At 64.0% G+C, this 56229-nt stretch carries 53 protein-coding genes, 1 tRNA gene and 1 other RNA gene (2 of these 55 only partly in view); 13 read left to right on the forward strand and 42 right to left on the reverse strand.

From position 1 onward, the window contains the following. On the forward strand, positions 1 to 596 hold the end of the coding sequence (locus F455_RS0117085) for a DUF349 domain-containing protein (protein ID WP_018974536.1). The gene continues 1879 nt to the left of window position 1, outside the view; the window shows 596 of its 2475 coding nt (coding positions 1880-2475); its start codon lies off the left edge, out of view; its stop codon occupies positions 594 to 596. A gap of 216 nt (positions 597 to 812) precedes the next feature. Here F455_RS0117085 and F455_RS21295 read toward each other — a convergent pair whose 3' ends face one another. The 6 genes from F455_RS21295 to F455_RS0117120 form a co-directional block, all read right to left on the reverse strand. Next, a complete protein-coding gene (locus tag F455_RS21295; protein WP_157579001.1) occupies positions 813 to 1967 on the reverse strand; it encodes a hypothetical protein in 1155 nt (384 codons plus the stop codon). 457 nt (positions 1968 to 2424) lie between these two features. After that, positions 2425 to 3639: an amidohydrolase family protein gene (locus tag F455_RS0117100; protein WP_018974539.1), complete on the reverse strand. Its 1215-nt coding sequence runs from the start codon at positions 3637 to 3639 to the stop codon at positions 2425 to 2427. 78 nt (positions 3640 to 3717) lie between these two features. Next, positions 3718 to 6777 carry an efflux RND transporter permease subunit gene (locus F455_RS0117105; protein ID WP_018974540.1) on the reverse strand — a complete coding sequence of 1020 codons (3060 nt, stop codon included), beginning with the start codon at positions 6775 to 6777 and terminating at the stop codon, positions 3718 to 3720. 43 nt (positions 6778 to 6820) lie between these two features. Next, positions 6821 to 9895 (reverse strand): efflux RND transporter permease subunit, encoded by a 3075-nt coding sequence (locus tag F455_RS0117110; protein WP_018974541.1) that lies wholly within the window; start codon positions 9893 to 9895, stop codon positions 6821 to 6823. Between the two features lie 28 nt (positions 9896 to 9923). Beyond that, the gene (locus tag F455_RS21640) at positions 9924 to 13409 is read right to left on the reverse strand and encodes an efflux RND transporter permease subunit (protein ID WP_018974542.1); all 3486 of its coding nucleotides are present in this window, start codon (positions 13407 to 13409) and stop codon (positions 9924 to 9926) included. A 2-nt stretch (positions 13410 to 13411) separates the two neighbouring features. Beyond that, positions 13412 to 14680, reverse strand: coding sequence for an efflux RND transporter periplasmic adaptor subunit (locus tag F455_RS0117120; RefSeq protein ID WP_425413749.1), 1269 nt, complete (start codon positions 14678 to 14680; stop codon positions 13412 to 13414). A gap of 479 nt (positions 14681 to 15159) precedes the next feature. Between F455_RS0117120 and F455_RS0117125 the strand changes: the two genes are divergently transcribed. Continuing rightward, positions 15160 to 15507: a c-type cytochrome gene (locus F455_RS0117125; RefSeq protein ID WP_018974544.1), complete on the forward strand. Its 348-nt coding sequence runs from the start codon at positions 15160 to 15162 to the stop codon at positions 15505 to 15507. Positions 15508 to 15530: 23 nt separating this feature from the next. Beyond that, positions 15531 to 15884, forward strand: a complete 354-nt coding sequence (locus F455_RS0117130; RefSeq protein WP_018974545.1) for a c-type cytochrome — start codon at positions 15531 to 15533, stop codon at positions 15882 to 15884. 48 nt (positions 15885 to 15932) lie between these two features. Here F455_RS0117130 and F455_RS0117135 read toward each other — a convergent pair whose 3' ends face one another. Next, positions 15933 to 16541 carry an NfuA family Fe-S biogenesis protein gene (locus tag F455_RS0117135; protein ID WP_018974546.1) on the reverse strand — a complete coding sequence of 203 codons (609 nt, stop codon included), beginning with the start codon at positions 16539 to 16541 and terminating at the stop codon, positions 15933 to 15935. Between the two features lie 201 nt (positions 16542 to 16742). On the opposite strand from F455_RS0117135, the gene F455_RS0117140 reads away from it, so the two are divergent. Continuing rightward, a complete protein-coding gene (locus F455_RS0117140; RefSeq protein WP_026293494.1) occupies positions 16743 to 17096 on the forward strand; it encodes a 4a-hydroxytetrahydrobiopterin dehydratase in 354 nt (117 codons plus the stop codon). Here the strand turns inward: F455_RS0117140 and F455_RS0117145 are convergent. Continuing rightward, entirely contained in the window at positions 17093 to 18034 is a 942-nt protein-coding gene (locus F455_RS0117145; RefSeq protein ID WP_245540014.1) for an RluA family pseudouridine synthase, read from the reverse strand. The genes F455_RS0117140 and F455_RS0117145 overlap by 4 nt on opposite strands. Positions 18035 to 18515: 481 nt before the next feature. Here F455_RS0117145 and rne point away from each other — a divergent pair, with 481 nt between their 5' ends. Next, positions 18516 to 21425 (forward strand): ribonuclease E, encoded by a 2910-nt coding sequence (gene rne / locus F455_RS21305; protein WP_157579003.1) that lies wholly within the window; start codon positions 18516 to 18518, stop codon positions 21423 to 21425. Positions 21426 to 21489: 64 nt separating this feature from the next. Here the strand turns inward: rne and F455_RS0117155 are convergent, their stop codons facing one another. The 21 genes from F455_RS0117155 to F455_RS0117255 form a co-directional block, all read right to left on the reverse strand. Next, on the reverse strand, positions 21490 to 22146 hold the full coding sequence (locus tag F455_RS0117155) for a response regulator (RefSeq protein ID WP_018974550.1): 657 nt from the start codon (positions 22144 to 22146) through the stop codon (positions 21490 to 21492). A gap of 108 nt (positions 22147 to 22254) precedes the next feature. Continuing rightward, positions 22255 to 23568, reverse strand: a complete 1314-nt coding sequence (aroA, locus tag F455_RS0117160; RefSeq protein WP_018974551.1) for a 3-phosphoshikimate 1-carboxyvinyltransferase — start codon at positions 23566 to 23568, stop codon at positions 22255 to 22257. Continuing rightward, positions 23568 to 24698: a prephenate dehydratase gene (gene pheA / locus F455_RS0117165; RefSeq protein WP_018974552.1), complete on the reverse strand. Its 1131-nt coding sequence runs from the start codon at positions 24696 to 24698 to the stop codon at positions 23568 to 23570. The genes aroA and pheA overlap by 1 nt, the downstream gene beginning before the upstream one ends. A gap of 41 nt (positions 24699 to 24739) precedes the next feature. Continuing rightward, the gene (gene serC / locus F455_RS0117170; RefSeq protein WP_018974553.1) at positions 24740 to 25825 is read right to left on the reverse strand and encodes a 3-phosphoserine/phosphohydroxythreonine transaminase; all 1086 of its coding nucleotides are present in this window, start codon (positions 25823 to 25825) and stop codon (positions 24740 to 24742) included. A 57-nt stretch (positions 25826 to 25882) separates the two neighbouring features. After that, complete coding sequence (locus tag F455_RS0117175) at positions 25883 to 26563, reverse strand: SGNH/GDSL hydrolase family protein (RefSeq protein WP_018974554.1); 681 nt, start codon at positions 26561 to 26563, stop codon at positions 25883 to 25885. Positions 26564 to 26567: 4 nt separating this feature from the next. Beyond that, positions 26568 to 27365: an amidohydrolase gene (locus tag F455_RS0117180; RefSeq protein ID WP_018974555.1), complete on the reverse strand. Its 798-nt coding sequence runs from the start codon at positions 27363 to 27365 to the stop codon at positions 26568 to 26570. Then, on the reverse strand, positions 27353 to 28498 hold the full coding sequence (locus F455_RS0117185; protein WP_018974556.1) for a pyridoxal phosphate-dependent aminotransferase: 1146 nt from the start codon (positions 28496 to 28498) through the stop codon (positions 27353 to 27355). Before F455_RS0117185 ends, F455_RS0117180 begins: the two co-directional genes overlap by 13 nt. Before the next feature lie 118 nt (positions 28499 to 28616). Further along, positions 28617 to 29558, reverse strand: a complete 942-nt coding sequence (locus tag F455_RS0117190) for an isopenicillin N synthase family dioxygenase (protein WP_018974557.1) — start codon at positions 29556 to 29558, stop codon at positions 28617 to 28619. Between the two features lie 83 nt (positions 29559 to 29641). Beyond that, complete coding sequence (glmM, locus tag F455_RS0117195) at positions 29642 to 30991, reverse strand: phosphoglucosamine mutase (protein WP_018974558.1); 1350 nt, start codon at positions 30989 to 30991, stop codon at positions 29642 to 29644. Positions 30992 to 31004: 13 nt separating this feature from the next. Continuing rightward, entirely contained in the window at positions 31005 to 31370 is a 366-nt protein-coding gene (locus F455_RS0117200; RefSeq protein WP_018974559.1) for a PilZ domain-containing protein, read from the reverse strand. Beyond that, complete coding sequence (holB, locus tag F455_RS0117205; protein ID WP_018974560.1) at positions 31370 to 32377, reverse strand: DNA polymerase III subunit delta'; 1008 nt, start codon at positions 32375 to 32377, stop codon at positions 31370 to 31372. The genes F455_RS0117200 and holB overlap by 1 nt, the downstream gene beginning before the upstream one ends. Then, a complete protein-coding gene (gene tmk, locus F455_RS0117210) occupies positions 32374 to 33030 on the reverse strand; it encodes a dTMP kinase (protein WP_018974561.1) in 657 nt (218 codons plus the stop codon). Before tmk ends, holB begins: the two co-directional genes overlap by 4 nt. Continuing rightward, a complete protein-coding gene (gene mltG, locus F455_RS0117215; protein ID WP_018974562.1) occupies positions 33027 to 34076 on the reverse strand; it encodes an endolytic transglycosylase MltG in 1050 nt (349 codons plus the stop codon). Before mltG ends, tmk begins: the two co-directional genes overlap by 4 nt. Before the next feature lie 95 nt (positions 34077 to 34171). After that, positions 34172 to 35533 carry an aminodeoxychorismate synthase component I gene (locus F455_RS0117220; protein ID WP_018974563.1) on the reverse strand — a complete coding sequence of 454 codons (1362 nt, stop codon included), beginning with the start codon at positions 35531 to 35533 and terminating at the stop codon, positions 34172 to 34174. A gap of 10 nt (positions 35534 to 35543) precedes the next feature. After that, positions 35544 to 36782, reverse strand: coding sequence for a beta-ketoacyl-ACP synthase II (gene fabF / locus F455_RS0117225; RefSeq protein ID WP_018974564.1), 1239 nt, complete (start codon positions 36780 to 36782; stop codon positions 35544 to 35546). A 180-nt stretch (positions 36783 to 36962) separates the two neighbouring features. After that, the gene (acpP, locus tag F455_RS0117230) at positions 36963 to 37202 is read right to left on the reverse strand and encodes an acyl carrier protein (protein WP_018974565.1); all 240 of its coding nucleotides are present in this window, start codon (positions 37200 to 37202) and stop codon (positions 36963 to 36965) included. Positions 37203 to 37311: 109 nt separating this feature from the next. Next, a complete protein-coding gene (gene fabG / locus F455_RS0117235; RefSeq protein WP_018974566.1) occupies positions 37312 to 38055 on the reverse strand; it encodes a 3-oxoacyl-ACP reductase FabG in 744 nt (247 codons plus the stop codon). Positions 38056 to 38092: 37 nt separating this feature from the next. Then, positions 38093 to 39055, reverse strand: coding sequence for an ACP S-malonyltransferase (fabD, locus tag F455_RS0117240; protein ID WP_018974567.1), 963 nt, complete (start codon positions 39053 to 39055; stop codon positions 38093 to 38095). 75 nt (positions 39056 to 39130) lie between these two features. Continuing rightward, positions 39131 to 40099: a beta-ketoacyl-ACP synthase III gene (locus F455_RS0117245; protein WP_018974568.1), complete on the reverse strand. Its 969-nt coding sequence runs from the start codon at positions 40097 to 40099 to the stop codon at positions 39131 to 39133. A 153-nt stretch (positions 40100 to 40252) separates the two neighbouring features. Then, positions 40253 to 40447 carry a 50S ribosomal protein L32 gene (gene rpmF, locus F455_RS0117250; protein WP_026293495.1) on the reverse strand — a complete coding sequence of 65 codons (195 nt, stop codon included), beginning with the start codon at positions 40445 to 40447 and terminating at the stop codon, positions 40253 to 40255. A gap of 165 nt (positions 40448 to 40612) precedes the next feature. Further along, positions 40613 to 41077 (reverse strand): YceD family protein, encoded by a 465-nt coding sequence (locus tag F455_RS0117255; RefSeq protein ID WP_425413750.1) that lies wholly within the window; start codon positions 41075 to 41077, stop codon positions 40613 to 40615. Between the two features lie 144 nt (positions 41078 to 41221). Here F455_RS0117255 and F455_RS0117260 point away from each other — a divergent pair, with 144 nt between their 5' ends. From F455_RS0117260 to F455_RS0117285, 7 genes are all read left to right on the forward strand, one after another. After that, positions 41222 to 41821: a Maf family protein gene (locus F455_RS0117260; RefSeq protein ID WP_018974571.1), complete on the forward strand. Its 600-nt coding sequence runs from the start codon at positions 41222 to 41224 to the stop codon at positions 41819 to 41821. Between the two features lie 94 nt (positions 41822 to 41915). Next, positions 41916 to 42881 (forward strand): AAA family ATPase, encoded by a 966-nt coding sequence (locus F455_RS0117265; RefSeq protein ID WP_018974572.1) that lies wholly within the window; start codon positions 41916 to 41918, stop codon positions 42879 to 42881. 11 nt (positions 42882 to 42892) lie between these two features. Beyond that, positions 42893 to 43900 carry a DUF58 domain-containing protein gene (locus tag F455_RS0117270; RefSeq protein WP_018974573.1) on the forward strand — a complete coding sequence of 336 codons (1008 nt, stop codon included), beginning with the start codon at positions 42893 to 42895 and terminating at the stop codon, positions 43898 to 43900. Next, positions 43897 to 45882 carry a transglutaminase TgpA family protein gene (locus tag F455_RS21310; protein ID WP_018974574.1) on the forward strand — a complete coding sequence of 662 codons (1986 nt, stop codon included), beginning with the start codon at positions 43897 to 43899 and terminating at the stop codon, positions 45880 to 45882. Before F455_RS0117270 ends, F455_RS21310 begins: the two co-directional genes overlap by 4 nt. Positions 45883 to 46029: 147 nt before the next feature. Next, positions 46030 to 46638, forward strand: coding sequence for a Slp family lipoprotein (locus tag F455_RS0117280; protein ID WP_018974575.1), 609 nt, complete (start codon positions 46030 to 46032; stop codon positions 46636 to 46638). A gap of 72 nt (positions 46639 to 46710) precedes the next feature. Beyond that, a complete protein-coding gene (locus tag F455_RS22695; protein ID WP_083919012.1) occupies positions 46711 to 47016 on the forward strand; it encodes a Slp family lipoprotein in 306 nt (101 codons plus the stop codon). Between the two features lie 48 nt (positions 47017 to 47064). Beyond that, a complete protein-coding gene (locus tag F455_RS0117285) occupies positions 47065 to 47394 on the forward strand; it encodes a hypothetical protein (RefSeq protein ID WP_157579005.1) in 330 nt (109 codons plus the stop codon). A gap of 13 nt (positions 47395 to 47407) precedes the next feature. On the opposite strand, the gene F455_RS0117290 is transcribed toward F455_RS0117285, so the two are convergent. The 12 genes from F455_RS0117290 to F455_RS0117340 form a co-directional block, all read right to left on the reverse strand. Then, positions 47408 to 47752 carry a histidine triad nucleotide-binding protein gene (locus tag F455_RS0117290; RefSeq protein WP_018974577.1) on the reverse strand — a complete coding sequence of 115 codons (345 nt, stop codon included), beginning with the start codon at positions 47750 to 47752 and terminating at the stop codon, positions 47408 to 47410. 21 nt (positions 47753 to 47773) lie between these two features. Next, a complete protein-coding gene (gene recR / locus F455_RS0117295) occupies positions 47774 to 48373 on the reverse strand; it encodes a recombination mediator RecR (protein ID WP_018974578.1) in 600 nt (199 codons plus the stop codon). Positions 48374 to 48388: 15 nt separating this feature from the next. Continuing rightward, the gene (locus tag F455_RS0117300; protein WP_026293498.1) at positions 48389 to 48712 is read right to left on the reverse strand and encodes a YbaB/EbfC family nucleoid-associated protein; all 324 of its coding nucleotides are present in this window, start codon (positions 48710 to 48712) and stop codon (positions 48389 to 48391) included. Positions 48713 to 48809: 97 nt separating this feature from the next. Continuing rightward, complete coding sequence (dnaX, locus tag F455_RS0117305; RefSeq protein ID WP_026293499.1) at positions 48810 to 50528, reverse strand: DNA polymerase III subunit gamma/tau; 1719 nt, start codon at positions 50526 to 50528, stop codon at positions 48810 to 48812. Positions 50529 to 50729: 201 nt separating this feature from the next. Next, positions 50730 to 50826, reverse strand: an RNA gene (gene ffs / locus F455_RS22700) — signal recognition particle sRNA small type. 15 nt (positions 50827 to 50841) lie between these two features. After that, positions 50842 to 50934, reverse strand: a tRNA-Ser gene (locus tag F455_RS0117310). Between the two features lie 81 nt (positions 50935 to 51015). Further along, positions 51016 to 51453: a molybdenum cofactor biosynthesis protein MoaE gene (locus F455_RS0117315; protein WP_018974581.1), complete on the reverse strand. Its 438-nt coding sequence runs from the start codon at positions 51451 to 51453 to the stop codon at positions 51016 to 51018. Beyond that, positions 51450 to 51689 (reverse strand): MoaD/ThiS family protein, encoded by a 240-nt coding sequence (locus F455_RS0117320; RefSeq protein ID WP_018974582.1) that lies wholly within the window; start codon positions 51687 to 51689, stop codon positions 51450 to 51452. Before F455_RS0117320 ends, F455_RS0117315 begins: the two co-directional genes overlap by 4 nt. Continuing rightward, positions 51686 to 52210, reverse strand: coding sequence for a cyclic pyranopterin monophosphate synthase MoaC (gene moaC, locus F455_RS0117325; protein ID WP_083919013.1), 525 nt, complete (start codon positions 52208 to 52210; stop codon positions 51686 to 51688). Before moaC ends, F455_RS0117320 begins: the two co-directional genes overlap by 4 nt. Continuing rightward, a complete protein-coding gene (moaA, locus tag F455_RS0117330) occupies positions 52210 to 53268 on the reverse strand; it encodes a GTP 3',8-cyclase MoaA (protein ID WP_018974584.1) in 1059 nt (352 codons plus the stop codon). Before moaA ends, moaC begins: the two co-directional genes overlap by 1 nt. Before the next feature lie 17 nt (positions 53269 to 53285). Next, positions 53286 to 54044, reverse strand: a complete 759-nt coding sequence (locus F455_RS0117335; protein ID WP_018974585.1) for an MBL fold metallo-hydrolase — start codon at positions 54042 to 54044, stop codon at positions 53286 to 53288. After that, positions 54041 to 54814 (reverse strand): 3-deoxy-D-manno-octulosonic acid kinase, encoded by a 774-nt coding sequence (locus F455_RS0117340; protein ID WP_018974586.1) that lies wholly within the window; start codon positions 54812 to 54814, stop codon positions 54041 to 54043. The genes F455_RS0117335 and F455_RS0117340 overlap by 4 nt, the downstream gene beginning before the upstream one ends. A 54-nt stretch (positions 54815 to 54868) precedes the next feature. Here F455_RS0117340 and F455_RS0117345 point away from each other — a divergent pair, with 54 nt between their 5' ends. Next, positions 54869 to 55957, forward strand: a complete 1089-nt coding sequence (locus tag F455_RS0117345; RefSeq protein WP_033410445.1) for a glycosyltransferase family 9 protein — start codon at positions 54869 to 54871, stop codon at positions 55955 to 55957. A 9-nt stretch (positions 55958 to 55966) separates the two neighbouring features. On the opposite strand, the gene F455_RS0117350 is transcribed toward F455_RS0117345, so the two are convergent. Continuing rightward, positions 55967 to 56229, reverse strand: partial view of a DUF6165 family protein gene (locus F455_RS0117350; RefSeq protein ID WP_018974588.1) — the 3' portion only. The gene runs 139 nt beyond the window's last position; only the last 263 of its 402 coding nucleotides appear in the window; the start codon falls outside the window, past its right edge — the gene reads right to left on this strand; it ends in the stop codon at positions 55967 to 55969.

Raw genomic sequence — 56229 nt, forward strand, 5'->3', positions numbered from 1 at the left:
TGCGCGCCGACGATGCGCACGAGACGAAAGCACAGCTGCGCGACATCGACGCGCGCTGGCAGGCGCTGGGCTCCCCCGATCGCGCGCTCGAGCAGCGCTATCGCAAAGCGCGCGATGCATTCGAGTCGAGCTTGCAGGGCGCCGCGCGGCGCAAGCGCCTGGCGCGCTACACCGAAGCACTGGCGAAATACGCGCTGCTACGTGCCGTCGAAACCGGTGCGCAAACAGCGGACGCGGTCCTCGCGCAATGGAACGAGCGCCCTGCGCCGGCCGAATTCGCAGCCGCGCTCGATGCCCGCTTCGCGCGCGCGACGGCGGCTTCGGCTGTCGAGGAGCAAGACGAAAATCCGGCGCGCGACCTGCTCATCGAGCTCGAATTCTTCGCCGGTGTCGAAACGCCGGGCGAAGACCGCCAGCGGCGCATGAACTTCCAGGTGCAGCGCCTGGCCTCGCGCATGCGCGACCGCAGCGCGGTCACGCCGGAGTCCGAGCTGTCACGGCTGATGCTTGCCTGGTTCGCCCAGGAACCACAGGCCTTCGAAGTCGAAGGCCGTTTCGTACACGCAGCCACAGCCGCCGTCCAAACGCTGCCTTGATCGCGTCGGCAGCGGCGACATTTCCCGCGCCTCGAACTTGATGCGGAACGCAACTCCGCAACGATGTCGAAAACCTGCGAGGACGGAATCCGCGCCAGCTTTGCCGCGGATGAACCGCGGCTGGTCGAGCGAATTTCTCAGGGAAAATGCCCGCAGTCCGCAGGACTGCGGGCCAATCGCACCACTGCGGCGAGACTCGCCGGTTCTGCAGCTTGATCAGTTCGACTCGGTGAACTGGATATACGGCGAGGTTCCACCCGTTCCGGTGCACGGGCCCAGGTTCAAGTTGTTGGTCTCGCCCGTCGTGCCGTAGTTGACGCAGGTCGGCGCGGCCGTGCTGCCATTATTCATGCTGATTTTCACCGTGATGGACGATCCGCTGTTGAACGTGGCAGCCGATCCGCCGCCGGCACCGAACAGGTTGAATTCGGAATAGTTCCAACCGCTCGCCAGATTGGTGACTCCATCGCTGGCCGAGACGGAGTAGAGCGTGGTTCCGTTGGTCAGGGTAACGGTATCGTTGCCGCTAGCGATGCTGCCCTTAAGCTTGAGGTTCGCGAGATTCGAAATCACCTGCACCGAAGCGGGTACGGTCACCGCGTTACTGTTCTTGTAGCATTGACCGCTGTAGTTCGACCAACCCGACGGACACTTCCTTACGCTGCTGAAATTGCCACTGCTGGTCACCGCGAACAGCCAGTATTGGATGTACACGTAGTATTGCGTGCTGTTCGTGTATTCCGGGGTGTAGAGAAATTGCTCCCACTGATAGCAACTGGTACCGCTGGGGAGTCTGGCACCCTGGCAAGCAGTCGAATTGCTCGGGAAAAAATACGAATTGAGCTGCAACCCGTACAGATTGGCTGTGCCCCCGTCATTTTCGCTGGTAACGCCGGTCACGCTGGGGAAAGATCCTTCCGAAGAGGTCAAATAGGATCCGCTCACTTTTGCCGCCCAGGCCGTGCCGTTGCCCACCGTATTGATGCCGGATTGATTCGTTCCGCCTGCGCTTTCGGCAGTCGTCTCCGGCTCGGTGCCGGTCACCGGGCCGCGACCGACCTGCTCCGCAAGATGGCTGGGGAATCCTCCCGCGCGGCCGACCGGATATGCAGGCGCCGACGAGCAGGAAACAGCTTCCCACTCCGAGTCGGGGAACGTCGCCTTGAAGCACCCGCCTTCCGACGCCATTGCGTCGCGTTTCTGGGTCATGCCCTCGCGCCATTCGGCAAACTCTTTGGTCGCCTGAGGCGGATTGATTACTACCTGCCCTGGATAGATCTTTTCCTGTGCAACGACGTTTTCGGAACAAAAGGAAGAGCTAATACAGAGCAAAATTGCCGCGGGTAAAGCCAGGGAACGCGTACGGAACATCATGCCTGCCTCCAAGAGTGAATGACCAGTTTCAAGCGCTTCAACGGATGAAAAGCGCGGCGAACAACGCCGCTTCCCCTTTTCCATTTATGAAGCCAGTTTTCTCCCTTGGAATTGGACGATATGTTTCGCGCGTTAAATTTCTCTTAACGTCAACGAAGAAATGCGCCTCAGCGAAAATCGGCGCCTGCGGCGCCGGTCGCAGCGCGCATCGAAATGTTCGCATCGCAGGCGCGTTTCGTCGTAGCGCTGGCGAACGCAGCCAGCGAAGCGCAACGCGAGCGCGAATTGCGCCGTGCGCATGTGCGCGAAATGGAGCAGACCTTGCCGCCCTATGCTGGCGCTGCCGAGGCGGGAACCGAAACCTTGCCGTGGCAATGGGCTCGAGCAGCACCTGGTATCGGCCGACATCGAGTGCCGAAAAACGGCCCTGCGACTTGGCGGGCGCGGAGCGATCTCATGGCGTTGCGGACGCGTCGTAGACGACTTTGCCCCGGCGAATCGTGTAGCGGACGTCTGTCATCGCCCGCGAGCCAAGCGCGATCGGGTCGCCGCCGAGTACGGTGAGATCGCCGTTCATTCCAACCTCAACCCGCCCCTCTTGACGGTCGACGCCGAAACGCCGCGCCGGCACGGTGGTCAGCATCGCCAAGACATCTTTCGGACTGAAGCCGGCAAGTTCGAGCTGGCGGTATTCTTCCCCAACATCGTAGTCGATCAAAAAACCGGTGTCGGTACCGAACATCAGCGCGCCACCCATGTCGTGAAAATGCTTCATCCTCTCGCGAATGGTCCCGATGTTCGAATCCTTCGAAAAAAGCTTCAGAGTGGGGATGACCGTCATGCGATGCTGAGTCATTTGCCGCAGCAGATCATCGCTCAGGCCGTCGGTGACCTCGGGTGCATGAGCAAGAACATCGACGCCCGCGGACAGCGCGACTTGCACGCCGGGAAGATTGGTCGCGTGCGAAAAGACCAGTTGGTGATGCGAATGGGCCGTGGTCACCGCAGCGTGCGCGATATCAACGGGCATCGGAACGATCTGATTTGGCGCGACGATGGAACCGGTGAAAAGCTTGGAGATATCGCCGCCTGCCGCGATATTGCGCTGGACTGCTTCCGCAGCTTCGGCCGGCGTTTTCGGCTGCGGCAGGCTCGACAATAATTCCGGCGGGAGGTCACGCACGTAGTAAGGCAATGCGTTCGGCGGAAACAGGGGCAGACCCGCTGTGTAGATTCGCGGTCCGGTAACCTCCCCCGACTCGATGCGCTGTCGCAGGGCCGTAGTAGCGTGCGGATCCGATCCGGTGTCGACGACGGTGGCGAACCCGGATCGGGTCAGCATCTCTCGCAGTTGGTTGCTCAATTGGCCGGCGGGGAGCTTCGCCGCATCGCCCCACTTGGGTTCCATGAAGTGGACATGGGTGTTCCAGAATCCCGCGAAAGCAGCACACTGCGCGCAACGCAGAATATTCACGTCTGTCGGGACGGCAATATGGCGTCCGATCGCCGCGATCTTGCCATCGCGAATCAGAATGGTGGCCGCCGAGAGCGGCTTCGCATCGGGCGACGCGTACACTTTGCCGACCTCGATGACCAACGTCTGCCCTTCCGCCGACGCGCCGAGAAAAAGCATCAGCAGGGAGCCGACGATCACACCGATTGATTTCATAACCTGCAAGTCCTGGAAACTGTCAAAAATGTGGCGCCACTTGAAGTCAGAGCATCGCGCGACTCGGTGCGCGGTCTTTCATGCGGTGCGCAAGCGTCGCGCCCGCACATCGCGTAGCACGCGCCTCGCCCATAGGCTCGCATCGTCGAGCAGCGAGTAGATCGTCGGCAGCACGAGCAGGCTGACGATCGTCGAGAAGATCAAGCCCCCCGCGATCGCGCGCGCCATCGGATAATACGGCGGCCCGTCGCCGCCGATCGACGCGTCGCCGAGACACAGCGGCAGCATGCCGAGGATGGCCGTGCCCATCGTCATCAGGATCGGACGCAGGCGGTCGCGCGCACCCCGGATCAGTGCTTCGCGCCTACCCATGCCGTCGTGGCGCAGTTGGTTGATATGCACGATCATGACGATGCCGTTGTTGACGACGACGCCCATGAGGATCAGCACGCCGATCGACGCCATGACCGAGAAGGTCGTGCCGGTGATCCAGAACAGCCAGAACACGCCGAAGATCGAGAACACGAACGTCGTCAGGATCGCCGCCGGGTAGATCAGCGATTCGAACATCGCGCACATGACGACATAGACGAGCACGAGCGCGATCAGCGTGTTGAACAGCATCGTGCTGCCAGCCTCGTCGTCGCGGTCGAAGTTCTCGCCGAAGCTCCATTTGTACCCGGGCGGCAGGTCCATCTTGCCCATCGCAGCCTGAATCTCCTTGCGCGCGTCTTCCGGCGTCTTGCCTTCGGCGAAGTTGGCGACGATGGCGAAGCTGGTCTGCCGGTTGCGCCGCTGGATCGTGGCGGCTGCGTTGCGCGCGTCGACGTCGATCATCGACATCAGCGGCACCTGGGTGCCGTCGGCGCGGCGCAGCTTGTAGTCCGATAGATTGTCGAGGCTCTGCGTGTCGCTGCCGGAAAAACGCAGCCAGACCGGAACCTGGCCTTCGCCGCCGTGATAGTCCTTGAGGCGGAAGCCGCGCAGAGCGATGCCGATGTACTGCGCGATGTCGCTCGCCGAGAAGCCCATGGCCTTGGCCTTCTGCCCGTCGACGTGCACGGCGATTTCGCGGTTGCTGCTGTTCTGCTGCGCACGCACGTCGCGCAGGCTCGGCAGGCTGCTCAGGATCGGAATGACGTTGCTCGCCAATTCACGCAGCTGCGCGCCGGAATCGCCGGTCAGGTTGATGCCGACGCTCGGCTGCTGACTGTTGCTGCCGCCACCGCCCTCGAAACCGATCACGACCTCGCCGATCGGCACCTTGGGCATGCCTTTGCGGATCGCCTCGACGATCTGAGTCTGATCGGGGGCCTCGTCGTCGAGGAAGGCTGCCATCTCGCTGTCGCCCTGCTCGTTGTAGAAGACGTAGACGTTCTTGAGATGGAATTCCTTGCGGTGCTCCTCGAGCCAGTGCTCCAGCGTCGCGTAGCTCTGGCGCATCTGCGCGAGCGGATACAGCGCGTTGAGGTTCATCTGGAAGAAGATCCACTTCGAAGGGCCGCCGCCGTTCATGTTGACCTTGGTGTGGCTGATCGGCACGAAGCTCGCGAGCAGCAGCGCGATCAGGCCGAGCATAGTCCAGCGCCGATGCGCCAGCGTCTTCTCGATGAAGCGGCCGTAGTGATCCTGCGCGGTCGTAATCACGGTCTTGCGGCCGATGAATTTCGGCGGCGGAAGTTTGGCCGAAAGCATCGGCACGAGGCTGACCGCGACCAGCCACGAAGCCAGATGCGCGATCGCCATCGCCACCGCGACCTGAGTGAGAAAAATGCTCATGCCGTTCTTCTCGCGCAGCACCATCGGCAGGAACACGATGATGCTGGCCAACGTGCCCGCGGCGATCGCGATACCGACGATCTGCGTACCCTGTACGGCGCAATACCACGGCTTGTCCGGGTAATGCTCGCGATACTGGTAGATGCTCTCGACCACGACCACGGCATTGTCGACGAGCATGCCGACCGCGAGCAGCAGGCCCATCATCGACAGGATGTTGAGACTGATCCCGAACATCTGCATGCAGCCGAGCGTGATGACGAAGCAGATCGGAATCGCCAGCGACACCATCAGCGTCGACGGCCAGTCGCGCAGGAAGAAGAACAGCACGAGTACCGAGAGCAAGGTACCTTCGAGTCCCGCCTTGCCGAGCTGCTTCAGGCTGTCAGTGACGCCGGCGGCCTGGTCGTTGAACGCGACCAGTTGCAGGTCGTCGATCTGGCCGGACTGCTTGATGCGATCGATCTCGTCCCAGACGCGGCGGCCGACATCGACCAGATTGGCCGCACGTTCCTTGTACACGCGCAGGATTACCGCCGGGCGCATGTCGAGATGCAGCTCGTAGTCCGCACGCGCGGGTTTGAACGAGATGTCGGCGATGTCGCTGAGCTTGAGGCCGCGCTCGTTGATCGCGAGCGCGCGGATATCGTCGATGCTGCGCCATTCGCCGGCCGGCTGCACGTGATAGCGCAGGTCGCCGTCCTTGATCAGGCCGCCCGAGGCGGAAAAATTGGCGGTCGACAATTTCTGATAAAGCTCGTCGAGACTGACCGCGGCCGCACCGAGGCGCTCGGCCGAAATCTCGATCTGCACTTCGCGCTGCGAGACGCCTTGCAACTGCACGCGCGCGACGCCGGGCAGGCGCTCAAGCGGTCGCTTGAGCTTGTGGTCGAGCAGGTCGTAAGCGTTGGTCAGGTTGCGCTCGGAGGAAATCAGCATGCCGAGCACGGGGCGGTCGCCGGTGCCGAACTTCTCAACCGAGTAGCGCTTCAGGTCGCTCGGCAGCTGGTCGCGGATCGCATCGATCTTGCCGCGTGCCTCGACCGCCTTGACCGCGGCGTCCTGGCCCCACTTGAACTCGATGAAGATCTGCGCGCCTTCCGGCGTCGAGTTCGAGTTCATGTTCTTGATGCCGGTCAGCGTCGACAGCGCGTCCTCGACCGGACGCGTGATCGTACGCTCGACCTCGCTCGGCGTCGAACCCGGGTACGGCAGGTCGACGAACATGAAGGGAAACTGGATGTCCGGCATCGCTTCGAGCGGCAAGCGGAACGCGGCGATTAGGCCGACCACGGTCATCGAGACGAAGACCATGATCGCGGTTACCGGCCGTTTCAGGCTGAGTTCCGCCAGCGTCATCTACCCAGCCCCTTCAAAAAATACAACGCGGAACTTGCTTGCTTCAGGCGGCGCGCAAGCCCCGCCCGCGACGCGCACGCGCATCGCGCAGCACACGCTTGGCCCACAGGCTCGCATCGTCGAGCAGCGAATAGATTACCGGCAACACGAGCAGGCTGACTATGGTCGAGAAGATCAGGCCGCCGGCGATCGCTCGCGCCATCGGATAATACGGCGGGCCGTCGCCGCCGATGCCGGTGCGGCTGATGCATAGCGGCACCATGCCGAGGATCGCCGTGCCCATAGTCATCAAGATCGGGCGCAAGCGGTCCTTCGCGCCCTGGATCAAGGCATCGACGCGATCCATGCCCTCATGGCGCAGCTGATTGATGTGCACGATCATGACGATGCCGTTGTTGACAACGACACCCATCAGGATCAGCACGCCGATGAAGGCCATGATCGAGAATGTCGTGCCCGTGATCCAGAACAACCAGAACACGCCGAAGATCGAGAAGATGAACGTGGTCAGGATCGCCGCCGGGTAGATCAGCGACTCGAACATCGCGCACATCACCACGTACACGAGCACCAGAGCGAGCACGAGGTTGAGCAGCATCTTCGCCGCCGCGTTGTCGTCGCGGTCGAAGTTCTGGCCGAAGCTCCATTTGTAGCCTGGCGGCAATTGCACCTTGTTCATCACCTTCTCGATCTCGGCGCGCGCTTCGTTCGCGGTCGTGCCGTCGGCGAGATTGGCCTTGATCGACAGCGACGTCTGCCGGTTGCTGCGCTCGATCACCGACGAAGCATTGTTCGTCGTCACCTGCACCATCGACATGAGCGGAATCTGGGTGCCGTCAGAGCGACGCAGCTTGTAGTCGGAAAGGCTGTCCAGATCGCTCGCGTCGGCGCCGCGGAAGCGCATCCAGACCTGCAACTGGTCCTGGCCGCTGTGGTAGTCCTTGAGCTGGCCGCCGCGCAGCGCCACCGAGATGTATTGGGCCACGTCGTTGGCGGAGAAGCCGTAGGATCGGGCTTTCTCGCGATCGACGCGGACTGCAAGCTCGCGATTGCCGCTGTCCTGATCGGCACGCACGTCGCGCAGACTCGGCAGCGACTTGATGATCGGAATCACCGTCGCCGACAATTCGCGCAGCACCTGCCCCGAGTCGCCATTCAGGTTGAACTGGATGCTGTTGTCGTTGCCGCCGTTGCCGTTGAAGTCGAACACGATGTCGCCGATCGGCACTTTCGGCCCTTCCTTGCGGATCTTCTCCATGATCGTCTTGGTGTCGATCTTGCCGCGATCTTCGTCCTTGAACAGCATAGTGGTGAAGGTGTCGTTGCCGTCTTCGCTGTAACGGCTGTAGATGTTCTTGATGTGGAATTCGTCGCGATGCGCGTTGAGGTAGTTCTCCACCGTATCGACGGAACGCTTGAGTTCCGCGAGCGGATACAGCGCATTGAGGCGGTAACCAAGGAAAAGCTGGTCGCGATCGCCGCTCGGAAACATGTCCATCTTTGTATGCGCGGCGGGCAGCACGATGCTGACCACGAGCAGGCCCAGCAGGCCGAGCATCGTCCAGCGCCGATGGCGCAGCGTGCGCGTGACGAAATTGCCGTAGGCGCTCTGCATGCGCGTCACCAGCGTCTTGCGGCCGATGAATTTCGGCGGCGGCAGCTTCGCCGACAGCATCGGTACCAGGCTCACTGCGACCAGCCACGAAGCCAGATGCGCGATCGCCATCGTCACCGCGACCTGGGTCAGGAACACACTGATGTCGTCCTTCTCGCCGAACACCATCGGCAGAAACACGATCACGCTGGCGAGCGTGCCCGCGGCGATCGCGACGCCGACGACCTGGGTGCCCTGTACCGCGCAGTACCAGGGTTTGTCAGGGTACTTCTCGCGATAGTGATAAATGCTTTCGACGACGACGACCGCGTTATCGACGAGCATGCCGACCGCGAGCAGCAGCCCCATCATCGACAGAATGTTGAGGGTCATGCCGAAGAACTGCATGCAGCCCATTGTGATGACGAAGCAGATCGGGATCGCAAGCGACACCATCAGCGTCGACGGCCAGTCGCGCAGGAAGAAGAACAGCACGAGCACCGACAACAACGTGCCCTCGAGTCCGGCCTGGCCGAGTTGGCGCAGGCTCTCGGTGACGTTCTTTGCCTGGTTGCCGAGCGCGTAGATCTGGATCCCGCGCATCTCCGGCTGCTCGCGGATGCGCTCGACCTCGGCCATGACGCGGCTGCCGACATCGACGAGGTTCGCGCTGCGCTCCTTCGAAATTTCCACCGCCACGGCCGGACGCTGGTCGAGATGGCGCGCATAGGTCAGACGCGAAGGCATCACCTCGACGTTGGCGATATCGGACAGCTTCAAGCCCTTGTCGTTGATCGCGAGGTCGCGGATTTCCTCAACGCTGCGCCATTCGCCGACCGGCTGCACGTGATAACGCAGCGCGCCTTCCTTGACCAAGCCGCCCGATGCGGAGAAGTTCGCCGTGTTCAGACGCTGATACAGGTCGTTGAGACCGACGCCGGCGGCAGTCAGGCGATCGGCATCGATCTCGATGCGCACCTCGCGCTGGGCGACACCCTCGATCTGCACGCGCGCCACGCCCGGCAGGCGTTCGAGCGGTCGCTTCAAGACGCGGTCGAGCAATTCGTAGGCGTTGGTCAGGTCGCGATCGGAGGAGATGCGCAATTGCAGTACCGGGCGATCGTTCGAGGCGAACTTGAACACGTTGTAGCGCAACAGGTCGCTCGGCAGGTCGGCGCGGATCGCATCGATCTTGCCGCGCGCCTCGACCGCCTTAACCGCCGTGTCCTGTCCCCACTTGAATTGCATCTGGATCTGCACGCCGTCCGCGCGCGTCACCGAATCCATGCGCTGGATTCCGGTCAGCGTCGACAGCGCTTCCTCGACCGGTCGCGTCACCGTGCGCTCGACCTCGCTCGGCGTCGAACCCTGATACGGGAGGTCGACGACCATGAACGGAAACTGGATGTCGGGCATCGACTCCAGCGGCAGGCGGAACGCGGCAATCAGCCCGATCACGGTCATCGATACGAACAGCATGATCGCGGTGACCGGACGCTTGAGGCTCAGTTCGGCAAGGGTCATGCGATTCCCCTTCCAGCGGCGTCGGTTTTCACGGCGTCGCCCCATGCGGAGCGATCGTCGCCTCGTCGAGCACGGCCTTGGCTTTGCGCTCGCCACGTTCGCGGTAGACCGCATCGCTGCGGCGGTCGAGCAAGGTATAGACGACCGGGATCACGACCAGGGTCAGCAAGGTCGACACGGCGAGACCGCCGATCACCGTGATCGCCATAGGCGCGCGCACTTCGGACCCGTCGCCGAGACCAATCGCGAGCGGCAGGAAGCCGATCAGCGTACACAGCGTCGTCATCGTGATCGGACGCAGGCGCGATTCCGCGGCCTGGGCGATCGCCTCGGCCTTGGCCACGCCTTCCTCGCGCAGCTGGTTGACGCGGTCGATCAGCACGATCGCGTTCTTCACCACGATGCCGGCGAGCATGATCAGGCCGATGAACACGACCACGCTGAGCGGCGTCCCGGTCAGCTTCAGTGCGAGCACCGCGCCGACCAGCGCGAGCGGAATCGAGAACATGATGACGAACGGATGCAGCAGTGATTCGAACTGCGAAGCCATGACGAGGTAGACGAGGAAGATCGCGAGCGTGAGCGCGAAGATCAGCGAATTGGTCGAGGCATCGAGTTCCTCGCTCTGGCCGCCGATGTGCGTGGTCACGCCGGCGGCGAGCGGATTGTCGGCGATCAGCTTGCGCACTTCGGCCACGGCGGTGCCGAGATCGCCGTAGTGCAGGTTCGCCGAGACGATGGCGACGCGCTCCTGGCTGATGCGGTGGATCTCGCTCGGACCGATCGTCGAGATCACGTCGGCGACTGCGGACAAACGGATCGGCGTGCCAGCCGCGGCGCCGCTCGTCGTCGACTGAGAGTTCGAATTGCTGCCCGTCGAACCGGAGGAAGAATTGCCCGACGAACTCGCTGTGGACGACGTGCCGGAACTGCCTCCGGTGCCACTCGTCGAGCCGGTGCCCGAGTTGTTCGTACTCGTGTTCGCCGTCCCGCTCTGGGCAAAACCGACGATCAGGTTGCGGATGTCGTCGACCGAACCGCGCTGGTTCTCCTGCGCGCGCACGAGCACGTCGATCTTGCGATCGCGGAAGCTGTAGCGCGTCGCCACCGAGCCCTTGACCTTGTTGACAACTTGGTCGGCGATCTGCTTGGTGGTCAGACCGAACGCCGCGGCGCGGTCCTTGTCGAAACGGATCTGGATCTCGGGATAACCGCCTTCGACGGTCGACTTCACGTCGGCGAAGCGATCCGAAGCGTTCATGAGGCTGGTCAGCTTCTTGCCGGCCTTTTCCAGCGAGCTGAGATCGTAGCCGCGCAACTCGATTTCCAGCGGCGTGGCAAAGCTGAAGAGCTGCGGCCGCGAGAACTTCACTTCGGCACCCGGATGCGTCTTCATGCTCGCACGCAATGCGTCGGTCGCCGCGCGCTCGCCCTTCTCGCCGACGCCGTGCTTGAGCACGACAAGCAGCCGCGCGATGTTCTCGCCCGACTCGGTCGGCGTCGCATCAAGGCGCGTGCCGGTGCCGCTGACGCCGTAAATCAGGTCGATGTTCGGATCCTTCGCGTTCGCCGTCTCCAGTTCCTTCACCAGCGCGTCGGTATCGACCAGCGCCGTGCCGGGTGCGAGCTTGACCGTCATCTCGAAGCGGCCCTGGGCAAGCTGCGGGATCAGGTCCATGCCGAGCGTCGGAATCAGCGCGATGCTGGCGACGAAGGCCGCAGTGGCGAAAGCGAGCACGGCCAGCGGATGTGCAAGCGCCTTCGGCAGGAATGCGTGATAGGCGTGCGCGGCGGCGTCATACGGCATCATCACGAAGCGCCCGATCGTGCGCAGCACCTTGCCGACGACCTTGCCGATCACGCCGAACACGACGAAGCTGATCGTTGCGATCAAGCTCGGAATCCATTGGAAGAACAGTTTCGATACCGGGGTGACGATCTTCTTCACCACGCGGCCAAAACCACTCTTCGGCTGCCAGCCCGGCGAAGGTTCCTCTTCCTTGTACGCGAGCGGCGCGCGGCCCTTCAGCGAGGCCAGCATCGGAATCAGCGTCATTGCGACGACCAGCGAGATCAGCATCGCAAAGGTCACCGTCAGCGCCTGGTCGCGGAACAACTGTCCGCCGACGCCCTGCACGAACACGAGCGGGAAGAACACGGCGACCGTGGTCAGGGTCGAGGCGATCACCGCCATCGACACTTCCTTGGCGCCTTTGACCGAGGCTTCGAGAATGCTCGCGCCGTGCTCGCGCATGCGCGCGATGTTCTCGAGTACGACGATCGAATCGTCGACGACCATGCCGGTCGCGAGCGCGAGGCCGCCGAGCGACATCACGTTGAGACTCACGTTCGCCTGGCCCATGAAGAAGAACGTGGTGATCAGCGAGATCGGCAGGCTCAGCGAGATGATGAACGTGCTCCACGAATCAGCGAGGAAGAAGAAGATGATCAGGATCGCGAGCACGCCGCCGATGACCGCGTCGTTGCGCACATCGTCGAGCGAGGACTGGATGAAGATCGACTGGTCGTCGATCGTGTCGAGCTTCGCGTTCGGCGGCAGGATATCCTTGAGCTTGGCCAGGCCCTTCTTCACCGCGGCGGCGACGCTGACCGTGTTCGCATCGCCCTCCTTGTAGATCGCCAGCTCGATCGCCTCGTGGCCGTCGACGCGCACGATGCCCTCGCGTTCCTTGAAGCCTTGGCGCACCTCGGCAATATCCTTGAGCCGCACCGGCACGCCGTTGTCCACCTTGATCAGCAGGTTGCGCATCTCGTCGAGGTTGGTGAACTGGTTGACCGTGCGCACGAGGTAGCGCTGCGAGCCGTTTTCGATGCGCCCGCCCGAAACGTTGACGTTTTCGTCGGTCAGGCGCTTGGTCACGTCGGCGATGTTGAGGTTGAGCTGGCGCAGCTTCTGCTGGTCGATGTCGACATCGACCTGGTCTTCGAGACCACCGCCGACCTTGACCGCGGCGACGCCGGACGTCGGCTCGAGGCGTTTCTTCAATTCGTCGTCGGCGAAACGGCGCAACTGCTTCAGCTGTGCTTCGTTGACATCAGCCTTCTTGTCCTTGTCGCCGCTCGTCATCGACAGCGACAGGCGCATGATCGGATCGGTCGACGGGTTGAAGCGCAGCAACACCGGCTTCTTCGCGTCGAGCGGCAGCTGCAGCGTGTCGAGTTTGTCGCGCACGTCGAGGCCGGCCTGGTCCATGTTCGTGCCCCAGGCGAATTCGAGGATCACATCGGACTGGCCCGTGCGCGAAACCGAATGGATCTTGCGCAGGTTCTTGACCACGCCGATCGCTTCCTCGACCGGCTGCGAAATGAGGTTCTCCATTTCCAGCGGCGCGGCACCTTCGTACTCCGTGCGCACCGTCAGCGTCGGATAGGTCAGGTCAGGCAGTAGATTGACCTTGAGTCCGAACAGCGCGATGAGACCGAACAGGACGAAAGTCAGCGTGACCATGCCGACGGTGACGCGTCGGCGGGTCGCGAGTTCGACGATGTTCATGCTCAGGCCTTCTTCTCTTCGACCGATTTCTGCGCGAGCTGCTTGTCCTTGTCCTTGTTGTCGGCGTTGAGCACCTGCACGGCGGTGCCGTCGCGCACCGCGTTGCGGCCGACCGTGATCACCTGCGTGCCTTCGTCGATGCCGGAGCGAATCTCGACCTTGTCGCCCTCGCTGTAGCCGACCTTGACCAGTCTGCGGTGCGCGACGAGCCCCGGCGCGGCAGGCTTCGAGTCGCCCTTGCCGGCGTCGGCCAACTTCGCGTCTTTCTTCGGCTCGTCCTTTTTCGCGCCATCCTTCTTGTCGTCGGCGGGCTTGTCCGCCGCCTTCTCGACGACGAACACGGCGGTCTCGCCGTCTTCTTCGACGAGTGCGGAACGTGGCACGGTGAGCGCGTCCGCGCGCTGGTCGTAGACGATGCCGATGCGACCGAACATGCCGGGCTTGAGCGTGCCGCTCTTGTCGTGGAATTCGCAGGTCACGCGAAAGGTGCCGCTGTTCGAGTCGACCACCGGGGCGATGCGCAGAATGTTGCCGACGAATTTCTGCCCCGGCAGCGCATCGGCCTCGAGCACAACCGGCTGGCCGGACTTGAGGATGCCGAGCTGGCGCTCGGGCACGTTGAGCACGGCCTGCAGCGGATCCATGCCGACGATGCGGAACAGGTTCTGGTTGACCTGGATCGGGTTACCAAGCTTGACCGAACGCTCCGCGATCACGCCGTCGACCGGCGCCACGATCGTGGTGAAACGCAGATTCAGCGCCGCTTCCTCATGCGCCGCACGCAAATTCTGCATGTCGTACTTGGCCTGATCGAAATCGCGCTGCGGGATGAGCTGCTTCTGGATCGCCTTCTCGCTGTAGTTGAAGCTGGCGTCGGCCTTGCGCATTTGCGCCTCGGCCTGGGCAAGCTTGGCGCGCGCCGTGTCCTGCTCGAGCTGGGCGAGTACCTGCCCGGCCTTCACGCTCTGCCCTTCCTCGACGAACAGCTTGACCAGCACGCCCGAGGTTTTCGCCGCGACCTGGGCTTCGTGGTCTGCGCTCAGTGTGGCGGTACCGTTGTAATTGGCCGCGATTTCGGCCCGCGCGGCTTTGGCGACCTCGACCGGCACCGCGTTGACGACCTCGGACTTGGCATCCTTGGTGTCTTTGGCTTGCGCCTGACTGCCGCCGCTGCACGCGGATAGCGATATGCAGGCCAAGGCCGCGGAGGCGAGAATCATGCTCGATTTCGCGATATTTTTATTGATTTTCATAGAGTTGGAAGGCGCCAGGAGCGTTGAGTAAAGGGAATGTCATCGCTATGGTGTTATACTAAACTACATCACCATGCAGTTAACATCCCCCAGAAGTCACGAGTGGGGGGATGGCTGTGGCTAAGTTCGGGATGTCGTGCGCGACTGATCGCGGAATCGTTTACACCTCTCCCCAAGCTGCGACCCAATGGATGCAGTTTCGTCACAAAACGTTGCAGACGTAAGCGCCAATAGTCATGCCGGCACAGCGGATTTCCAGCCCGTTCAGCCCGGGTTGGCAATCTCGACCATCGCTGGTGAGACCTCAGCTGTTGCGACAAATTCCACATGTATACCGACGGCGTAGGCAGGTCCCACTGCGCGCCGGCGATGCCCGTCTCGATCGAGCGGCGCGACACGACCGTATCTCGGTGTTCCAGGTCCGGGTCGCTAGAAGTGAGCGCTCCGGGATTGTTATACTCTCGCGCTCATTCTTCCACCGTTGCGGCCCCGAGAACATGACGAGAACGAAGCTTGCCTGCGCCCTGATCGCCCTGACTGCAGCGTTGGCTGCGCCCGCCTTCGCCGCCGACGCAGCTGCAGCGCCGAAGGGCGATGCCAAGGCCGGCAAGGCACTCGTCTATACCTGCGGCGGCTGCCACGGCGTGACCGGCTACATGAACGCGTATCCGAACTATCACGTGCCGCGCATCGGCGGGCAGAACTACGACTATCTCGTCACTGCCCTGACCGAATACAAGACCGGCCAGCGCAATCATCCGACCATGCGCGCCCAGGGCGAGAGCCTGTCCGAGCAGGACATCAAGGACATCGCAACCTTTCTCTCCAGCTTGACCGCCCAGTAAGCCGATACGGAAACCGACACGCCATGAAATTCGCCATTGCCCTGCTTTCCGTCTGCAGTCTTGCCTACGGTGTCGCCCACGCTGAGACGATTCCACTCGAAAAGGTGAAGGAAAAAGCCGCGACTTGCGCTGCCTGCCATGGCGCCGACGGCAATTCCGACACGCCTGCGCAAAGCCAGTATCCGCGCCTGGCCGGCCAGTACCACGACTACATCGCGCGTGCGCTGCACGAGTACAAGTCGGGCGAACGCAAGAACGCGATCATGGCCGGCATGGCCGCGCCGCTGAGCGAAGCAGAGATCGACGCGCTAGCACGCTACTTCTCCTCGATGCCGGGCAAGCTCGACGACCTGTCGAAGCACGAACAGGGCAACTGATCCGCATAGCACGCCATTCCCGCCCGAGCGGGAATGGCGGAAAGCACGTCAGCCGACCGCGCTCGCTCCACTCTGTCCGCGGAAGTACGGATTGCTGCCGCTGGCGTGATCGGTTGCGTCGCGCACCGCGGTGATCTCGGGGAAATGGCTGCGCAGCGTCTTCTCGATGCCCTGTTTCAGGGTGACATCGGCCATGCCGCAGCCGTGGCAGCCGCCACCGAACTGCAACAACACGACACCCTGCGCGTCGGCTTCGACGAGGCGCACGCGCCCACCATGTGCGGCGATCTGCGGATTGATTTCGCTGTCGAGCACGTACTGCACGCGTTCGCCCAGCGATGCGTCCTCGCCGGGGACGCTGCCCTTGATATGCGGCGCGCGTATCGTCAACTGACCGCCCGTCGCGTTGACCTGGTAGTCGACCTCTGCCTCGGCCAGCCAGTTCACGCTGGCCGCCTCGATGTAGACATTGAACCCGTCGCAGTCGATCTTGGTTTCGTCGCCCGCAAGGTCGCCCGCTTCGGCGTACTCGAGCACGCAATCGGCCTTCGGCGTGCCGGCGTTGACCGCCTTGATGCGGATGCCGAGATTGTCGATATCCTGCTGCGCGAGCAGGTGGCGGAAATAATTCTTCGCACCGTCAGAAATTCGTATCACGTCTGCTACCACCGCTTTGTTTGAAAAGTGCGGCCGAGGACAGCCGCGTCTTGATTCTTGCGCTCACGGACGAACGCAAAAATAAACCAGTACCATTATAGTCCTCATTTGTCGCAAAGGCTTAAGTCCTGGTGACTGACGGTGGTAAATCCGCGGCGTTGGTGATGCAATGGCATGGTCGAATCAACCATCGCGAACGCCATGTCCAACCCGTCTACGACCCTCGCCGAACTCGCCGCGGAAAAATGCCTGCCGCTCAAGGGTCGCGAGCACGCCGCGTCCAGTGCGCAGGCGCAGGCGTGGCTTGCCGCCCTGCCCGGCTGGAGCTTCGGACCGGATCAAGCGGATCTGCGCAAGGAATTCCGCTTTCCCGACTTCGTCCGCGCACTCGCCTTCGTCAATGCACTCGGCTACGTCGCCGAACGCGAAAACCATCATCCCGATCTTGAACTCGGCTGGGGCCGCGTGCTCGTGCGCTTCTCCACGCATGACGTCGGCGGCTTGTCGCGCAATGATTTTGTCTGCGCGGCAAAAACCGAAATGTTGCTGACTTAACGCAACTTGCCTTTCCTCGATACCCCTCGCGGCAGCGTATCGAGCACCGCAGCCAGATCCGGCGCCAGCGGTGCCGAAAAGCTGTAGCTCTTACCATCGAGATCGAACTCGAACCGCGCCGCGTGCAGGAACAGGCGCTTCAAGCCAAACCCGCGCATGTTCTGATTGAAACCTTTTTCGCCGTATTTCTCGTCGCCGGCGAGCGGGTGCTCGATGTGCTGGGCGTGGACGCGGATCTGGTGGGTGCGGCCGGTGAACAGGGTCACTTCGGCGAGGCTGGCATCGGCGTAGATATCGACAATGTGGAAACGCGTCAGCGACGGCTTGCCGTCGTCGGCGACGCGGACCATGCGTTCACCGCCCTGCAGCAGCGACTTGCGCAGCGCCGCATTGACGTCGAAGCGCGCCTTGTGCGTGTGTCCCTTGAGCAAGGCGAGATATTGCTTGGTCGTCTGGTTCTCGCGGATCAGTTCCTGCAAACCGGTCAGCGCCGAACGCTTTTTGGCGAAAACGAGCACGCCGCTGGTATCGCGATCGAGTCGGTGCGCCAGTTCGAGCGTCTCGTTCGGCCGCGCCGCGCGTAGCAGCTCGATTGCACCGAAGGTGACGCCGCTGCCACCGTGGCTGGCGACGCCGGAGGGCTTGTCGATGACGAGGAAATCGCGATCCTCGAAGATGATCGCCCGTTCGACTTGCTCGACCTGTGCCGAGGCCGGCACCGCCCCGCCGCCCGGCTCGGCCGTGCGCACCGGTGGGATGCGGACCTGATCGCCGGCAGCCAAGCGCAGGCCTTGCTTGGCGCGCTTGCCATTCACCCGTACCTGCCCGGTGCGCACGATGCGGTAGATCAGGCTTTTCGGCACGCCCTTGAGTTGGCCGATCAGGAAATTGTCGATGCGCTGACCGTCACGGTCCTCGGCAACCTGAACGAAACGCACGCCCGGGTTCGTTCCAACGCCTTCTTCCGCCTCGTTTTCCTGTGCGGATTTTGCTCGATCGGGCCTTGCAAGATTCATTGAAGTTCGCGTCCGAATTGGATTTTTTGCCGCTCGTTCGATACAATCGAAGGGTAGTGCGCGTCCAGGGCCGGCTATGCCGGCTGCAATGACGCACTCGTTCAGCTACGCCCTTCGTGCGCAGATGCGGGCCTCCAGTGGAGCCCATCCCGCCGCACACCGGAATCGTAACCGTTCGAGTCGAGAATTGCCCGATAGTCGACAAGACCTTCGGGGGTTTGCGGCAATACAGCAAGGGCTATGTTGAACGCCAGGCGCGACGAAAAACGCGCCGGCATGAAGCGCTCCCGTGGACGCGTACCCAAGCCCACGGTCGACGCGACGCCGTCGCTGCCATCGTTTCCACGAGTTGGCGCGCAGGCGCCGCGACGCGTAAGCGGTAGAGCGCGTTAAGGATGTAAAAATGAAGCGTATGTTGATCAACGCAACTCAGCGTGAAGAGTTGCGCGTGGCCATCGTCGATGGCCAGTCGCTCTACGATCTCGACATCGAGATTCCCTCCAAAGAGCAGAAAAAGGCCAATATCTATAAAGGCCGCATCACCCGGGTCGAACCCTCGCTCGAAGCCTGCTTCATCGAATACGGCGCCGAACGCCACGGCTTCCTGCCGATGAAGGAAATCGCGCGCGAATATTTCCAACCCGGCGTCGACCACAACCGCGCGGGCATCCGCGATCTGCTCAAGGAAGGCCAGGAACTGCTCGTCCAGGTCGAGAAGGAAGAGCGCGGCAACAAGGGCGCCGCCCTGACCACGTTCATCTCGCTCGCCGGCCGCTACCTCGTGCTGATGCCGAACAACCCGCGCGCCGGCGGCGTGTCGCGGCGTATCGAAGGCGATGATCGCGCCAACCTCAAGGAAGAACTCGACAAACTCAACCTGCCCGACGAAATGGGCTTGATCATCCGCACCGCCGGCGTCGGCCGCGACGCGGAAGAACTGCAATGGGATCTGGACTACCTGCTGCAGGTTTGGAAAGCGATTTCCGACGCGGGCGTCAGCCGCCCCGCGCCGTTCCTGATCTATCAGGAATCCAAGCTCATCATCCGCGCGCTGCGCGACTACCTGCGCAACGACATCGGCGAGATCCTGATCGACAGCCCCGAGCTGTACAACGATGCGCGCGAGTTCGTCCAGCAGGTGATGCCGAACAACCTGCGCAAGCTCAAGCTCTACCAGGAAACGGTGCCGCTGTTTTCGCGCTACCAGATCGAGACGCAGATCGAGAATGCATTCGAACGCAATGTGCGCCTGCCGTCCGGCGGCTCGATCGTCGTCGACCAGACCGAAGCGCTGACCGCGATCGACGTCAACTCGTCGAAGGCGACCAAGGGTTCGGACATCGAGGACACCGCGTTCAACACCAATCTCGAAGCCGCAGTCGAAGTCGCGCGCCAGCTGCGCCTGCGCGACGCCGGCGGTCTCATCGTCATCGACTTCATCGACATGGAAAACCCGCGCCATCAGCGCGACGTCGAGGAAAAACTGAAAGACGCGCTGCGCTTCGACCGCGCGCGCGTCCAGGTCGGCCGCATCTCGCGCTTCGGTCTGCTCGAAATGTCGCGCCAGCGCCTGCGTCCCTCGCTCGGCGAATCGACCCAGATCGTCTGCCCGCGTTGCGAAGGCCATGGCCGCATCCGCGGCGTCGAGTCGCTGTCGTTGTCGGTGCTGCGTCTGGTCGAAGAACAGGCGATGAAGGAAAAGACCGGCCAGGTGCTCGTGCAAGCGCCACCGGCAATCGCCAACTTTCTGCTCAACGAGAAACGCAAGAGCCTGTTCGAGATCGAGCAGCGCCATGATGTGCCGATCATCGTCGTCGCCGACGACAAGCTCGAGACGCCGCACTTCGAGATCCAGCGCATCAAGGGCAGCGAACTCGGCAGCGACGTCAAGCCGAGCTATGAACGCCTGACGCCGATCGTCTCTGCGCCGCCGCCGCAGGTGGCCAAGCCGGGCGACGAGCCTGAGAAGCCTGCCGTGTCGGGTATCGTGCCGGCAAATCCCGCTCCGGTGCGCGCCGAAGTCGAAGCGCCGCCAGCTCCGGTTGCCACACCCGCTCAACCTGCGAAGAAGTCGCAGGGTTTCTTTGCGCGCATCGCCGCAATGTTCGCCGGCAGCCCACCTGCGGCTCCTGCCGCGGCTGCCGAAGAGCGCAAGTCCGCGAACAATTCGCGCCAGCGTGAACAGCGCGGCAACGACTCGCGTCAGCAACAGCGCGGCCGTGGCGATGCCCAGCGTGGCGCGCAGGGCCAATCGCGCGGCCGCAACGAGGGTCGTCGCGACCAGCCGCGCCAAGAGAATCGCCCACAGCGCAATGAAGCGCGTCCGCAGCAACAGAACCAGAACCCGCCGCAGAATCGCCGGCCGGATCGCCCCACTCCGCCGCCGCCGTCACGCAACGCTCCGCCGGCCGCCGCGACGACCGCGCCGGTCGAACGTGAAGCGCGCCCGGTTGCCGCCGTCGTTCCGAACGAGGCGCTGAGCGAAAAACCGATCGCCGCGCTTGCCGCCGAAGCAATGCCGACGACAACCGCGCAGAAGCCCGTTGACGCGAATGCCGCCCAGCAGCTTTCCGCCGAAGGCGAGGCCACGCGGTCGCGTCGTCGCGGGCGTCGCGGCGGCCGCCGCCGGCGTCGTGGCGAGGGTGAAGTCGAGGCCAGCGCCGTCGCAGGCGCTGCCGCCCTCACCGGCAACGATATCGTGCTCGACTTCGACGATGAAGACGACGCCCCGACCCTCGTGCCTCAGGCCAAACCGGCCGCGCCCTCACCTGCGATTCCTGTCGCTGTTCGCGCGACGGACGATGCGCCGTTGCCGGTGGCGGCGCCGCAGCAAGCCACGCTGGCGAGCCTGATCGAAGCTGACGTTCCGCTGGATCGTCCCGCAGCCATTGTCGTGGTGGCCGAACCGGCCCAGCAAGCGCTGCCCATCGCCCCCGCTCCGACGCCAGCGCCGCCCGAGCAACCGATTGCCGACAAGCCGGCAACGGCAGCCGCTCCCGCGCCTGCGGCCGCCGCCACGTTTCCGACCAACAACGAACTGCCGTTCGCCCCGGTTGCGGAGGAAAAGCCTGTGGCCGCGACCGTACCGGTGCAACCGCCTGCTGCGCCCAAGGTGCACCAGGCAGCGGTGCCGGCGAACTTCAACGACCTCGTCGCAGTGAAGGAAGTGGTGCCGCTGCACGTGCACATCGAGCGTGCATTGGCGGAACTGCGCGATACGCCGGCCAAACCCGCTGCCGTACCGGTGAAAACGGAAGAGCCTGCTGACGAAGACGAACCACCGCAATCCCGACAGCCGCCTGCGGCGCCCTGACGGGTGTTGCAACGAAAACGCCCCGCATCGCGGGGCGTTTTTTTATCGCTTTCGCAATCCAGTTCTATCCCGCGACTCCGCGCCGCGGCTTGTCCATCAGGCCGTGTGCAGTGGCGAGATGCGTCAAGGTCACGACGTTGTCGATCGCGAGCTTTTCGAACAATCGGTACTTGTAGGTCGCCACGGTCTTCTCACTGAGCTTCAGGCGATCGCCGATCTGCTTCGCGGCCATGCCTTGCGCCAGCATCATGGCGACTTCGAGTTCGCGCGTGGACAATTCCTCGAACGGCGATTCGCCATCACCGAATGCGTTGCCAAGCGCGAGCTGCTGCGCGACATCGGTGCTGAGATAACGGCGCCCGTCGGAGATCTGGCGGATCGCCCTGACCAGTTCGTCGGCGGGGCAGCCCTTGGTCAGGTAGCCGCTCGCGCCTGCCTCGAGCAAGCGGCGCGGGAACGGCGCATCGGAGGCCATCGTCAGGATCACGATGCGCGTGACGAGCTTGCTGCGGCGCACGCGCTCGGTCACTTCGATGCCGTTGACGTTCGGCATGTGCAGGTCGACGAGGGCAAGGTCGGGCTGGAGATTGCGGATCAATTGCAGACCGGCTTCGCCGTCGTCCGCCTCGCCGACGACTTCGATGTCGGCTTGTTTCTCGAGGATCATGCGCAGGCCGGCGCGCACCAAAGCGTGATCGTCCACCATCACGATGCGAATCATGAGCCCCTCCCCTGATTCCCCCTAGCATCAAGGTACTGCGCGGTGGGCGAGTTTACAAGCAGGTCCCAGGAGAACTCGTGACCGTGTTGGCTGAATCGCCCTGGCGACTCAATCCAGGCGGAATCCACACGATTTGGCAAACTCGAAGAAGCCCGGGAACGAGGTAGCCACGTTGGCGCAATCGAGCACGCGCACCGAGCCGGCGGCTACTAGGCCGGCGACACAGAAGCTCATCGCGCAGCGGTGGTCGCCCGTGCTGTCGGCTTCGCCTGCATGCAGCGCGCCGCCTTCGATGATCGCCCCGTCCGGCGTCTCCTCGATGCGTGCGCCGAGCGCGCGCAAACCTTTCGCCATCACCGCAATGCGGTCCGACTCCTTGACGCGCAACTCGGCAGCACCGGTCACGCGCGTGGTGCCGGTCGCCACCGCGGCGGCAACGAACAGCGCGGGAAATTCGTCGATCATGTCCGGCACAAGTTCGACCGGCACGTCGATGCCATGCAGCGGCGCATAACGCACGACGAGATCGGCAATCGCCTCGCCGCCGGCCTCGCGCGCATTCGCCTCGCGAATATCCGCGCCCATCAGGCGCAGCGCGTGCAGCAAACCGGTGCGGCGCGGATTCATGCCGACGTCGCGCAGGATCAATTCCGATCCCGGCACGATGCTCGCGGCAACGAGGAAGAATGCAGCCGAAGAAAAGTCGGCCGGCACGACGACGTTGGTTGCGCGCAACCGATGTCCCCCGGAAAGCCGCGCATGGCCTTCGGAAAATTCGATCGGATAGCCGAATGCACGCAGCATGCGCTCGGTATAGTCGCGCGTCGGATGTGGTTCGTGCACTTGCGTCTCGCCCTGCGCGTACAACCCGGCCAGCAGCAAAGCAGACTTCACCTGCGCGCTGGCCACGGGCAAGGTGTAGTCGATGCCGCGCAATGTCGTGCCGCCGTAAATGTGCAGCGGCGGCAACCCAGCGCCGCTGGACTCGATGCGTGCGCCCATCTTCGCCAAAGGATCGATCACGCGCCGCATCGGGCGTTTCGACAGCGATTCGTCGCCGATCAGCGTCGTGTCGAATGTCTGCCCGGCGAGCAGACCGGCGAGCAGGCGCATGCCGGTACCGGCGTTACCGCAATCGACCGGCGCGCTCGGCGCTTTCAACCCATCGATGCCGACGCCGTACACCACGCGTTCGCTCGCGCTGGGCGTATCGATGCGCACACCCATCTGCGCGAACGCGCGTGCAGTTGCGCGCGTGTCCTCGCCTTCAAGGAATCCGCTTATGTGCGAAACGCCGTCGCCGAGCGAGGCGAACATCACCGCGCGATGCGAAATCGATTTGTCGCCGGGGACGCGGATTTCTCCGCGCAGTGATTCCGCTGGAGAGCTGACCCAGGTCAGTGCATCGGCATTGCCCGACATCAAAGCACCGCCACCGGATAAGAACCGAGAACCTTGATCTGCGCTGCATGCTTTTCGAGCTCGGCGAGCGCGGCCTTCATCGGCGCATCCTCGATATGGCCGGCGAGGTCGATGAAGAACGCGTATTCCCACTTCGCGTGATGCGAGGGCCGCGACTCGATGCGGCTCATCGACACACCATGGCGCGCGAACGGGCTGAGCACGTTGAACAGCGCGCCGGGCTGGTCCTTGATCGAGACGAGCACCGAGGTACGGTCGTGCCCGCTGCTCGGAAAGAATTGGCGTCCGAGTACGAGGAAGCGCGTGGTGTTGTCGTCGCGGTCCTGGATCGGACTGACGACGACTTTCTTCAAACCGTACACGTGCCCGGCCGCTTCGCCGGCGATCGCCGCGGCGTCGTCGGCATTGCGCGCGCGGCGCGCGGCCTCGGCGTTGCTCGACACTGGAATCTTCTCGGCTTTAGGCAGGTTCGCACGCAGCCACGCCTTGGTCTGCGCGAACGACTGCGGATGCGAGTAGATGCGCTCGATGTCTTCGATGTGACCGGAGCGCGACAGCAGGAATTGGCGCACGCGCAGTTCGACTTCGCCGCAAATCTTCAGATTCGAAGTGAGGAACATGTCGAGCGTGACCTGGATCGTGCCCTGCCCCGAGTTCTCGACCGGAACGACGCCGAAATCGGCATGGCCCGCCTCGACCTCCTGGAACACTTCCTCGATGCTTGCGAGCGGCAGGCCATGCGCGGAGCCACCGAAATGCTTGCGCATCGCCTGCTCACTGAACGTGCCCTCGGGACCGAGATAACCGATCTTGAGCGGCTCCTGCTGGGCGAGGCAGGCCGACATGATTTCGCGGAACACATGCACGAGCATTTCGTCGGCTAGCGGCCCGTGGTTGCGATCGATCACCATGCGCAGGACCTGCGCTTCGCGCTCGGGCCGGTAGTAGTCGACCGCGGCCTTGAGCGGGCCCTTGGCCTTGCCGACCTGTTGCGCCCAACCGGCGCGCTCGGCGATCAGCTCCTGGATCTGCTGGTCGATGCCGTCGATGCGCGCACGCGCCTGGGCGAGATCGAGCGCCGAAGTCTTCGCGGCTGCGGCTTTGGGCTTCGATGTCTTCTTTGCGGCCATAGGTATACTTTTGCAGAATTTCGGTCGTGTGTGCCGTAGATCTAGCCGTAGCGCTTGGCGAAATCGCGCATGAAGTCGACCAGCGCGTGCACCGCCTGAAGTGACACTGCATTGTAGAGCGAGGCGCGCATGCCGCCGACCGCCTTGTGCCCTTTGAGTGCGAGCAGGCCGGCGACCTCGGATTCCTTGAGGAACAACGCGTTCAACTCCTCGTCGAACAGCGTGAACGGCACGTTCATCCAGGAGCGCGACGCCGGCTCGACCGGATTGCGATAGAAGCCGCTCGAGCCGTCGATGCAGGCGTACAGATGCTCGGCCTTGGCGCGGTTGCGTTCGCCGATCGCGACGAGCCCGCCTTCGCGCAACAACCATTTGAACACGAGGCTGGCAAGATACCAGCCGAACGTGTTCGGCGTGTTGAGCATCGAATCGTTGGCCGCATGCTCGGCATAGTTGAAGATCTTCGGCATGTCCTTGGGGCAGCGTGCGAGCAGGTCCTCGCGCACGATCATGACAACGAGGCCGGAAGCACCGATGTTCTTCTGCGCACCGGCGTAGATCAGGCCGAACTTGCGCACGTCGAGCGGGCGCGAAAGGATATCCGAGGACATATCGGCGACCAGCGGCACCTCGCCGACGTCGGGCACGTGCTGGAACTCGACGCCGTGGATGGTCTCGTTCGGCGTGTAGTGGACGTAGGCGGCATCCGCATGCAGCGTCCAGGTATCGCGTGCGGGAATCGCCGTGTGCCGGCTGGCATCGCTGTTCGCCGCGATGCGCACGTCAGCCAGTGTCTTCGCCTCGCGCACGGCCTTCTCGCCCCAGTGGCCCGTGACGACATAATCGGCGATCTGGTCGCGGCGCGCGAAGTTCATCGGGATCTGGGCGAAGTGCTGGGTCGCGCCGCCCTGCAGGAACAGCACCTTGTAGTTGTCGGGGATGTCGAGCAGGTAGCGCAGGTCGCGTTCGGATTCGGCCGCGAGCTCGGCGAACAATTTGCCGCGATGGCTGATCTCCATCACCGACGCGCGCGCCTGCCCCCAGTCGAGCAGTTCGGCCTGCGCCTGGCGCAGCACGGCTTCCGGCACCGCGGCCGGACCGGCGGCGAAATTGAATCCACGACTCATGGGGGCTCCTGGCTGGAACCTCCCATTATGCCGCAGTGCGGCAGATTGGCAATCCGATCAGGGCAGGAATGGCGCGATGATCCCGCGCCAGAGGTCGTAACCCGCCCGGTTCATATGCAGGCGATCTTCCACGAACAGCTCGGTGCGCGGCTGGCCGCCGGCGTCGAGCATCTTGCTCGCGACGTCGATATAGATCAGATGCGGGTGCGTGACGGCATAGGCGCGGACCTTCGCATTCGCTTCCTTCATCACCGGCAGCAGCTTCGCCCGCGACGGGCTCGGCTTGATCGAGATGTAGGCGATCGGCGTAGCCGGCAAATCCTTGCGCACGCGCGCGACGAAGGCGACATAGTCGTCGAATACCTGCTGCGCGCTGTGGCCATCGTTGATGTCGTTGTCGCCCGCGTAGAACACGACCATGCTCGGCTTGTAAGGCACGATGATGCGACCGGCGTAATACGTCGAATCGGCGATGCGCGAGCCACCGAAGCCGCGGTTGAGCACGCGCTTGTCCGGGAAGTCGCTGGCAACATCCTTCCAGTGCTCGATCGACGAGGAGCCGACGAACACGATCGCGCCCGGCTTCGGTGGATTCGCCTTGTCTGCCGCCTCGAATTTCTGGATGTCCTGCTCCCAGATCACCGAGCCGGTCTGCAATTGCGCCGCGGCGAACGGGCTCGCCAGCACCAAGCAAAAGCCGGCAAGGATTGCAGCGAGTCGCGCAGCGGCAAGTTTCATCTAGTCACGCCTTCAATTCGAAATCGTCCGCATCCATCCACGCGGGGAAACGCTCGCGATGTGCGGCGAGCGCGGCCGGGTCGAGCGTCACCGTGACGACCTGTTCCTGCGCACCGAGGTCGACCAGCGGCGCACCGATGAAGTCGAGCACTGCACTGTCACCCGAATAAGGCAAGTCATTGCCATCAACGCCGACACGATTGACGCCGATGACGTAGCTCAAGTTCTCGATCGCGCGCGCGCGCAGCAGGGTGCGCCACGGTTCGCGTCGCGGCGCCGGCCAGTTGGCGACGAAGATCAACAAGTCATAGTCGAAACGCTGCGCCGCCTTGTCGTAGCGGTTGCGCAGCCAGACCGGAAAGCGCAGGTCGTAGCAGACCTGTGGGCAGATGCGCCAGCCGTTCAACTCCACGATCAGGCGCCTGTCGCCGCCGGCGTAGCGCTCATGCTCTTTGGCCATGCGGAACAGATGGCGCTTGTCGTAGAGCTCAAATGAGCCGTCGGGCCGCATCCAGACGAGGCGGTTGACGCAGCGCTCGCCTTCGCGCATCACCATGCTACCGGTGATGACACAACCGACCTCCTGCGCGAGTGACCTGAGCCAAGCGAAACTCTCCCCTTGCATCGTCTCGGCCTGATGCAGGGTCTCGTTGGTGAAGCCGCTCGTGAACGTCTCGGGCAACACGATCAGGTCGCTCTGCCCTTTCAGCGAGCGCGCGAACGCGCCGTAGTAAGCGCGGTTGGCCGCGGCGTCATGCCAGCGCGTCGCACCCTGGACGAGCGAAACTCTCAGAGCCTGCATAACCGCTCCGCCGCCGCCACCAGCGTTTCATCGCTCTTCGCGAAGCAGAAGCGCACGAGGCGTGTGTCGGGCGGCATCTCGTAGAACGCCGATACCGGAATCGCCGCGACCCCCGCGTTGTGGATCAACCATTCGCAGAAATTCAGATCGTCCTTGTCGCTGATCGCCGAATAGTCGACGACTTGGAAATACGCACCGCGCACCGGCAGCGGCTTGAACTTCGATGCGGCAATCAATTCGCGGAAGCGGTCGCGCTTGGCCTGGTAGAATGCGGGCAGATCGAGATAGTGCTGCGGATCGGTCTCGAGAATTTCGGCAAACGCCCACTGCGCCGGGTTGAACGTGCAGAACGTGAGGTATTGGTGCACCTTGCGGAACTCGGCGCTGAGTGCCTGCGGCGCGATGCAGTAACCGACCTTCCAGCCCGTGCAGTGATAGGTCTTGCCGAACGAAGACACGACGAAGCTGCGCGCGGCGAGTTCAGGATGGCGCAGCACGCTCTGATGCAACGTGCCGTCGAACACGATGTGTTCGTAGACCTCGTCGGACAGCACGAAGACATTCGTGTCACGCACGATCTCAGCTAGAGCATCGAGGTCTGCGGCCGACAGCACTGCGCCGGTCGGGTTGTGCGGCGAATTGATCAGGATCAGGCGCGTTTTCGGCGTGATCGCATCCTTGACCCGCTGCCAGTCGACCGAAAAATCCGGCAGGTTCAGCGGCACATGCACGGCGCGGCCGCCGGACAATTCGATCGCCGGTTCGTAGCTGTCGTAGCACGGATCGAGCACGATGGCCTCGTCACCCGGGTGCACGACCGCGGCGATCGCGGCGAACAACGCTTCGGTCGCGCCGCTCGTCACTGTGACCTCGGTGTCGGCGTTGACCTTGGCACCGTAAAGCTTCTCGGTCTTCAACGCGATCTGCTGGCGCAGCGCCGGAATGCCGGTCATCGGCGCGTACTGATTCTTGTGCTCGTTCATCGCCCGCGTCAGCGCGTCGCGCAGCGCTTGCGGCCCGTCGAAATCTGGAAATCCCTGGCCGAGATTCACGGCCTGATGCTGCACGGCGAGTTGCGACATCACGGTGAAGATTGTGGTGCCGACCTTGGGCAGCTTGCTTTCGATTTGCATGCTTTTCGTTACCTGTTCGGGAGCCGCCGCACTGTTTCTTCCCTTCAAGGAGACCTACCGGGAATGGTGACGGCTCGAGGTTACGTCGAAGTTAACCAGCCCCGGCCATGCGACGCTGTTACTTGATCAACTTGATCTCGCGCAGCCGCTGCTGCAGATATTCGTGCGAGGTAATCGAAGTGTCGTAGCGGTTTGGGTTGTCGGCCGTGATCGTCTGCGGCAGCGGATCGAGCACGACATCGGGATTCGGGTGCAGGAAGAACGGCACCGAGTAGCGCGGCTGGCGCGCCTTCTCGCCCGGCGGATTGACCACGCGGTGCGTCGTCGACGGATACACATGGTTGGTCAGGCGCTGCAGCATGTCGCCGATGTTGACCACGATCGTATCGCCCTGCGTCGTGATCGGCAGCCACTCGCCGTTACGCTGCAGAAGCTGCAGCCCTTCCGCGCTCGCGCCGACGAGCAGGGTGATGAAATTGATGTCCTCGTGCGCACCCGCGCGGACGTTGGGAATCTCCTCCTGTGTGATCGGCGGATAGTGGATCGGCCGCAGGATGGAGTTGCCGAAATTGGTCTTGTCGTCGAAATAGTTCTCGGGCAGATCGATATGCAGTGCGAGCGCGCGCAGCACACGCGAGCCGAGCGCGTCGAGCGCGGTATACAGGCCGTAGCCGTATTCCTTGAAGCCCGGTATCTCAGTCGGCCACAGGTTTGGCGCCATGTATTCCGCGTATGGCGAGCTGGGCGGCAGCTCGCGGCCGACATGCCAGAATTCCTTGAGATCGAAGTATTTCGAATCCTTCGCCGTCTCTATACCGAACGGCGTATAGCCGCGCGCACCGCCGGTTCCGGCCAGGTGGTACTTCAACTTGGTTTCGGTCGGCAGGGCGAAGAAGCGCTGGAACACGTCGTAGGAATTGTCGATCAGGTCCTGCGCAATGCCGTGGCCGGAAATGCCGCAGAAACCGTACTCGCGGTAGGCCGCGCCGAGTTCGGCGACGAAAGCTTTGCGATCGGTGTCGTAGCGGCGGATATCGAGAGTGGGAACGTGATTGGCCATACGCCTGTTCTGATTAGCTGTTGTTGAAAAGTGCGGCCATGGGCGACCGCTTTTTTGTTTTATTGCAATCTAAGGGTGATTGCTCAAGATGCCGCCAATTCTACGGCCTTCGCCAAGTTCTCCGCCAATCGCCGCACCTCGTCGGCGTCCTCGCCTTCGACGGTAACGCGCACGAGCGGCTCGGTGCCGGAGGCGCGCAACACGACGCGACCGCGGCCACGCAAGGTCGTTTCCACCTCGCCGAGGACGCGCTGCACCTCGGCGTCGGTGACGAGCGCGGCGCCTCCTGCGGCGCGCACATTGAGCATGACTTGCGGAAAACGCTGCAGCTCGGCGCGGACATCGGTCAAAACCATGCCCATGCGTTGCAAGGCATCGAGCACGAACAGCGCATTGAGGATGCCGTCGCCCGTACCGCTGCGGTCCAGATGCAGCACATGGCCGGAAGCCTCGCCGCCGAGCACGCCGCCACGCTCGCGCAGCATCTGCAGCACGTAGCGATCGCCGACATTGGCACGCAGGAATGTCGTGCCCAAGCGTTGCAAGGCGAGCTCCACGCCGTAGTTGGTCATCAGCGTGCCGACCACCGGTCCGCGCAACTGGGCCGAGGCAAGCAGGTCTTTCGCCAGCAGGTAGATGATGTCGTCGCCGTCGACCACGCCGCCTTGGGCGTCGATCATCTGCACGCGATCGCCATCGCCGTCGAAGGCGATGCCGAGATCGGCGTCGTTTTCCAGCACCGCGCGTCGGAGCGCTTGCAGGTCGGTCGCACCGCAACCGGCGTTGATGTTGAAACCATCCGGCTGCACGCCGATCGCCGACACGTCCGCACCCAGATCCGCAAACAGGCGCGGCGCGATGTGATAGGTCGCGCCGTGCGCGCAGTCGAGCACGATGCGCTTGCCGCGCAGGGAAAGGCCCGGCACGCTGCCAGCGCAATACTCGAGGTAGTGGGCCGGGGCATCGTCGACGCGCACCGCCTTGCCGAGCCTTTCCGATGACGCGGTGCGCAGCGGCAGGCGCAGCGCCGCCTCGATCGCGAACTCGACTTCATCCGACAATTTTTCGCCGGCCGCATTGAAGAACTTGATGCCGTTATCGTAGTACGGATTGTGCGAGGCACTGATGACCAGGCCCGCATCGGCACCGAGCTCGCGCACGAGCCAGGCCACGGCCGGCGTCGGCATCGGACCGAGCAGCTTCACGTTCGCGCCGGCGGAGACGAGGCCCGCTTCGAGCGCGGATTCGAACATGTAACCGGAAACGCGCGTGTCCTTGCCGATTACCACGCTCGGATGCACCGCGGAATCGGCCTGCCCGGCACCAAGCACATGGCCGAGTGCTTGCCCCAGGCGCAGCATGAATTCCGCCGTGACCGGCGCTTCGCCGACGCGGCCGCGGATGCCGTCGGTGCCGAAATATTCCTTCTTCATGCCGACGCGGGAATCACATCGTATTGGTCGGTTTCTCCGACCCCTGCAGTTCGGCGAGCATGGCTTCGATCTTGACGCGTGCCGACTCGCTTTCCGGCGACTCGTTGAACTGCACGCCGATGCCGGCGACGCGGTTGCCCTGCGCACCCGGCGGCGTGATCCAAACGACCCTGCCTGCGATCGGCATGCGCTCGGCCTCCGCCATCAATGCCAGCAGGATGAACACGTCGTCGCCGAGGCCGTAGCGCTTCGCCGTCGGCACGAAGATGCCGCCGCCGCGCAAGAACGGCATGTACGCGTTGTACAGGGCGTTCTTGTCCTTGATCGACAGCGTCAAGATGCCTTGCAGCGGTGAACCGGCGCCGGAACCTGCAACCATCACGTACTCCGTTGTTGAACGTCGCGATTCGGCGTCGCCGCCATCACCCAGGTCGCGAGCAACTCGAGCATCGCCAATTCCGACCGGATCGGCCCGCGCAAAAGATCGCGAGTGCGGTTGGCCCGGTCGAACCAAGAGGTAAGCTTCACCAAATCGACCGCACGGGTCAAGGCGAGCGGGCCGCCGGCGCTAAGCCTTGCCCCGCCCTGGGCCTGCGCCCGGCCTTGCTGCTGGACCAGCGAAGCGGCGAAGCGCAGACGCAGATCGGACTCCTCGCGACTCCAGCGCTGGGCGACCTCGAAAGCTGCGGCAACGCCGGCATTGAGCTCGCGCAGGTCCTGCGCCACCTCGCCACGCAGCTTCAGCGCCTCGCCCTGCGCCCAGGCCAGCGCGAGGCCTGGATTGCCATCGCCCGCATTGAGCGCGTCCGCGGCCTGCTTGCCGCCGATGCCCTGCGCGGCGAGCCATTGCAGCGCGAGCCTGCCGTCCGGCACGCGGAACTCGATGCGCTGGCAGCGACTGCGGATCGTCGCCGAAAGCCGCGCGGGATAGTCGGCAATGAGCACGATGATCGTTCCGGCGGTCGGCTCCTCCAGCGTCTTCAGCAGCGCATTGCTGGCCGCGTGATTCATTGCATCGGCCGGATCGATCAGCGCGACCTGCGCGCCGCCGAACTGCGCGGTCAGGGCAAGCCGCTCGCTCAGCGCGCGCATCTGGTCGATCGTGAGCTCAGTGCGCGACTTGCCGTCGTCGCGCAGCTCGAAGTTCACCCGGACCAGATCAGGATGCGTGCCGGCCGCAACGAGTTTGCAGGCGCGGCAGGTGGCGCAGGCGAAACCATCCGCGCGGATCGACTCACACAGCAGCGCACGCGCGAACGCGTCGGCAAATTCGCGCTTGCCCAGACCCGCGGGTCCGGCCAGCAGGATGGCGTGCGGCAACGCATCGCGGCGGCGGCGCTCGCCGAGGCTGCTCCACGCATCGACGTTCCACGGCGCCAACGTCACGACCCGGCTCCGTCGTTCTGCGTCTGCAGGAACTCGCCGATAGCGTTGCGCACCTGGTCGAGTACCGCATCGAGCGGCTGGCTCGCATCGATGACGCGAAAACGTGCCGGCTGCGCGGCAGCGCGTGCGCGATAGGCGGCGCGCACGCGCTCGAAGAAATCCTGCGCCTCCAGTTCGATGCGATCAGCCGGGCCGCGCCCGCGCGCGCGCGCGAGACCGATACCTACCGGTAGATCCAGCAGCAGGGTCAGATCGGGCTGCAGATCGTCGGCGGCCCAGCGTTCGAGTTCGGCGATGCGTTCGAGCGGCTGCGCGCGGCCGCCGCCCTGGTAGGCGTAGCTCGCGTCGGTGAAACGGTCGCTAAGTACCCAGCGTCCCGCAGCAAGCGCTGGTTTGATCGTTTCGCGCACGTGCTGCGCGCGGGCGGCGAACATCAGCAACAGTTCGGTTTCCGGTGCGATCGCGCCATGCAGGGCCGGGTCGAGCAGGACGCCGCGGATCGCCTCGCCGGCCGGCGTGCCGCCGGGTTCGCGCGTGATGATGACGTCGGCTCCGTCGGCAACGAGCTGTTCGCGCACCGCGCTGAGCACGGTGCTCTTGCCCGCACCTTCGCCGCCTTCGAGCGTGATGAATTTACCTCGCCTCACGCTCATTGCCGGTGCAATTGGTATTTGGCCACGGCGCGATTGTGCGCTTCGAGCGTGGCGGAGAACTCGTGGCTGCCGTTGCCGCGTGCGACGAAGTAGAGCGCCTCGGTGTCGGCCGGATGGATCACCGCGGCCAGCGCCGCCTTGCCCGGCAGCGCGATCGGCGTCGGCGGCAGGCCGGTGCGTGTGTAAGTGTTGTACGGCGTGTCGGTATCAAGGTCGCTGCGACGGATATTGCCGTTGTAGCCTGCACCCATACCGTAGATCACGGTCGGATCGGTCTGCAATTTCATACCGAGCTTGAGGCGCGAGAGGAACACGCGCGCGATCTGCGGCCGCTCCTCGACGCGGGCGGTCTCCTTCTCCACGATCGAAGCGAGGATCAGCGCTTCGTACGGGGATTTGAGCTGAGTATCCGCCGCGCGCTCGGCCCAAAGTTTGTCCAGCGCCTTGCGCATCGCCTCGCGCGCGCGGCGCAACACGTCGAGGTCGCTCATGCCTTTGACGTAGCTGTAAGTTTCGGGCAGGAATTCGCCTTCGGGCAGCAGATCGTCGCCGAGGCGGCGCATCAGATCGGTGTCGTCGACGCCGGACAAGGTCTGCTGCAGCCCGGCGTCCTGCGCGAGCGCGGCGCGCAGTTGCGCGAACGTCCAGCCCTCGACGATCGTGAATTTGTGTTGGATCACCTCGCCCGCCGCCATCTTCTTCAGCAGCGCGCGCGGCGTCAGTCCGGGATCAAGCGCGTACTCGCCCGCATGCAGCTTGCCGGCCACGCCGAGTTCGCGCGCGAGCAGGCGCCAGAAATACGGATTGCCGGGCTGCAGGCCGCGCTCGTCGAGCAGGCCGACGATCGCAGGCAGGTTCGCGCCGATCGGCACGTCGATCTGCGTCGCCTGCACGAGACCCGTGATCGGCGCATCGGAGAAGTGCTGGTAACGCGTGTACAGATACCCGCCGAGTGCCGCCGCGCCGATCACAAGGATGGCGACGACGTTGAACAGCACGCGTTTGAAGCTGAACCTCTTGCGAGGTTTCGGATACGGCAAGTTCACGGAATTGGATACGCTCTTTTGAGAAGTGCGGTCAGGGATGACTGCTTTTTGACTTTGCGAACAAGGATGATCGCATCGGCAAGCCCTATTGTGCCCTACTCGACCACGCCGAGCGCACGCAGCAGCCCGCGCGCCTTGTGCCGCGTCTCGGCCAGTTCGCGTTCGGCGATCGAATCGGTGACGATGCCGGCACCGGCGCGGAAACGCGCCTCGTTCCCCTGCAACTCCATCGTGCGAATCAGGATGTTCAGATCCATGTCGCCGTCGAGATTGAGGTAGCCGAGTGCGCCCGTGTAAGCACCGCGCGAGCATTGTTCGAGCTCGGCGATAATCTCCATCGTGCGCACCTTCGGCGCGCCGGTGATCGTGCCGCCAGGGAACGCGGCACGGATCGCCTGTGCCGGGGTGATGCCGGCGCGCAAGCGACCACGCACGTTCGAGACAATATGGTGCACGTGCGCGTAGCTCTCCACTGCCATCAGCTCGTCGACGACGACCGAGCCGGGAATGCAGATGCGGCCGAGATCGTTGCGCTCCAGATCGATCAACATGACGTGTTCGGCGCGTTCCTTCGCATGGCCGATAAGTTCGGCGATGCGCGCCGCGTCGTCGTCGCCTGCGTGGCGCGCGCGCGTACCGGCAATCGGGCGCGTCTGCGCGATGTCGCCACGGATTTCGACCAGGCGCTCGGGCGATGAACTCGCGATCGCCCAGCCGCCCCATTGCAGCAGCCCGGCGAACGGCGCGGGATTGGCGCAGCGCAATTGCGCATAGACATTCGCCGGCGTCGGCGCTTCGGCAAAAGCGGCGCGCCATTCGCGCGAAAGATTGACCTGGAACGTGTCGCCGGCGCGCAGATACTCGTGGATGCGCGCCACGCCATCGAGGAATCGCTGCGGATCGTCTTCCGCGATCCGCGCTGCGGGCAACGGCATTGGCGTGAAATCGCCGACCTGCACGAGATCAGCGGCGAGCACGTCGAGCCAATGTGCCTGCCCCGCTTCGGCGACCAGCCAGGTCGTCTGCGCGAGCCGATCGACGATCACGGCTGCGGGGCAGCGCAATGCGAGCGCGACCGGTGCGTGGCTCGATGCATCGAAGACAGGACGCAACCGCGGCTCGATCTCGGCAACGACCTCATAGCCGAGATACAGCAGCCAGCCGCCACGAAATGGCAGTTCCGTTGAAGCCGCAGCGACGCGGGCGACGCGTTGCCCGTGCCAATCCGCATCGAGCGCGGCCAGAAACGAGGTGCCGCGATCCGCGCCGCGCAGATCATGTACGCGACCCGCGCCGAGCTTCAGACCTTCCTCGCCTGTCGCGAACAGGATGTCGAAACGCGCGGCGGTGCCGCCCTGTGCGGCGCTCTCGAGCAAGCCGGGATAGCGCCGCGGCCAGCGTGCCGCGAGCGGCAGCAGGTCGCGCGCGCCGGGCAGCTCGCGCCGGACGAAGTCCATTGCGGGCCGATCAGGCGCGGCGGAACACCAACGAACCGTTCGTACCGCCGAAGCCGAACGAGTTCGACACCGCGATGTCGATCTTCGCGTCGCGCGCCGTGTGCGGCACGAAGTCGAGGTCGCAGCCTTCGCCCGGCTCGTCGAGGTTGATCGTCGGTGGCAGCACACCATCACGCAACGCAAGGATCGAGAAAATCGCTTCGATGCCGCCAGCTGCTCCGAGCAGGTGGCCGGTCATCGACTTGGTCGAACTGACCGCCAGCTTGTAGGCGTGTTCGCCGAACACGGTCTTCGCCGCGAGCACTTCGCCGACGTCGCCGAGCGGCGTGGAGGTGCCATGCGCATTGATGTATTGCACGTCGGTCGGGTTGATGCCACCGTCGTTGAGCGCGTTGCGCATGCAGCGCGCCGCGCCTTCCCCGCCCTCGCTCGGCGCGGTGATGTGGAAGGCGTCGCCGGACATGCCGAAGCCGACGAGTTCGCAGTAGATCTTCGCACCGCGCTTCTTCGCATGCTCGTATTCCTCGAGCACGATCACGCCGGCGCCATCGGACAGCACGAAGCCGTCGCGGTCCTTGTCCCATGGCCGGCTGGCCTTGGTCGGTTCGTCGTTGCGCGTGGACATCGCGCGCGCCGAGCAGAAGCCGCCCATCGCGGTACCGCAGGTCGAGTACTCGGCGCCGCCGGCGACCATCGCGTCGGCGTCGCCGTACTGAATCATGCGCATGGCGAGGCCGATGTTGTGCGTAGCCGTCGTGCAAGCGGTAACGCAGGCGATGTTCGGACCCTTCAGGCCGAGCATGATCGACAGGTTGCCCGAAGCCATGTTGATGATCGAGCTCGGCACGAAGAACGGGGAGATCTTGCGCTGGCCGTGCTCGTGATAGGTGATCGCGGTCTTCTCGATCGTATGGATGCCACCGATTCCCGCGCCGACCGCAACGCCGATGCGTTCGGCATCGTGCTCGTGCGTCGACAAGCCGGCATCGTTGAGCGCCTGCACCGACGCGGCGACGCCGTAGTGGATGAACGGATCCATCTTCTTCACATCCTTGTGCGGGATGTACGTCTCCGGGTTGAAATCGCGCACCTCGCCGGCGATGCGCGTCGGGAACGTGCTCGCATCGAAATGCGTGACCGGACCGATGCCGCTCACGCCCTCGCGGATGTTCTTCCACGCCGTCGCTACATCGTTGCCGACCGGGCTGACGATGCCTAGGCCGGTGACCACTACGCGCCGCTTGTTCATGAGGTTAGTTTGCCTTTGCGATCGTCCCTGATCGCGAGAGTCAAAAAGCGGCCGTCCATGGCCGCACTGTTCAATAAAATTTCGTCAAGAAACAATGTTTTTTCAAACGACTGTTCCGCGAAGGCAGAAATGCAAACTGCGCCTCGCGGGCGCAGTTCGTACCGTCGGATGGCGACGAGATCAGGGCTTCACGTGCGCCTTGATGTAGTCGACCGCTTGCTGCACGGTGGTGATCTTTTCGGCTTCCTCGTCCGGAATTTCGCATTCGAATTCCTCTTCGAGCGCCATGACCAGTTCGACGGTGTCGAGCGAATCGGCACCCAGGTCATCCACGAAGGACGCATTCGGCGTCACCTCATCTTCCTTGACGCCCAGTTGTTCGACGACGATCTTCTTGACGCGCTCTTCGATGGTGCTCATGGTGGTACTTACCTCACAAGGTAGGCAGAAAAGTTACGAAATAGGGTTACTGCGAACGGGGCGAATTGTAGGGCATACGCGGCAATCGCACCAGCGCAGCCCCGCAAACCTACGCCATGTACATGCCGCCGTTGACATGCAGCGTCTCGCCGGTGATGTAGGCCGCTGCGGGCGACGCGAGGAAAGCCACCGCATTGGCGATGTCCTGCGCCGCGCCGAGGCGACCGAGCGCGATCTGACCGAGCAGCGCGCCGCGTTGGTCGTCGCTGAGCGCGCGCGTCATGTCGGTATCGATGAAACCCGGCGCGACGACGTTGACAGTGATGCCGCGCGAACCGATCTCGCGCGCGAGCGACTTGGAGAACGCGATGATGCCGGCTTTCGCCGCGGCGTAGTTCGCCTGGCCCGGGTTGCCGGTGACGCCGACCACGGAAGCGATGCTGATGATGCGCCCCTTGCGTGCCTTCATCATGCCGCGCATGACCGCCTTGCTCGTGCGATAGACCGAAGTCAGGTTCGTGTCGAGAGTCGCCTGCCAGTCCTCGTCCTTCATGCGCATCAGCAGCTGGTCGCGCGTGATACCCGCATTGTTGACCAGGATCGTAGTCGCGCCGAACTCCTTGGCGATGTCGTCGATCAGTTTCTCGACCGCGGCACCGTCGGTGACGTTCAGCGCGCGGCCGACGCCGCCGTGCGCGGCCAGGCGCTCGCCGATCGCGGCGGCGCCGGCATCGGTCGTGGCCGTGCCGATCACCTTCGCGCCGAGCGCTGCGAGCTGGTCGGCGATCGCGGCACCGATGCCGCGGCTCGCGCCGGTGACGAGAGCGATTTCACCTTGGAGACTTGCGGACATGATCACCTCGATGGGAATGGGTTTTTCGAAAACTTAATCAGCTTTTCCAGTCGGCGATCGCCTGCTGCAGATCCGCCGGCGCGCCGATCGCGCGACCATCGATCGTGCGATCGATGCGCTTGAGCAGGCCGGTCAGTACCTTGCCCGGACCGCATTCGGCCGCGCGCCGGACACCAGCCGCGGCGAGCGCCTGCACGCTCTCGGTCCAGCGCACGGGCTGGTAGAGCTGGCGCGCGAGTGCCGCGCGGATATCCGCAAGCGCATCGAACGATTTCGCATCCGCGTTCTGCACAACGGGAATCTTCGGCGCCTGCCAAGCGATCTTGTCGAAGCGCTCGGCGAGCCTGTCGGCTGCACCGCGCATCAACATGCAATGCGACGGCACGCTGACCGCGAGCTTCACTGCCTTCTTCACGCCGAGTTCGGCCAGGCGCGCAAGCGCGCGATCGACTGCCTCGGTATTGCCGGCGATGACGAGTTGTCCCGGCGCGTTGTAGTTCGCCGGCGCGACGACCTGCCCTTGCGCCACTTCGGCGCAAACCTGCGCGATCTGAGCGTCGTCGCCGCCGAGCACGGCGGCCATCGCGCCGACGCCAGCCGGCACCGCGGCTTGCATCAGGCGACCGCGTTCGGCGACGAGCGCGGCGCCATCGGCCAGCGACAGCGCTTCGGCGCAGACCAGCGCGGTGTATTCGCCAAGACTGTGCCCGGCCAGCACATGCGGCTGCGCGCCGCCGAGTTGCTGCCAGACGCGCCACACGGCGACGCCTGCAGCGAGCAACGCGGGCTGCGTGTTTTCGGTGCGATTGAGTGCGTCCTCCGGCCCTTCCTGCGACAGCTTCCACAGGTCCACGCCGGCGCTGCTCGATGCTTCCTTGAACGTTTCCTCGACGATGGCGAATTCGCCGGCGAGGTCGGACAGCATGTTCAGTGACTGCGAACCCTGGCCTGGAAAGATGAAGGCGAGTTTGGCAGCGGAATTCGACTGAGCTTGATCCATGGATGCGCTGGATGCGTTCATAGGCCGGAAATCGGAAATGCGATGAATGAAATGCTTGCGGAAACGCAGCGTCGCTCAGTAACGCAGCAGCGCAGAGCCCCAGGTGAAGCCGCCGCCGAAGGCTTCGAGCAGCAGCAGCTGACCGCGCTGCACCTTGCCCGAACGCACCGCATAGTCGAGCGCGAGCGGAACCGAGGCAGCCGAGGTGTTGGCGTGCTTGTCGACGGTGACGATGACGCGATCCATCGGCATGTCGAGCCGCTTGGCCGTCGCCTCGATAATGCGCAGATTGGCCTGGTGCGGGATCAGCCAGTCGAGCTGGTGGCGGTCGAGATTGTTCGCCTCGAGCGTCTCCTCGACCACGCGGTCGAGGGTCTTGACCGCGACCTTGAACACGTCGCGACCCTGCATGATCACGCGCAGGCCGTGGTTTGGCTCGTCCTTGAAGCCGGCGGAAATGCCGACCGGATTCCACAGCAATTCCTTGTAACCGCCGTCGGCATGGATGTGGCTGGACAGGATACCCGGCTCGTCCGCGGCCTTGAGCACGACGGCGCCGGCGCCATCGCCGAACAGCACGCAGGTGGCGCGATCGGACCAGTCGAGGAAGCGCGACAGCGTTTCCGCACCGATCACCAGCGCGGTTTTCGCGGTGCCCGCGCGGATGAACTGGTTGGCGACGGTCAGTGCATAGATGAAGCCCGAGCAGGCCGCGTTGACGTCGAACGCCGCGCAGCCGTTCGCGCCGAGACGATGCTGGACCAGGCAGGCGGTCGAGGGAAAGACGAGGTCGGGCGTGGTCGTGCCGACCACGATCAGGTCGATCTCGCTGGCGTCGACGCCGGCTGCCTGCAGTGCTGCCGTTGCAGCCGCAAACGCAAGATCGCCCGTGGTCTGGCCTTCGGCCGCGATATGGCGCTGGCGGATGCCGGTGCGCTCGGCGATCCATTCGTCCGACGTGTCGACCTTGGCCGCAAGTTCGGCGTTGCTGATGACGCGTTCCGGCAACGCGCTGCCGGTGCCCGCGATGCGTGCGTAGGTCATGTCTTCTCCCCTGCCGCGCTCAATGGCGCGACGCGAGCGCGCACGCGCGCCACGGCGAAACCGTGGCGGCGGAACACTTCGCGGTTTTCATCGGTGCCGAGGTATCAATCACGGCTTGGACAATCACGGCTTGCGATTCGCAAGTCCAGCGAATCAATCTTCTTCGTGCACCGGGGTCTTGCTGTCGATCACCTTGCGGCCACGGTAGTAGCCGTCCTTGGTGACGTTGTGGCGCAGATGGGTCTCGCCCGAGGTCGGGTCGGTGCCGAGCTGCTTGGCGCTGAGCGCGTTGTGCGCGCGGCGCATGCCACGGCGGGACGGGGATTTACGGCTTTTGGCTACGGCCATGGTGGTTCTCCAAACTCAATAAAAACGATTTCTACATTCGATCGATAACGGCACAGGATGTGCCGACGCATCAAACGAAGTTTGATGCAAAAAACGTGGCGCGGCTTTGCCGCGCCCGTTTTTTTGCAAACTGCGGCAGGATGCCCAGTTTTGCAATCTACAACTTCATAACTTCACGTTCTTCAATACGGCGAACGGATTGGGCTTGGCCTCGACCTCGGTCGCGGCTTCCTTCCATTCGCGCTGCATTTCCTGCGTTCCCGGCTTCACCGGAAACACCGGCAACGCCAGAATCAATTCGTCCTCGATCACGTCGACCGGGCGCAAACCCTCGGCATCGACCAACAAGGGCTCATAGCCGGCCGGCAGGGCCGCCTCGTCCGCCTCATCGACGATGAAACCGAGCTTCGCATCGATCTCGACCGGCTGTTCGAACCGCTCCAACGTACGCTGACAGATCAGCGGCAGCGCGGTCTTCGCCTTGACGCGGACGCCGGACACGCCGGTCAGATCCTTGTCGAAATCGAGCTCGTATTCGACCTCCCCCGAGGCATCCGCCAGGCCGCTCGCCAGGCGCTTCATCGCGGCCAAAGGCAGGCGGCCAGCAAACGTGCGCCTCGCACTCACCATGCGCCACGGATCGACCAGCTCGGGCAAGGTGTGATTCACGGGTGCGCGATGGTAGGTTCCGCAGCGCACAAAGTCAATTATTTCCGCATTTTAGGCGGTCGGCTCAGCCGACCCATCCGAGCGCATTTCGGGCGAAAATACGGGATGACCGCCCTCGCCGATACCGATCTCGTCCTTGCCTCGACCTCCGCCTATCGCCGTGAGCTGCTCGCCCGGCTCGGTGCGCCATTCCGCCAGCAGTCGCCCCAGGTCGACGAGGCGCCACTGCCCGGCGAGGCTCCGGCGATTCTCGCCGCGCGTTTGGCGGCCGCTAAGGCAGCTGCGGTCGCGGCGATGAATCCGAACGCGCTGGTGATCGGTTCCGACCAGGTCGCCGACTGCGCCGGCAGCATCCTCGGCAAACCGGGCGACATCGCCCGCGCGCGCCAGCAGTTGCGTGCGAGCAGCGCCAACCGCGTCGTTTTTCACACTGCGATCTGCCTGATCGATACGCGCAGCGCTCCGGCGCGGGAATTCCATGCGATCGACACGACGACGGTCGCATTCCGCCACCTGACCGACGCGGAAATCGAACGCTATCTTGCCCGCGAGCGACCGTTCGACTGCGCCGGCAGCTTCAAGTCCGAAAGCCTCGGTATCTCCCTGTTCGAGCGCATCGAATCGCAGGACCCAACGGCGTTGATCGGTCTGCCTCTGATCGCGCTGTGCCGGTTGCTGCGCGAGGCCGGTGTCGACCTTCCCTAGGGAATCCGCGCGCCGCATCGCAATTCGCGTCAACGCGGAACTTGCGTTTGCGGGAAATGCCTATACTCCGGACATCTCCAGGAGTTCACGTCGCATGTCCGTTTCGCTCGCCGCCTCAGCTGCACCTTCGCCGCTTGATCCCACTCTCACGCGAGCGCTCGGCGCAGCCGTCGCTCAAGTCAACGACGTCGTGCTCGGCAAGGCCGCGCAGGTGAAACTGGCCTTCGCCTGCTTCCTCGCCGGCGGCCATCTGCTGATCGAGGATATGCCCGGCGTCGGCAAGACCACGCTCGCGCATGCGCTCGCGGCGACGCTGGGCCTGAGCTTCGCGCGCATCCAGTTCACCGCCGATCTGTTGCCGTCCGACATCACCGGCGTCGGCATCTACGAGCGCGGCGACGGCGCCTTCAAGTTCCATCCCGGCCCGCTGTTCGCCCAGCTCGTGCTCGCCGACGAGATCAATCGCGCGACTCCAAAGGCGCAGAGCGCCCTGCTCGAGGCGATGGCCGAGCACCAGGTCACCACCGACGGCATGACCCACGCGTTGCCGGAACCATTCTTCGTCGTCGCCACGCAGAATCCGCTCGACCTCGCCGGCACCTTCGCCCTGCCCGATTCCCAGCTCGACCGCTTCATGCTGCGCATCGGCCTCGACTATCCGGACCGCGAGGCCGAACGCGCCTTGCTGACCGCGAGCGACCGCCGCGAACTGATCGCACAGCTCGCTCCGCGTCTCGACGCCACGCAGGCGGCGGCGCTGCGCGACGCGGTCGCAAGGACGCTCGCGAGCGCGGCATTGATCGATTACGTGCAGACGCTGCTCGCCGCTAGCCGCAACCACGCCGAGATCCGTGTCGGCCTGTCGCCGCGCGCTGGCCTGGCGTTGCTGCAGGCGGCACGCGCCTATGCGTTGCTCGAAGGCCGCGGTTATTGCCTGCCCGAAGACGTGCAAGCCGTCTTCGTCGCGATCGCCGCGCATCGCCTGATTCCCGCCGCCGCGAGCGGCGCCACGCGCGACGAACTCGCACGCCGCCTGCTCACACAGGTGCCGGTGCGCTGAGAGATCCACCGATGCGCGCCGCGTTCGCCACGGGCTGGTCGAATCTGCAAAGCCTCGCCGAACGGCGCCTGCCCGCATTGACGCGATTGAAGCGCGCGGAGACGCTGCCGATCCTGCTGCACCGCCGCCGTATCTATGTCGTGCCTACGCGCTTCGGCCTGATTTATTCGGCGATGCTGCTGGTCATGCTGATCGGCTCGCTCAACTACGCAAACAACCCCGCGCTGTTGTTGACTTGCCTGCTCGGCGCCGCGGCCTATCTAAGCGTGTTCTCCGGATTCCGCACGCTCAACCGGGTCGAGCTCAAATCGATCAAGGCGCAGGCCTGCCACGCCGGCGATACCCTGCGCCTCTCGCTGCAATTCGGTTCGACCGCGCCTGTGTCCAAGCACGGTCTGCGCCTGCGCATGGAAAATGCCGCAGCGACGGAACCGATGCAGTCGCCGCTCGTCTTCGAACTTCCTGCAGGCGAGGTGCAGTCGATCGAGACGAGCCTGCCGGCTCCGCGTCGCGGGTGGCTGGCGATCGGTCGCATCCGCCTCTGGACTGAACATCCCTACGGACTGTTCCATGTCTGGAGCTGGCTGCATCCCGAGCAGAGCACTCTTGTCTATCCACGCATTGAAGCCAACGCGCCGCCGCTGCCGCAAGGCAATGGCGAGGCCCGCGCGCAGATCACTGCACGCGACGAAGACGAGTTCGGTCTGCTGCGCGAATACCGCGCCGGCGATCCGCGCCGGCTGATCGCGTGGAAGGCCAGCGCGCGCCAGGATCATCTGCTGGTCAAACAGTTCGAGTCGCGGCGCGGCCACGAAGTCGTGCTTGCCTGGAATCGTCTCGACGGACTCGACGCGGAAGCGCGCATCTCGCGCCTTGCGGCCTGGGTGGAACGCGCCGAAACGACGCAGACGCCGTATTGTCTGGAACTGCCGCAATCCCGTCTGGGACCGTCGCTCGGTCCCGCGCACCGACATGCCTGCCTGCGCGAACTCGCGCTGATGCCGGAATACGCCGCATGAGCGATACCGCTGCCGTATTGACGGGACGCCAATTCACCTTGATCGGCGCCGTCGTGCTCGCAGCCGTGCTGGCGCATGTACCGCATCTGCCGCTCGGCATCACAGCTCTGGTGTTCGCCCTCATCGCGGCGAGCTGGCTGCGCCATCGGCAGGGTGCCGCCGCCTTGCCGGGCTGGGCCAAGCTGCTGCTGATCGCGGTTTTTGCATTGGTGCTGATCGCCGAATACCGCAGCGTCATCGGTCGCGAACCCGGCAGCGCGTTGGCCTGCGCGATGCTCGCCTCGAAGCTGCTGGAGACGCGCACGCGACGCGACGCATTCGCCGCGATCTGCTTTGCCAGCTTCACCCTGATGAGCGCGCTGCTGTTCGACACGAGCCTGGTGTTCACGCTTGCCTCGTTCGTCGGCGTCGTGCTGCTGCTCACCGCGATGCGCGAGCTGGAACCGCAGTCGACGGCCCTGGCGAAGCGTGCGGTATCGCTGCGCTCCTATCTACCGGCGCTGCGCGCCAGCATGGTGTCGCTCGCGATCGCTGCACCGCTGGCTTTGTGCGGCTTTGTTTTCATCCCGCGCCTCGACTCGCCGCTGTGGCGCACGCCGGCCGACGCGGGCGCGCGCACCGGCATCAGCGACACGATGTCGCCTGGCTCGGTGCAGAACCTGCTGACCGACGACAGCGCGGCATTTCGCGTCGGCTTCGACGGCTCGCCGCCGGACCGCGCGCAACTCTACTGGCGCGGACCGGTATTGACTGATTTCGACGGCACGACCTGGCGGCGGCGTGAAACCGGCATCGCCAAACCGGAGCAGCGCGAATCGACCGCAGGAAGTGGGGCAATCGGCTACGAAGTCACGCTCGAAGCGAGCGACAAGCCCTGGCTATTTGCGCTCGACTTGCCAGTGGACGTTCCCGCCGATGCACTGCGCGGCCGCGACATGAGCCTCGTGCGCCGGCGCCCGGTTACCGAGTTGTTCCGCTATCGCGCGCGTTCCGTGCTGGATTATCGATTCGATCAAAGCTTGTCACCGGATTTGCGTAGGGCGACCCTGGCCCTACCCGAGGGCTTCAATCCGCGCAGCGTCGAACAAGGCAAAACCTGGCGCAACGAGTTGCACGACGACGACGCGATCATCCGCGCCGCGCTCGAGCGTTTCCACAACGCGTTTTTCTATACATTGTCCCCGCCGCTGCTCGGACGCAACTCGGTCGATGATTTCCTGTTCGGCACGAAGCGCGGATTCTGCGAGCACTATGCCGCGGCCTTCGTCGTACTGATGCGCGCCGCCGGCATTCCGGCGCGCGTCGTCACCGGCTATCAGGGCGGCTACTTCAACGCCGTCGGCAACTACCTGCTCGTGCGCCAGTCCGATGCACACGCCTGGGCCGAAGTCTGGCGCGCGGGCCGGGGTTGGATACGCATCGATCCGACCGCGGCGGTGAGCCCGCAACGGGTCGAACTCGGCGCGCAAGCAGTCACGTTCGGCGAAAGCGCCTGGTATCGCAGCTGGCTGCTGGGCGCACGCAATCGCGTCGACCTGATTAACCGCGTCTGGAACAGTGTCGTCGTGCAGTTCAATGCACAACGCCAGCAGTCCTTGCTCCATCCCTTCGGCATCGATCGGATCGAGCCCGCCACCCTGCTCTGGCTGCTGATTGGCGCGAGCACACTGATGCTCGGCGTCGCCACGTTCTGGGCCATGCGCACGGCACGCCTGCGCGCCGCGCCGCTCGATGCCGCCTACGACGCGCTATGCACGAAACTCGCACGCATCGGCGCGCCGCGCGGCGACAGCGAAGGGCCGCTGGATTATGCCAGCCGGCTGCGCTCCGCGCCGCCGTTGTCCGACCGCTGCGCCGTGGAAGTGCAACGACTATTCGCCGAGTATGTCGGCCTGCGCTACGCTCGTGCGTTTCCCACTGGCGAAGGGATTGCAGGCTTCGCCCGCGACGTGTATCGCCTGCGTCTGGAAACTCGCAACTGAATGGATTCTGCCCGCTTGCAAATGTTTACAACCCGGATGCCGTAGCGGAATTAAAATGCAACGCGGAAGCCCGAATATTCGTCTTGGCTACGACAGCGATAGAAATCTGTGCGGTGCTCATCGCAACAATCGACAACGAGGTGCTTTATGCGTCAGGTCCTGAAAATATCCGCATTCGCGATCGGCGCGGGCACCCTGCTCGCCGGCTGCGCGACTATTCCCGCACCGCTCGCTGGCAACGATTTCGTCGCGACCACGCCGCAGCAGGCCGTCGCGCAGAACGCGAGCGGGCAACGCGTACGTTGGGGCGGCGAAATCATCAAGGTCGAACCGCGCGCCGATCGAACCTGCCTCGAAATCCTCGGGCGCGAACTCTACGACGACGCGCGACCGAAACGGCGCGACCAAAGTCAGGGCCGCTTCGTCGCCTGCAAGCAAGGCTTCCTCGATCCGGCCGAATATCCGGCGGGCCGCGACGTCACTGTGGTCGGTTCTTTGGCCGGCAATGAACGTCACAAGGTCGGCGACTACGACTACACCTTCGCCAAGGTCGACGCGAGCGAGGTCTACCTGTGGCCGAAACGCGCGGATTACCCGCCCGGCTACTACGACCCATTCTGGGGCCCGTGCTACGGCGATCCGTTCTGGGGTCCCGGCTGGGGCGGCTGCGGGCGCTGGGGCTGGGGTGGCTACTGGGGCGGTCCACCGGTCGTGATCGTCCGGCCCAATCCGCCGCCGCCAAAACCTGGCAAATAACCGCGACGACTGCGACGATTCGGACAGCGTGCGCGTCTCATCCCAAGCATTCCATTTCGCAAGGGATTCAAGATGCGCGGTTTGATCTGTTCGTCCGTTACGGCACTTTGCCTTTCGCTGGGAGCATGTGCGCAGGTTCCGCCGACTCTGCACGGAACCTATGCCGAGGTGGATACAACGCAAGCGTCGACGGAAAAATTTCTTGGCCTTGAGGTGCGTTGGGGTGGCGTGATATCCGGCCGGCGCCTCACCGATTCCGGCGAATGCGCGGAAGTCAGCTGGTATCCGTTGGATCGCTCCAATGCGAAACCCCGGCTCGGGCGAATCCTCGGCAGCAGAAGAGCCGGCACCAGCGTTGCCTCATCCACCACCCCGTAATTGGTCCCTGTCAGCGTCGGCTACCGCGTCTATGGCTCGATCTATCCGATGGGCGGCGAAGGAAACCGGACTGCTGCGCCGCGATTTCTTGCCTGTGGTGGCGCCATACAAGATCAAAACGAGTACTTCACCGGCGCTGTCGTGACTTTGGCCGGCATCGTTCAACCTTCGGGCGTCTTCGAAGTCGAGCACCCGGATTGCCTACGAGGTGTCACCGGCGTCGCCGCGGCCAGGGCATTCTACGCCAGCAACGTAATCGTCACCCAGAACGAAACCTGCGTGGTGTCATTACCGACGATAAGAATCACCGATGCGCGCTCTTGGAAGCCTCAGCCGAGCTTCGATCCGAATTCAAGCAGCGTATTCAACGGTTATTGAATGAACCCTGTCGTCAGCCCGGCGGCCAATGCATCTGCCGCCCGGCGAGCAGATGCAGATGGATGTGATAGACGGTCTGGCCGCCATCCTTGTTGCAGTTCATCACGCAGCGATAACCGTTGTCGGCGAAGCCTTGCGCCTTGGCCCATGAGGTCGCGGCGAGGAGCAGCTTGCCGATGACCGCGGCATCGGCGGCGGTGAGATCGTTCAAGGTCGCGATCGGCTTCTTCGGAATGAACAACACATGCACGGGCGCCTGCGGATTGATATCGCGGAACGCGAGCACGTCGTCGTCCTCGTAGACGATCTCGGCGGGGATGTCGCGGCGGATGATCTTGTCGAACAGGGTGTCGCCCATTTGTCTCTCCGTTTCAGACCTTCAGTTTTCGATGAGCTGGCGGCCGCCGAACGCATGCGCCAGCGTGCCGCGATCGATGAATTCGAGTTCACCACCGAGCGGCACGCCGTGCGCGAGGCGCGTTGCGCGCACGCCTGCCGCGCGCGCAATCTGGCTGAGCAGGTGCGCGGTCGCCTCGCCTTCGACAGTCGGATTGGTCGCGATGATCAGTTCGCGCACCTCATTCTCCGCAAGACGTGCGGCGAGCAGATCGATGCCGAGCTCCTTCGGCCCCATGCCGTCGAGCGGCGACAGCCGGCCGAGCAAGACGAAGTAGCGGCCGCGATAACCGGTCGCCTGCTCGACGGCGAGCTGATCGACCGGCGTCTCGACGACACAGAGCAGACTCGGATCGCGCTGTGGACTGGCGCAGGTGGAACAGATCGCGTCCTCACTGAACGTACGGCAGCGCGTGCAGTTGCCGATACGCTCGACCGCCGCGGCGAGTCGATCCGACAATTTTTTTGCGCCAGCGCGATCGCGTTCGAGCACATGGAAGGCCATGCGCTGCGCGGTCTTCGCGCCGACCCCGGGCAGGCAGCGCAGGGCGTCGATCAATTCGTTCAAAAGTGGCGAGGACATGCTTCGAGCAGGAAATCAGAACGGCAGCTTGAACCCCGCCGGCAGATTCATCCCGCCGGCCACCGCGCCCATCCTTTCCTGGCTCGCGGCTGCGACCTTGTTGACCGCATCGTTGAACGCCGCGGCGATCAGGTCTTCGGCCATCTCCGGATCCTCGGCCATGACCTTGCGGTCGATCGCGACGCGGCGCACTTCGTGGCGGCCATTCATGGTGACACTGACCATGCCGCCACCGGCCTGACCGGTCACTTCGAGCTTGGCGATTTCTTCCTGCGCACGCTTCAGGTCGTCCTGCATGCGTTGCGCCTGTTGCATCAGTTGCGCCATCGGTCCGCGCATTTCACCACCTCTATGTTCTACCCAAACTCGTTGCTGTTGACTGAAAAGTGCGCCAGAGACGGCCGCTCTTGATCCCGTGCGCTCGGGAATGAGCGCATCAAATAACCGGTTTTACCGATTCTGGAATCAAGCGCGCGTCGAAATCACGCATGAGCGCCTGCACGATCGGATCGTCGTTGAGCGCGCGTTCGGCTGCCTGCTGGCGCGCGTCGCGTGCGCGGCCAGCGGCTTCCGCGGGCGTCTCGGCCTGCTGCGCCGATGCGTTCTTCTCGAAACGCACCTTGACCGCGCGACCGAGTGCCTGCGCGAATTTCTCTTCCATCGCCGCGACCAGCGGCGGCGCGCTAAAGTGCTCGTGTTCGGGCTTGAGCGAAAGACGCACCACGTTCTGCTCGACCGCGATCAGCGTGCAGTGCTGGGCAAGCATGCCGACCGGGCCTTTCAGGCCGGCCGTTTCGATCAGGCCGAGCCAGTCGTTCGCGTCACCTGACCAAGAGTGAGCGCTGGCGGTGATGACAGGAGCGGGAACCACAGTGGCCGCCGCGTTCGTGGCTTGGGCATATGCAGGCGACTTTGGTTCGGCGACCCGGGTAGCGCCGCGCTGCGAGTCGCGTTCGAAGTCGATCGCATCGACACGAGGCGCGATGGCCGTTGCGGACGCCGGCGCCGTTGCTCGTGCCGTTCCCGCTGCAGCTGCCGTCGGCGGCGGCGCAAGCGATTGCGCGCCAGCTTCGGCCGGACGAAACGCGAGCATGCGCAGCAAGGCCATCTCGAATCCCGCGCGCGCGGTAGGCGCCAGCGGCAGGTCGCGGCGGCCGACGATGGCGAGCTGGTAGTACAACTGTGTTTCCTCGGGCGACAATGCCGCGGCGAGCGCGGCGATGTGCGTCTCGTCGCCCTCCTCGGGCCTCGTATAGTCGCTGACCAGCTGTTTCAACTGCATTCGATGCAAGGCAGCGGCAATCTCGTCGAGCACCTGAGCGAAGTCTGGTGAAAATTCGGCGAGGCGGTCGACTTCCGCCATCAGCGCGGCGCCGTCGCCGGCATGCACCTGCCCGATCAGCGCATGCACCTGACCACGCTCGATCGTGCCGAGCATCGCGCGCACTTCGCTGCCGCGCACCGCACCCGCGCCATAGGCAATCGCCTGGTCGAGCAGCGACAAGCCGTCGCGCAGCGAACCGTCGGCACCACGCGCGAGTTCGGCCAGCGCCTCCGGCTCGAATGCAATCGTTTCGGCTTCGAGAATGCGCCGCATCTGCCCGCTGATCTGCTCGGGCAGCAGGCGCTTGAGGTTGAACTTGAGGCAGCGCGACAGCACGGTCACCGGCAACTTCTGCGGATCGGTCGTCGCGAGCAGGAACTTCACGTGCGGCGGCGGCTCTTCGAGCGTCTTCAGCAGAGCGTTGAATGCCGACTTCGACAGCATGTGCACTTCGTCGATCAGGTAGACCTTGTAGCGCCCGCGCGACGGTGTGTACTGCGCGTTCTCGATTACTTCACGCACATCGTCGACGCCGGTGTTGCTGGCCGCGTCGATCTCGAGCAGGTCCATGAAGCGACCGGCATCGATGTCGCGGCAGGTCGAGCATTCGCCGCACGGGTCCGAAGACTGCCCCTTTTCGCAGTTCAACGACTTGGCGAAGATGCGCGCGATCGTAGTCTTGCCGACACCACGCGTGCCGGTGAACAGGAAGGCATGGTGCATGCGCCCCGAATCGAGCGCATTGCTGAGCGCGCGCACGACGTGCTCCTGACCGACGAGTTCGGAGAACTTCTTCGGCCGCCACTTGCGTGCGAGGACTTGATAGGACATGCGTTGGTAGATGGCGCCTAGGATCGCATTCGACAAGCGTTGATTGTCGCAAGTTGCTCGTGGCAAGGCAAAAGATTACGAGCAAAGACAAAACGAATGCCGGCTTGCGCCGGCATGAATCTGTTATTGAGAAGTGCGACCGAGGATGGGCGCTTTTGATCTTCGCGTTCAGGGATGAACGCATTTACGAGAGGGTGGCAGTCCCGCCAGCTGCATCCCGGCACCCGAATCATTCACTACCGTTGCTGCCTTCCGGCCCTGGCGGGGTTTGCAAACTATCGTCGCGAGAGAACCAGCGGGACCGCCATAGAAGTGGCGGAGAGAGCGGGATTCGAACCCGCGAAGCGGGTATAAGCCGCTTACACACTTTCCAGGCGTGCTCCTTCAACCACTCGGACATCTCTCCGCTGGAAAGGCCGCGCAGAATACAGGACGGCGGCCTGGCAAACAAGCAAAGCTACTGCGGCACGGGGAATTGTACGCCGTTTCAAACGACCGGCGTATTGTCCGGATGCAGCCATCCCGACTCGCCGTCGGCATAGTGCTCGTTCTTCCAGATCGGCACGCGCTTCTTCACTTCATCGATGATGTAGCGGCAGGCGTCGAACGCCGCGCCGCGATGCGCCGCGCTGACGCCGACCCACACGGCCAGATCGCCGATCGCGAGCGCACCCGCGCGATGCACGCAGCAGGCTTCGACGATGGCGAATTTCTCGCGCGCCTCGTCGATGATGCGCTCGCCCTCGCTCTGTGCCAGCGGCGCATATGCCTGGTAGTCGAGGCGCTGCACGGCGCGGCCGTCGTTGTGGTCACGCACCAAGCCCTCGAAGGTCGCGCAGGCGCCTGCGCGCGCATGCACGAGCGAGCGCGCGAGCGCAGCCGGGTCGATCGGTTCGGCGCTGATGCGGAACGCAGTCATCGTCATCCTCCGCTTACCGGAGGAATGAACACGACTTCGTCCCCTTCGTGCAGCGTTTGCCCCCACTGCGCGAAGGCGCCGTTGATCGCAACGCGCAGGCGCTCCTCGCCCATCGTGAAACCGTGTCGCGCGCGCAGTTCGCTGTACAAGCCACGCGCATCGGTGGCAAGCGAGTTGATTTGCTCCGCGTCCATGCCGGCGCGATCGCGCAGCGAGGCGAAGTAGAGCACGCGATAGTTCATTTCGTGACCTTTCCAGCCTTCACATTGCGCTTGCCGCCGGACTTCTCGACCAGGCGCAGATCTGCGATGACAATTTCGTGCGACAGCGCCTTGCACATGTCGTAGACGGTCAGCGCGGCGATACTCGCACCGGTCAGCGCTTCCATCTCGACACCGGTCTTGTGCGAGATCGCCACCGTACAACGGATTTCCAGGTCGGTATCGCTGACGAACGCGGCGGTGATGTCGCAACGTTCGATCGCGAGCGGATGGCAGAACGGGATCAGCTCGTGCGTGCGCTTGGCAGCCAGTGTGCCAGCGATGATTGCGGTATCGATCACCGGCCCCTTCTTCGCGCGCATGCCGCCTTCGCGCAACGCGCGCGCCACCGCGGCCGGAAAACGCACGATGACCTGTGCCGTGGCGGTGCGCGCAGTCACTGCCTTCGAGCCGACGTCGACCATGCGCGGGCGGTTGTCAGCGTCCACATGTGTCAGCGTTTTCGGCTCATCATTCCGACGCTTACTTCTAGCTGCGTTCATCAACCACCCACCGCAAACATCTCGACATGCTTCTGCTCGCCGCGTGCACGCAACTCGGCGCGCTGTTCGCTGTAGCGGTCGGTGCGCTGCGTCCAGCGTGCGGCAATCAACCCGGCCAGTTCGGCATCATTGGCGCCCGCGCGCAGCGGCGCGCGCAGGTCGTGTCCGGTGCGCGCGAACAGGCAGGTGTACAGCTTGCCATCGGCCGACAGACGGGCACGCGAGCAGTCGCCGCAGAATGGCTGTGAGACAGAGCTGATGAAGCCGACCTCGCCCGCGCCGTCGCTGAAACGGTAGCGCTCGGCGACCTCGCCGCGGTAGTTCGGCTGCAACGATTCCAGCGGCCAGCGTGCGCCGATGCGCGCGATGAGTTCGGCGCTGGATACGACCGATTCGCCGCGCCACTGATTGACCGTGCCGACATCCATGTATTCGATGAAGCGCACGATATGGCCGGTGCCGCGGAAGCGCTCGACGAGATCGACGACCTGGCCGTCATTCACGCCGCGCATCACCACGCAGTTGAGTTTGATCTTGCTGAACCCTGCACGTTCGGCGGCGGCGATACCGTCGAGCACTTCGGCGACTTCACCGCGCCCACCGGACATTTGGCGGAACGTTTCCGCATCGAGCGTATCGAGCGACACGGTCAGGCGATGCAGGCCGGCATCGCGCAGCGCCTGCGCGAATTTCGGCAGCAGCACCGCGTTGGTTGTCATCGCAATGTCTTCGACGCCGGGAATGCGCGCGAGTTGCTCGATCAGGTGCGGCAGGTCGCGGCGCAGCAGCGGCTCGCCGCCGGTCAGGCGCAGCTTGCGCACGCCGAGCGCGACGAAAGCATGCGCCAGGCGTTCGATCTCCTCGAAGCGCAGACGCTGGTCCTTGCTGAGAAATTCGTAGTCCTGCGCATACTGGTCCTCGGGCATGCAGTACGGACAGCGGAAATTGCAGCGATCGATCACCGAAATGCGCAGGTCGCGCAACGGGCGTGCCAACGTGTCGCGCGGTGTGGCAGCGCCGCTTGCTGAAACCAGTTCGATCGGAATACTCCTGCTCATCGTCGTGAGTTGCCCATTCAGCCCCCAAGCACAACATCGGGATTCGGCGCCGCCAATGCAAGCCGTTCGCCACCTCGCGCGATGCGATAGCCTCGCGCGGCCAGCGCCGCGCCGTCGGCTTCGCTGCCGTAGTGGTATAGGACAAAGCGAGACCGCAGTGCAGCCGGATACTCGCGCTCGAGATCGTCCACGCCCGTATGCGAGGGATTGCCGACCAGGCCGCAGTCGTGCGCGACCGTTTCGCCGTGTGCGGCGTAGCCGGCAAGCATCTCGGGAATCGGCCGCGTGTCGCCGGTCCAGACGAAGCTGCTGCGCAACGCCAGCGCGAACGAAGTCATCGGCATGTGGTGCCGCGTCGGGAACACGTCGAACCAGAGTTGCTCGTGCCAGAAGCCGCGCGAGCAGGGCACGAGTTGGTAGCCGTCCCAGAAATTCGCGCCGCCTTCGGCGACGACATCGGGATAGTCGGCAACGCGGCTCTGCAGATGCATGACCAGCGCGGCATGTGTGTACAGGCGCACCTTGCCGCGCAACGCGGGATCGAAATAGGCGCGGTAGAACAGCCGCTCGAGCCCGCCGACATGATCCATGTGCGTGTGCGTGATGTAGACCGCACGCGGCAGCGCGCCGTAGACCTTCTCGTAAGTCGTCAGCGTCTCCGGGCCGCAGTCGATCAGCAGCAGCGGCTCGCCGTCGCGTTCGAGCACGGCGCCGGATGAGCCCAATTCAACCGCCTGTGCCGCGCCGACGCCGAGGAATCGCAAGGACAGATTCATCGATTCGCCCCTCTCTCTTGCGATCCCAGCGTGTTTTCGTAGGCGGCCAATAGCGGCTGCCATACATCACGGCCGAACGCCGCTTCGCCGCTGCTCGCCGCGCCCACCTTGATCAGCGAACGCTTCAGGCGCGACAAGTTGGCGGCCTGCCATGCGCTCTGCGGCGCGCGCAGTTCGCCGCGGTCGAAATCGATCAGCCAGACCTTGTGCGCGTCGATCAGCACGTTGTGTGCATTCAAGTCGGCATGGTACACGCCGACGGCATGCAGGCGCGCGATCGCGGTGCCTACGCGGCCCGCAGTGACAGCGTCGATGCCGCCGTGCTGCGACTGCCAGGCCAGGGTATGCGCATCAGGAATGAAGCGCGTGATCAGGTCGGCGCGATAATGACCGCCGTTGCGCCGATAGCGCGCGGCGATCGGCTGCGAAACGTCGAACCCGCGCGCGGTGAGGCCGTGCAGCAAATGGAATTCGCTGAAACTGCGCGTGCGCTCTGCGCCGTTCCACAGGTAGCGATCGCCGAGCATGCGCGCGACGAGTCCGCCGCGCCGATAGTGGCGCAGTGCCCAGTCGCCGTGCGGCGTATGCGCGAACACGATGCCGCCGCGCCCGCCGGGCGCCTCGGTCGCGTGATCCCCACTGCGCCAGAAGCCGGCGTCGAACCAGCGCGGGTCGAAACGCTCGCCTTGCGCCAGCGCGTGCGCATCGAACAGAATCGCGCCGTCGGCGGTCTCCTGCCGAACGACTCCGCTTGCGGCCGCCCCCGTCATGATCGCTTGACTCGTTTCCTCGCTACGCACCGTGTCCCAAGTCTAGCAAGCCTGATGCCCGATATCCCCTCCCAGTCGACACTCCCGCCGCAATCGCTCTGCCTGTTGCGCACATCGGCGCTCGGTGATGTCACCCATGTCGTGCCGATCATCCGCACCCTGCAAGCACAGGCACCGGACGCCCGGCTGACATGGATCGTCGGCAAGCTCGAACACAAACTGGTCGGCGATTTGCCCGGCGTCGAATTCCTGATCTTCGACAAGAGCAAGGGTTGGCGAGCGCTTCGTGAGCTTCGCGCGCAACTCGCGCGGCAGCGGTTCGATGCGCTGTTGCACATGCAAGTGGCCCTGCGCGCGAATCTGATCAGCGCCTTCGTTCGCGCGCCGCTGCGCATCGGCTACGACCCGGCGCGCTCGAAGGATCTGCACGGATTGTTCGTCAACCGCCGCATCGCCGCACGCAGCGGCGAGCACGTGCTCGATGCGATGGCGAGTTTCCTCGAGCCGCTGGGTTTGCGGCAGACGCAGGTGCGCTGGGACATCCCGATCCCGGATTCGGCCGAGGAATTCGCCGAACGGCATTTGCCGGGCGACTCAAGAACCTTGCTCGTCAGCCCGTGCTCCAGCCATGTCGTGCGCAACTGGCTGCCAGAACGCTATGCGGCGGTGATGGACCATGCGGCTGCACACGGCTGGCGCGTCGTACTCTGCGGCGGTCCAAGTGCGTTCGAACGCGAGTTCGGCGATGCCGTCGTCACGAGATGTGCAAGCAAGCCACTGGACCTGATCGGCAAGGACACGCTCAAGCAATTTCTTGCCTTGTGCCGGCGCGCGCAACTGGTACTGACGCCAGATTCGGGGCCGATGCACATGGCCAACGCCGTCGGCGCCAAGGTGCTGGGCCTGCATGCGGCGAGCAATCCGAACCGTTCCGGGCCCTATTCCGACCGTCGCTGGTGCGTCGACCGCTACGATGCTGCCGCGCGTAAATACAAAGGCAAGCCTGCTGCGGACCTGCCCTGGGGTACGAAAATCGAATATTCCGGCGTGACGGACCTGATCGAAACCGAAGCGGTGATCGAGCGCTTTGATGCGTTCGCATCCCGCCTATCCGCAACGAACGGCGACGCCCAGATGGCGTAAGTCTCGCCGTTACGCCTTCGCGGTGTAGTCCTGATACGACTTCTCTTCGATCAGCTTCGAACCGAGCTTGAGGTTGATCGCTTTTTTCACCGCGGCGCGCTCGTCGTTGCGGAAATACACGGCGCGCGCCAGCTCGATGAATTCCGCGTCGAACGCCTGCGCCTTTTCCTTGAGGCGGATGTCATCCTCGATCTTCCACAGCGTCTCGTTGACGGCTTTCAGTTGCGCGCGTTCGACCGAGATGTCTGTGGCGGACGCCGGATGCGCAGCCC

It is taken from the genome of Rudaea cellulosilytica DSM 22992 (assembly GCF_000378125.1).
In the GTDB taxonomy this organism is placed as follows: Bacteria; Pseudomonadota; Gammaproteobacteria; order Xanthomonadales; family Rhodanobacteraceae; genus Rudaea; species Rudaea cellulosilytica.

What these genes read in the sequence shown, in the direction of transcription:
- F455_RS0117255 (WP_425413750.1), bottom strand. Translation starts at nt 41,077, where the DNA reads ATGGTGAGTGCGAGGCGCACGTTTGCTGGCCGCCTGCCTTTGGCCGCG.
- acpP (WP_018974565.1), bottom strand. Translation starts at nt 37,202, where the DNA reads ATGAGCACCATCGAAGAGCGCGTCAAGAAGATCGTCGTCGAACAACTG.
- F455_RS0117155 (WP_018974550.1), bottom strand. Translation starts at nt 22,146, where the DNA reads ATGATTCGCATCGTGATGGTGGACGATCACGCTTTGGTGCGCGCCGGC.
- F455_RS0117200 (WP_018974559.1), bottom strand. Translation starts at nt 31,370, where the DNA reads ATGGTTGCAGGTTCCGGCGCCGGTTCACCGCTGCAAGGCATCTTGACG.
- F455_RS0117345 (WP_033410445.1), top strand. Translation starts at nt 54,869, where the DNA reads ATGCCCGATATCCCCTCCCAGTCGACACTCCCGCCGCAATCGCTCTGC.
- F455_RS0117110 (WP_018974541.1), bottom strand. Translation starts at nt 9,895, where the DNA reads ATGACCCTTGCCGAACTGAGCCTCAAGCGTCCGGTCACCGCGATCATG.
- aroA (WP_018974551.1), bottom strand. Translation starts at nt 23,568, where the DNA reads ATGTCGGGCAATGCCGATGCACTGACCTGGGTCAGCTCTCCAGCGGAA.
- F455_RS0117180 (WP_018974555.1), bottom strand. Translation starts at nt 27,365, where the DNA reads ATGCAGGCTCTGAGAGTTTCGCTCGTCCAGGGTGCGACGCGCTGGCAT.
- F455_RS0117220 (WP_018974563.1), bottom strand. Translation starts at nt 35,533, where the DNA reads ATGGACTTCGTCCGGCGCGAGCTGCCCGGCGCGCGCGACCTGCTGCCG.
- F455_RS0117185 (WP_018974556.1), bottom strand. Translation starts at nt 28,498, where the DNA reads ATGCAAATCGAAAGCAAGCTGCCCAAGGTCGGCACCACAATCTTCACC.
- glmM (WP_018974558.1), bottom strand. Translation starts at nt 30,991, where the DNA reads ATGAAGAAGGAATATTTCGGCACCGACGGCATCCGCGGCCGCGTCGGC.
- F455_RS0117260 (WP_018974571.1), top strand. Translation starts at nt 41,222, where the DNA reads ATGACCGCCCTCGCCGATACCGATCTCGTCCTTGCCTCGACCTCCGCC.
- F455_RS0117130 (WP_018974545.1), top strand. Translation starts at nt 15,531, where the DNA reads ATGAAATTCGCCATTGCCCTGCTTTCCGTCTGCAGTCTTGCCTACGGT.
- F455_RS0117340 (WP_018974586.1), bottom strand. Translation starts at nt 54,814, where the DNA reads ATGACGGGGGCGGCCGCAAGCGGAGTCGTTCGGCAGGAGACCGCCGAC.
- F455_RS0117245 (WP_018974568.1), bottom strand. Translation starts at nt 40,099, where the DNA reads ATGACCTACGCACGCATCGCGGGCACCGGCAGCGCGTTGCCGGAACGC.
- F455_RS22695 (WP_083919012.1), top strand. Translation starts at nt 46,711, where the DNA reads ATGCGCGGTTTGATCTGTTCGTCCGTTACGGCACTTTGCCTTTCGCTG.
- F455_RS21640 (WP_018974542.1), bottom strand. Translation starts at nt 13,409, where the DNA reads ATGAACATCGTCGAACTCGCGACCCGCCGACGCGTCACCGTCGGCATG.
- F455_RS0117335 (WP_018974585.1), bottom strand. Translation starts at nt 54,044, where the DNA reads ATGAATCTGTCCTTGCGATTCCTCGGCGTCGGCGCGGCACAGGCGGTT.
- rpmF (WP_026293495.1), bottom strand. Translation starts at nt 40,447, where the DNA reads ATGGCCGTAGCCAAAAGCCGTAAATCCCCGTCCCGCCGTGGCATGCGC.
- F455_RS0117270 (WP_018974573.1), top strand. Translation starts at nt 42,893, where the DNA reads ATGCGCGCCGCGTTCGCCACGGGCTGGTCGAATCTGCAAAGCCTCGCC.
- F455_RS0117140 (WP_026293494.1), top strand. Translation starts at nt 16,743, where the DNA reads ATGTCCAACCCGTCTACGACCCTCGCCGAACTCGCCGCGGAAAAATGC.
- F455_RS0117320 (WP_018974582.1), bottom strand. Translation starts at nt 51,689, where the DNA reads ATGAACTATCGCGTGCTCTACTTCGCCTCGCTGCGCGATCGCGCCGGC.
- moaC (WP_083919013.1), bottom strand. Translation starts at nt 52,210, where the DNA reads ATGAACGCAGCTAGAAGTAAGCGTCGGAATGATGAGCCGAAAACGCTG.
- F455_RS21310 (WP_018974574.1), top strand. Translation starts at nt 43,897, where the DNA reads ATGAGCGATACCGCTGCCGTATTGACGGGACGCCAATTCACCTTGATC.
- tmk (WP_018974561.1), bottom strand. Translation starts at nt 33,030, where the DNA reads ATGAGCGTGAGGCGAGGTAAATTCATCACGCTCGAAGGCGGCGAAGGT.
- serC (WP_018974553.1), bottom strand. Translation starts at nt 25,825, where the DNA reads ATGAGTCGTGGATTCAATTTCGCCGCCGGTCCGGCCGCGGTGCCGGAA.
- F455_RS0117125 (WP_018974544.1), top strand. Translation starts at nt 15,160, where the DNA reads ATGACGAGAACGAAGCTTGCCTGCGCCCTGATCGCCCTGACTGCAGCG.
- F455_RS0117105 (WP_018974540.1), bottom strand. Translation starts at nt 6,777, where the DNA reads ATGACGCTGGCGGAACTCAGCCTGAAACGGCCGGTAACCGCGATCATG.
- F455_RS0117265 (WP_018974572.1), top strand. Translation starts at nt 41,916, where the DNA reads ATGTCCGTTTCGCTCGCCGCCTCAGCTGCACCTTCGCCGCTTGATCCC.
- recR (WP_018974578.1), bottom strand. Translation starts at nt 48,373, where the DNA reads ATGTCCTCGCCACTTTTGAACGAATTGATCGACGCCCTGCGCTGCCTG.
- dnaX (WP_026293499.1), bottom strand. Translation starts at nt 50,528, where the DNA reads ATGTCCTATCAAGTCCTCGCACGCAAGTGGCGGCCGAAGAAGTTCTCC.
- F455_RS0117190 (WP_018974557.1), bottom strand. Translation starts at nt 29,558, where the DNA reads ATGGCCAATCACGTTCCCACTCTCGATATCCGCCGCTACGACACCGAT.
- F455_RS21295 (WP_157579001.1), bottom strand. Translation starts at nt 1,967, where the DNA reads ATGTTCCGTACGCGTTCCCTGGCTTTACCCGCGGCAATTTTGCTCTGT.
- moaA (WP_018974584.1), bottom strand. Translation starts at nt 53,268, where the DNA reads ATGAGCAGGAGTATTCCGATCGAACTGGTTTCAGCAAGCGGCGCTGCC.
- F455_RS0117175 (WP_018974554.1), bottom strand. Translation starts at nt 26,563, where the DNA reads ATGAAACTTGCCGCTGCGCGACTCGCTGCAATCCTTGCCGGCTTTTGC.
- F455_RS0117285 (WP_157579005.1), top strand. Translation starts at nt 47,065, where the DNA reads ATGGGCGGCGAAGGAAACCGGACTGCTGCGCCGCGATTTCTTGCCTGT.
- F455_RS0117315 (WP_018974581.1), bottom strand. Translation starts at nt 51,453, where the DNA reads ATGACGATGACTGCGTTCCGCATCAGCGCCGAACCGATCGACCCGGCT.
- rne (WP_157579003.1), top strand. Translation starts at nt 18,516, where the DNA reads ATGAAGCGTATGTTGATCAACGCAACTCAGCGTGAAGAGTTGCGCGTG.
- F455_RS0117290 (WP_018974577.1), bottom strand. Translation starts at nt 47,752, where the DNA reads ATGGGCGACACCCTGTTCGACAAGATCATCCGCCGCGACATCCCCGCC.
- pheA (WP_018974552.1), bottom strand. Translation starts at nt 24,698, where the DNA reads ATGGCCGCAAAGAAGACATCGAAGCCCAAAGCCGCAGCCGCGAAGACT.
- fabF (WP_018974564.1), bottom strand. Translation starts at nt 36,782, where the DNA reads ATGAACAAGCGGCGCGTAGTGGTCACCGGCCTAGGCATCGTCAGCCCG.
- fabG (WP_018974566.1), bottom strand. Translation starts at nt 38,055, where the DNA reads ATGTCCGCAAGTCTCCAAGGTGAAATCGCTCTCGTCACCGGCGCGAGC.
- F455_RS0117300 (WP_026293498.1), bottom strand. Translation starts at nt 48,712, where the DNA reads ATGCGCGGACCGATGGCGCAACTGATGCAACAGGCGCAACGCATGCAG.
- F455_RS0117100 (WP_018974539.1), bottom strand. Translation starts at nt 3,639, where the DNA reads ATGAAATCAATCGGTGTGATCGTCGGCTCCCTGCTGATGCTTTTTCTC.
- F455_RS0117280 (WP_018974575.1), top strand. Translation starts at nt 46,030, where the DNA reads ATGCGTCAGGTCCTGAAAATATCCGCATTCGCGATCGGCGCGGGCACC.
- fabD (WP_018974567.1), bottom strand. Translation starts at nt 39,055, where the DNA reads ATGGATCAAGCTCAGTCGAATTCCGCTGCCAAACTCGCCTTCATCTTT.